Annotated in this window: 59 protein-coding genes (1 of these 59 only partly in view); 31 read left to right on the forward strand and 28 right to left on the reverse strand. The window is 52.1% G+C overall.

Features of this window, described 5'->3' with window-relative positions:
• Positions 1-11 precede the first annotated feature (11 nt).
• Positions 12-218 (forward strand): hypothetical protein, encoded by a 207-nt coding sequence (locus tag CHB59_RS08070; RefSeq protein WP_089375726.1) that lies wholly within the window; start codon positions 12-14, stop codon positions 216-218.
• A 9-nt stretch (positions 219-227) separates the two neighbouring features.
• On the opposite strand, the gene CHB59_RS08075 is transcribed toward CHB59_RS08070, so the two are convergent.
• The 6 genes from CHB59_RS08075 to CHB59_RS08100 form a co-directional block, all read right to left on the reverse strand.
• On the reverse strand, positions 228-1,454 hold the full coding sequence (locus CHB59_RS08075; RefSeq protein WP_089375727.1) for a hypothetical protein: 1,227 nt from the start codon (positions 1,452-1,454) through the stop codon (positions 228-230).
• A gap of 170 nt (positions 1,455-1,624) precedes the next feature.
• On the reverse strand, positions 1,625-2,416 hold the full coding sequence (locus tag CHB59_RS08080; RefSeq protein ID WP_089375838.1) for a transglutaminase family protein: 792 nt from the start codon (positions 2,414-2,416) through the stop codon (positions 1,625-1,627).
• A 27-nt stretch (positions 2,417-2,443) separates the two neighbouring features.
• Positions 2,444-3,394, reverse strand: a complete 951-nt coding sequence (locus tag CHB59_RS08085) for an alpha-E domain-containing protein (RefSeq protein ID WP_089375728.1) — start codon at positions 3,392-3,394, stop codon at positions 2,444-2,446.
• 4 nt (positions 3,395-3,398) lie between these two features.
• Positions 3,399-4,820 carry a circularly permuted type 2 ATP-grasp protein gene (locus CHB59_RS08090; RefSeq protein WP_089375729.1) on the reverse strand — a complete coding sequence of 474 codons (1,422 nt, stop codon included), beginning with the start codon at positions 4,818-4,820 and terminating at the stop codon, positions 3,399-3,401.
• A 153-nt stretch (positions 4,821-4,973) separates the two neighbouring features.
• On the reverse strand, positions 4,974-6,653 hold the full coding sequence (locus CHB59_RS08095) for an ABC1 kinase family protein (protein ID WP_089375730.1): 1,680 nt from the start codon (positions 6,651-6,653) through the stop codon (positions 4,974-4,976).
• 30 nt (positions 6,654-6,683) lie between these two features.
• Positions 6,684-7,022 (reverse strand): hypothetical protein, encoded by a 339-nt coding sequence (locus tag CHB59_RS08100; protein ID WP_143738704.1) that lies wholly within the window; start codon positions 7,020-7,022, stop codon positions 6,684-6,686.
• 156 nt (positions 7,023-7,178) lie between these two features.
• On the opposite strand from CHB59_RS08100, the gene CHB59_RS08105 reads away from it, so the two are divergent.
• Positions 7,179-7,709: a C40 family peptidase gene (locus CHB59_RS08105; protein WP_179212111.1), complete on the forward strand. Its 531-nt coding sequence runs from the start codon at positions 7,179-7,181 to the stop codon at positions 7,707-7,709.
• A 22-nt stretch (positions 7,710-7,731) separates the two neighbouring features.
• Here CHB59_RS08105 and CHB59_RS08110 read toward each other — a convergent pair whose 3' ends face one another.
• The 5 genes from CHB59_RS08110 to CHB59_RS08130 form a co-directional block, all read right to left on the reverse strand.
• On the reverse strand, positions 7,732-8,631 hold the full coding sequence (locus CHB59_RS08110) for a ZIP family metal transporter (protein WP_089375732.1): 900 nt from the start codon (positions 8,629-8,631) through the stop codon (positions 7,732-7,734).
• 19 nt (positions 8,632-8,650) lie between these two features.
• Positions 8,651-9,262, reverse strand: coding sequence for a superoxide dismutase (locus tag CHB59_RS08115; protein WP_089375733.1), 612 nt, complete (start codon positions 9,260-9,262; stop codon positions 8,651-8,653).
• Between the two features lie 102 nt (positions 9,263-9,364).
• Positions 9,365-9,883: a hypothetical protein gene (locus CHB59_RS08120; RefSeq protein ID WP_089375734.1), complete on the reverse strand. Its 519-nt coding sequence runs from the start codon at positions 9,881-9,883 to the stop codon at positions 9,365-9,367.
• A 101-nt stretch (positions 9,884-9,984) separates the two neighbouring features.
• Complete coding sequence (locus CHB59_RS08125; protein WP_089375735.1) at positions 9,985-10,767, reverse strand: EAL domain-containing protein; 783 nt, start codon at positions 10,765-10,767, stop codon at positions 9,985-9,987.
• A 141-nt stretch (positions 10,768-10,908) separates the two neighbouring features.
• Complete coding sequence (locus CHB59_RS08130) at positions 10,909-11,196, reverse strand: Rdx family protein (RefSeq protein ID WP_089375736.1); 288 nt, start codon at positions 11,194-11,196, stop codon at positions 10,909-10,911.
• Positions 11,197-11,399: 203 nt separating this feature from the next.
• Between CHB59_RS08130 and CHB59_RS08135 the strand changes: the two genes are divergently transcribed.
• From CHB59_RS08135 to CHB59_RS11750, 5 genes are all read left to right on the forward strand, one after another.
• Positions 11,400-12,842, forward strand: a complete 1,443-nt coding sequence (locus tag CHB59_RS08135; protein ID WP_089375840.1) for a S41 family peptidase — start codon at positions 11,400-11,402, stop codon at positions 12,840-12,842.
• A 55-nt stretch (positions 12,843-12,897) separates the two neighbouring features.
• Positions 12,898-13,518: a 2-polyprenyl-3-methyl-6-methoxy-1,4-benzoquinone monooxygenase gene (gene coq7, locus CHB59_RS08140; protein WP_089375737.1), complete on the forward strand. Its 621-nt coding sequence runs from the start codon at positions 12,898-12,900 to the stop codon at positions 13,516-13,518.
• The gene (locus CHB59_RS08145) at positions 13,515-13,826 is read left to right on the forward strand and encodes a DUF2322 family protein (RefSeq protein WP_089375738.1); all 312 of its coding nucleotides are present in this window, start codon (positions 13,515-13,517) and stop codon (positions 13,824-13,826) included. The genes coq7 and CHB59_RS08145 overlap by 4 nt, the downstream gene beginning before the upstream one ends.
• A 74-nt stretch (positions 13,827-13,900) precedes the next feature.
• Positions 13,901-14,233 (forward strand): hypothetical protein, encoded by a 333-nt coding sequence (locus CHB59_RS11650; RefSeq protein ID WP_143738705.1) that lies wholly within the window; start codon positions 13,901-13,903, stop codon positions 14,231-14,233.
• On the forward strand, positions 14,223-14,363 hold the full coding sequence (locus CHB59_RS11750; RefSeq protein WP_179212112.1) for a TonB-dependent receptor: 141 nt from the start codon (positions 14,223-14,225) through the stop codon (positions 14,361-14,363). Before CHB59_RS11650 ends, CHB59_RS11750 begins: the two co-directional genes overlap by 11 nt.
• A gap of 64 nt (positions 14,364-14,427) precedes the next feature.
• Here CHB59_RS11750 and CHB59_RS08150 read toward each other — a convergent pair whose 3' ends face one another.
• The 6 genes from CHB59_RS08150 to CHB59_RS08175 form a co-directional block, all read right to left on the reverse strand.
• Positions 14,428-14,805: a VOC family protein gene (locus CHB59_RS08150; RefSeq protein ID WP_089375739.1), complete on the reverse strand. Its 378-nt coding sequence runs from the start codon at positions 14,803-14,805 to the stop codon at positions 14,428-14,430.
• A 14-nt stretch (positions 14,806-14,819) separates the two neighbouring features.
• Complete coding sequence (locus CHB59_RS08155; RefSeq protein ID WP_089375740.1) at positions 14,820-15,242, reverse strand: OsmC family protein; 423 nt, start codon at positions 15,240-15,242, stop codon at positions 14,820-14,822.
• A gap of 81 nt (positions 15,243-15,323) precedes the next feature.
• Entirely contained in the window at positions 15,324-15,782 is a 459-nt protein-coding gene (locus CHB59_RS08160; RefSeq protein WP_179212113.1) for an FKBP-type peptidyl-prolyl cis-trans isomerase, read from the reverse strand.
• 112 nt (positions 15,783-15,894) lie between these two features.
• The gene (gene dacB / locus CHB59_RS08165) at positions 15,895-17,295 is read right to left on the reverse strand and encodes a D-alanyl-D-alanine carboxypeptidase/D-alanyl-D-alanine endopeptidase (protein WP_089375741.1); all 1,401 of its coding nucleotides are present in this window, start codon (positions 17,293-17,295) and stop codon (positions 15,895-15,897) included.
• Entirely contained in the window at positions 17,292-18,602 is a 1,311-nt protein-coding gene (locus tag CHB59_RS08170) for an adenosylmethionine--8-amino-7-oxononanoate transaminase (RefSeq protein ID WP_089375742.1), read from the reverse strand. Before CHB59_RS08170 ends, dacB begins: the two co-directional genes overlap by 4 nt.
• A gap of 10 nt (positions 18,603-18,612) precedes the next feature.
• Positions 18,613-19,092: a hypothetical protein gene (locus tag CHB59_RS08175; protein WP_143738706.1), complete on the reverse strand. Its 480-nt coding sequence runs from the start codon at positions 19,090-19,092 to the stop codon at positions 18,613-18,615.
• 383 nt (positions 19,093-19,475) lie between these two features.
• On the opposite strand from CHB59_RS08175, the gene CHB59_RS08180 reads away from it, so the two are divergent.
• The 5 genes from CHB59_RS08180 (at position 19,476) to CHB59_RS08200 (ending at position 26,219) form a co-directional block, all read left to right on the forward strand.
• On the forward strand, positions 19,476-19,814 hold the full coding sequence (locus CHB59_RS08180; RefSeq protein ID WP_089375744.1) for a hypothetical protein: 339 nt from the start codon (positions 19,476-19,478) through the stop codon (positions 19,812-19,814).
• A 328-nt stretch (positions 19,815-20,142) separates the two neighbouring features.
• Positions 20,143-21,228 (forward strand): efflux RND transporter periplasmic adaptor subunit, encoded by a 1,086-nt coding sequence (locus CHB59_RS08185; RefSeq protein ID WP_089375745.1) that lies wholly within the window; start codon positions 20,143-20,145, stop codon positions 21,226-21,228.
• Between the two features lie 21 nt (positions 21,229-21,249).
• Complete coding sequence (locus CHB59_RS08190; protein WP_089375746.1) at positions 21,250-24,429, forward strand: efflux RND transporter permease subunit; 3,180 nt, start codon at positions 21,250-21,252, stop codon at positions 24,427-24,429.
• A complete protein-coding gene (locus CHB59_RS08195; protein WP_089375842.1) occupies positions 24,413-25,852 on the forward strand; it encodes a TolC family protein in 1,440 nt (479 codons plus the stop codon). The genes CHB59_RS08190 and CHB59_RS08195 overlap by 17 nt, the downstream gene beginning before the upstream one ends.
• 61 nt (positions 25,853-25,913) lie before the next feature.
• Positions 25,914-26,219, forward strand: coding sequence for a hypothetical protein (locus CHB59_RS08200; protein ID WP_089375747.1), 306 nt, complete (start codon positions 25,914-25,916; stop codon positions 26,217-26,219).
• 48 nt (positions 26,220-26,267) lie between these two features.
• Here CHB59_RS08200 and CHB59_RS08205 read toward each other — a convergent pair whose 3' ends face one another.
• Entirely contained in the window at positions 26,268-26,600 is a 333-nt protein-coding gene (locus CHB59_RS08205) for an ArsR/SmtB family transcription factor (RefSeq protein WP_089375748.1), read from the reverse strand.
• Positions 26,601-26,728: 128 nt separating this feature from the next.
• On the opposite strand from CHB59_RS08205, the gene CHB59_RS08210 reads away from it, so the two are divergent.
• The 4 genes from CHB59_RS08210 to CHB59_RS08225 all read left to right on the forward strand — a co-directional run bounded on the left by CHB59_RS08210 (position 26,729) and on the right by CHB59_RS08225 (position 29,943).
• The gene (locus CHB59_RS08210; RefSeq protein ID WP_089375843.1) at positions 26,729-27,835 is read left to right on the forward strand and encodes an NADH:flavin oxidoreductase/NADH oxidase; all 1,107 of its coding nucleotides are present in this window, start codon (positions 26,729-26,731) and stop codon (positions 27,833-27,835) included.
• Between the two features lie 120 nt (positions 27,836-27,955).
• On the forward strand, positions 27,956-28,588 hold the full coding sequence (gene yfcF, locus CHB59_RS08215; protein ID WP_089375844.1) for a glutathione transferase: 633 nt from the start codon (positions 27,956-27,958) through the stop codon (positions 28,586-28,588).
• Between the two features lie 40 nt (positions 28,589-28,628).
• On the forward strand, positions 28,629-29,417 hold the full coding sequence (gene hisN, locus CHB59_RS08220) for a histidinol-phosphatase (protein ID WP_089375749.1): 789 nt from the start codon (positions 28,629-28,631) through the stop codon (positions 29,415-29,417).
• Complete coding sequence (locus tag CHB59_RS08225; protein ID WP_089375750.1) at positions 29,407-29,943, forward strand: GNAT family N-acetyltransferase; 537 nt, start codon at positions 29,407-29,409, stop codon at positions 29,941-29,943. Before hisN ends, CHB59_RS08225 begins: the two co-directional genes overlap by 11 nt.
• A gap of 24 nt (positions 29,944-29,967) precedes the next feature.
• Here the strand turns inward: CHB59_RS08225 and CHB59_RS08230 are convergent, their stop codons facing one another.
• The 3 genes from CHB59_RS08230 to CHB59_RS08240 form a co-directional block, all read right to left on the reverse strand.
• On the reverse strand, positions 29,968-30,864 hold the full coding sequence (locus CHB59_RS08230) for an SDR family oxidoreductase (RefSeq protein ID WP_089375751.1): 897 nt from the start codon (positions 30,862-30,864) through the stop codon (positions 29,968-29,970).
• A gap of 79 nt (positions 30,865-30,943) precedes the next feature.
• Positions 30,944-31,201: a KGG domain-containing protein gene (locus CHB59_RS08235; protein ID WP_089375752.1), complete on the reverse strand. Its 258-nt coding sequence runs from the start codon at positions 31,199-31,201 to the stop codon at positions 30,944-30,946.
• Between the two features lie 228 nt (positions 31,202-31,429).
• The gene (locus tag CHB59_RS08240; protein WP_089375753.1) at positions 31,430-32,653 is read right to left on the reverse strand and encodes a multidrug effflux MFS transporter; all 1,224 of its coding nucleotides are present in this window, start codon (positions 32,651-32,653) and stop codon (positions 31,430-31,432) included.
• A gap of 422 nt (positions 32,654-33,075) precedes the next feature.
• On the opposite strand from CHB59_RS08240, the gene CHB59_RS08245 reads away from it, so the two are divergent.
• A complete protein-coding gene (locus tag CHB59_RS08245; protein WP_089375754.1) occupies positions 33,076-34,056 on the forward strand; it encodes an IS5-like element ISKpn26 family transposase in 981 nt (326 codons plus the stop codon).
• Between the two features lie 415 nt (positions 34,057-34,471).
• On the opposite strand, the gene CHB59_RS08255 is transcribed toward CHB59_RS08245, so the two are convergent.
• Together CHB59_RS08255 and CHB59_RS08260 are read right to left on the reverse strand one after the other, a co-directional pair.
• Positions 34,472-35,539 carry a phenylacetaldoxime dehydratase family protein gene (locus CHB59_RS08255; protein WP_089375755.1) on the reverse strand — a complete coding sequence of 356 codons (1,068 nt, stop codon included), beginning with the start codon at positions 35,537-35,539 and terminating at the stop codon, positions 34,472-34,474.
• Positions 35,536-37,017 carry a sodium:solute symporter family protein gene (locus CHB59_RS08260; protein WP_179212114.1) on the reverse strand — a complete coding sequence of 494 codons (1,482 nt, stop codon included), beginning with the start codon at positions 37,015-37,017 and terminating at the stop codon, positions 35,536-35,538. The genes CHB59_RS08255 and CHB59_RS08260 overlap by 4 nt, the downstream gene beginning before the upstream one ends.
• 301 nt (positions 37,018-37,318) lie before the next feature.
• On the opposite strand from CHB59_RS08260, the gene CHB59_RS08270 reads away from it, so the two are divergent.
• The 4 genes from CHB59_RS08270 to CHB59_RS08285 all read left to right on the forward strand — a co-directional run bounded on the left by CHB59_RS08270 (position 37,319) and on the right by CHB59_RS08285 (position 43,568).
• On the forward strand, positions 37,319-38,344 hold the full coding sequence (locus CHB59_RS08270; RefSeq protein WP_179212115.1) for a helix-turn-helix transcriptional regulator: 1,026 nt from the start codon (positions 37,319-37,321) through the stop codon (positions 38,342-38,344).
• Between the two features lie 624 nt (positions 38,345-38,968).
• Positions 38,969-39,259: a co-chaperone GroES gene (groES, locus tag CHB59_RS08275; RefSeq protein ID WP_089375758.1), complete on the forward strand. Its 291-nt coding sequence runs from the start codon at positions 38,969-38,971 to the stop codon at positions 39,257-39,259.
• Between the two features lie 45 nt (positions 39,260-39,304).
• Positions 39,305-40,939 (forward strand): chaperonin GroEL, encoded by a 1,635-nt coding sequence (gene groL / locus CHB59_RS08280; protein ID WP_089375759.1) that lies wholly within the window; start codon positions 39,305-39,307, stop codon positions 40,937-40,939.
• A 445-nt stretch (positions 40,940-41,384) separates the two neighbouring features.
• Entirely contained in the window at positions 41,385-43,568 is a 2,184-nt protein-coding gene (locus CHB59_RS08285; RefSeq protein WP_425435870.1) for a UvrD-helicase domain-containing protein, read from the forward strand.
• Here the strand turns inward: CHB59_RS08285 and CHB59_RS08290 are convergent.
• The 4 genes from CHB59_RS08290 to CHB59_RS08305 all read right to left on the reverse strand — a co-directional run bounded on the left by CHB59_RS08290 (position 43,563) and on the right by CHB59_RS08305 (position 46,613).
• Positions 43,563-44,348 (reverse strand): BPSS1780 family membrane protein, encoded by a 786-nt coding sequence (locus CHB59_RS08290; protein ID WP_089375760.1) that lies wholly within the window; start codon positions 44,346-44,348, stop codon positions 43,563-43,565. The genes CHB59_RS08285 and CHB59_RS08290 overlap by 6 nt on opposite strands.
• Positions 44,349-44,416: 68 nt before the next feature.
• Positions 44,417-45,370 (reverse strand): homoserine kinase, encoded by a 954-nt coding sequence (gene thrB, locus CHB59_RS08295; RefSeq protein ID WP_089375761.1) that lies wholly within the window; start codon positions 45,368-45,370, stop codon positions 44,417-44,419.
• A 60-nt stretch (positions 45,371-45,430) separates the two neighbouring features.
• The gene (locus tag CHB59_RS08300) at positions 45,431-45,760 is read right to left on the reverse strand and encodes a DUF2782 domain-containing protein (RefSeq protein WP_245835098.1); all 330 of its coding nucleotides are present in this window, start codon (positions 45,758-45,760) and stop codon (positions 45,431-45,433) included.
• A 121-nt stretch (positions 45,761-45,881) separates the two neighbouring features.
• Positions 45,882-46,613 (reverse strand): LOG family protein, encoded by a 732-nt coding sequence (locus tag CHB59_RS08305; RefSeq protein WP_089375763.1) that lies wholly within the window; start codon positions 46,611-46,613, stop codon positions 45,882-45,884.
• Between the two features lie 21 nt (positions 46,614-46,634).
• On the opposite strand from CHB59_RS08305, the gene polA reads away from it, so the two are divergent.
• On the forward strand, positions 46,635-49,361 hold the full coding sequence (polA, locus tag CHB59_RS08310) for a DNA polymerase I (protein ID WP_089375764.1): 2,727 nt from the start codon (positions 46,635-46,637) through the stop codon (positions 49,359-49,361).
• 30 nt (positions 49,362-49,391) lie between these two features.
• Here polA and CHB59_RS11900 read toward each other — a convergent pair whose 3' ends face one another.
• Entirely contained in the window at positions 49,392-49,736 is a 345-nt protein-coding gene (locus CHB59_RS11900) for a (2Fe-2S)-binding protein (RefSeq protein WP_342743071.1), read from the reverse strand.
• An 8-nt stretch (positions 49,737-49,744) separates the two neighbouring features.
• Here CHB59_RS11900 and CHB59_RS08320 point away from each other — a divergent pair, with 8 nt between their 5' ends.
• The 9 genes from CHB59_RS08320 to CHB59_RS08360 form a co-directional block, all read left to right on the forward strand.
• Entirely contained in the window at positions 49,745-50,509 is a 765-nt protein-coding gene (locus CHB59_RS08320) for a competence/damage-inducible protein A (protein ID WP_179212116.1), read from the forward strand.
• Between the two features lie 3 nt (positions 50,510-50,512).
• Positions 50,513-50,770: a YkgJ family cysteine cluster protein gene (locus CHB59_RS08325; protein ID WP_089375766.1), complete on the forward strand. Its 258-nt coding sequence runs from the start codon at positions 50,513-50,515 to the stop codon at positions 50,768-50,770.
• 172 nt (positions 50,771-50,942) lie between these two features.
• Positions 50,943-51,974, forward strand: coding sequence for a tRNA dihydrouridine synthase DusB (dusB, locus tag CHB59_RS08330; RefSeq protein WP_089375767.1), 1,032 nt, complete (start codon positions 50,943-50,945; stop codon positions 51,972-51,974).
• Entirely contained in the window at positions 51,974-52,204 is a 231-nt protein-coding gene (locus tag CHB59_RS08335; protein ID WP_089375768.1) for a Fis family transcriptional regulator, read from the forward strand. The genes dusB and CHB59_RS08335 overlap by 1 nt, the downstream gene beginning before the upstream one ends.
• Before the next feature lie 23 nt (positions 52,205-52,227).
• Positions 52,228-53,814 carry a bifunctional phosphoribosylaminoimidazolecarboxamide formyltransferase/IMP cyclohydrolase gene (purH, locus tag CHB59_RS08340; RefSeq protein ID WP_089375769.1) on the forward strand — a complete coding sequence of 529 codons (1,587 nt, stop codon included), beginning with the start codon at positions 52,228-52,230 and terminating at the stop codon, positions 53,812-53,814.
• A gap of 134 nt (positions 53,815-53,948) precedes the next feature.
• Complete coding sequence (gene purD / locus CHB59_RS08345) at positions 53,949-55,217, forward strand: phosphoribosylamine--glycine ligase (protein ID WP_089375770.1); 1,269 nt, start codon at positions 53,949-53,951, stop codon at positions 55,215-55,217.
• A gap of 14 nt (positions 55,218-55,231) precedes the next feature.
• Positions 55,232-55,774 carry an L-threonylcarbamoyladenylate synthase type 1 TsaC gene (tsaC, locus tag CHB59_RS08350; RefSeq protein WP_089375771.1) on the forward strand — a complete coding sequence of 181 codons (543 nt, stop codon included), beginning with the start codon at positions 55,232-55,234 and terminating at the stop codon, positions 55,772-55,774.
• Positions 55,775-55,806: 32 nt separating this feature from the next.
• A complete protein-coding gene (hemF, locus tag CHB59_RS08355; RefSeq protein WP_089375772.1) occupies positions 55,807-56,712 on the forward strand; it encodes an oxygen-dependent coproporphyrinogen oxidase in 906 nt (301 codons plus the stop codon).
• 79 nt (positions 56,713-56,791) lie between these two features.
• Positions 56,792-57,317 carry the 5' end (the start) of an APC family permease gene (locus tag CHB59_RS08360; RefSeq protein ID WP_089375773.1) on the forward strand. The gene runs 875 nt beyond the window's last position, so 526 of the gene's 1,401 nt are visible here — the first part of the coding sequence; it begins with the start codon at positions 56,792-56,794; its stop codon lies off the right edge, out of view.

Below are 57,317 nucleotides of genomic sequence, written 5' to 3' on the forward strand. Positions count from 1 at the left end.
GAATATCCACCATGCGTGCCAATGTTATCCGCAATATCTGTTTTACCATCTGTCTCCTGTGCATCCTTGCCAGCCTGGCGCTGGGCATTGCCATGATCTGGGACTGGATTCAGGACTCGGCCTTCATTCACAAGAGCTTCATGACCCTGGGCGTGCTGTTTGTCGCTTCATTGCTTACCCTGTCCGTCGCCAAGAAACTGGGCGTGGGCAACGACTAGCACTCTTCCCTACCCCAGGGACACCCCGGCCTGCACACCTTCATCGCGCCCTGCCGCTTCGGTGAGCACTGCCACGTTATCCTTGGTGAAGAATCCCTGAAAATCACCGAAACGCTGTACATATTCCACAATCAGGGAAGAATGTTCTGAAGCATTGGAGAAAATCTGCTTCAGGCCCTCTTCGCGAGAACCGATCACATCCAACAAGAACCCCTGCCCCTGCGAGGCAATTGCGTTGACAGCAAACTCGATATGCTCAATGCCGTCACGTGCGCCATCCCGCACCGCCACTGCAATATGGTGCAGCCTTGGCCCGTAATTGCGCACGAAGGTCTCGGTAGGCGATGGCAGCTTTTCCAGGTGATTGACGAAATATGGCGTATTGTTGGCGGTGAACACCTTGGCCGGGCTCTTGGATTCCGGCAGGCCGTGCGCACTTTTGGTGACATTGGTCGAGGAATTCTGGTCAAAGATATTGTAGGCACCCCAGAAGTAATAGCTGGACCAGGAAAGATATTCCAGAATCGCCACCTCGCGGTTCTGGCTGTAGACCCGCGTTGCAAGATGGTCGATTGGCAGCAACAGATCACCGAAATTGAGCTTTTTCTGCAATGCCTTGGCTGCCTCATAAGCCATCTGCAATCCAGGATCAACGCTACTCACCCCCAGCGCGTACACCCGCATTTCGTCTGGCTTGCGCTCTAGATAGGCCACAATATTGTGGGTATAAGGTGAAGGTTTGCTGACAGCAAGATTACCCGGCAGCTCCAGCTTGCGCACTTCATCCTGAGTGAAAAAGCGGAATTCACGCTCCTGCTGCAACTTGACCACATCATGCAGGCTGTCCACACGGATGATCTCACCCATGTAGCGGCTGTTCGGTTTGCGCGCCCCCACCGGGTAGATTTCATTGAGGCTGCGGAAAATGCCGCGCAGGTTGGGGTCTTTCACCTCCCGCACCAGCAGGTCCGGCGACTCGAGGTCAATACGCAATACATGCGTCCAGTGCGATTCGCTCTCCAGCGTCACCAGGTAATGATATGAAGTCATGAAGCAGAGCTCGGCAACATACTTGACCGAGTGTCCCGGATCCACCGTAATCATGAGCGCATCAATCTCGTGCACCATCGCAGTCAACCCCACCGCGTCACGCTCTTCCAGCAACCTGGTCAGGTATTCCTCAAAAAATGCCGAGTTCTCCTTGTCCCCATGACGGGGAAATTGCAATGAATTCATGCGTTTTCCTTGTAATACTTGCGGCTATCTAAACCAGAAACCCCTAAACCAGCTGGACAACTCTCCCTAAGCCGAGCGATGCAGAAAAAGGGCGGGCAAGGCGCACCCACGCAGACAGTACACTCAATACAGCAAGTGGATGCAACGCCGCTAGCAGCGCTGTGATGACGTTATTGTTGGGATTGGAGTTGGCTGACACGCACCCCCACCGTCATCGTCTCCAACCCACCACCAACACGCATACCACTGACAGGGCAAGCATCGCGGTAATCCAAGCCTGTTGCCAAGCGTACATGCACACCATTAGTCCGACAGCGATTGGATACATCAAAACTCACCCAACCAGCAGCCAGCCAGGCATCTGCCCAAGCATGGCTTTCCAACAGGGTACCATCATCTGTAAACAGATAGCCACTGACATAACGCGCAGGTATTCCCAGGTACCGGCAGCAAGCGATGAAAATATGGGCATGATCCTGGCAAACGCCATGACCGCTGCGGAATGCTTCAGCCGCGGTAGTGTCCACCACTGTCGCACCCCGGTTGTAAGGCACGCGCTCCACAATTGCATGCATCATGTCATCGAGCACCCGCTCATTCATCAGCCCAGTGCGGAATTGTTCTGCAAATTTACGCAGCGTCACATCCATCTCTGTCAATGCAGTCGCGCGCAGATAGACTTCCCGCGGCAGGGGATCGTGCGCTGGCGGTATATCCAGGCCGGTTTCCACTTCACCTGTCGCCAGGATATTGATTTCCTCGTGCGGTGTGTCGAGTACCAGCAAGTGCGCCGCATTGCCATGTGCGTCATCGTGCTGTTGCAAATGCCCGTTGACCCGGATTTCCCAGCGCCTCACTCTCTGCCCAAACCCGTCCCGCGGCGTCAGGCGCAATTGCTGGATCGTATAATTGACAATATCGGTATAAAGATAATGCGTACGGTGATTGATCATGAGTTGCATGGTCATACTCCATTCATTAGCGACAAGCTAGGTATTGATTGGCGCATTGAGGAAAGTGCGCTGGATTTCGACACCGAGATTGTTGTTGGAAATAATGAAATCAGTGAGGAACTCGTGTAATCCTTTCTGGAAAATATCGTTCATGCGCCCATAACGCAGGCGCGCATGCATCTCACCTGCCAGGCGCCGGCATTCGTTGCTATGACGTCCGCTCAATTGTTCCAGGATAGGTGTGATCTCGGAAAAACAGGCATGCAGGGAACGTGGCATGTCCTCGCGCAATACCAGAAGCTCGGCTACACGCCAGGGCTCGATTGCATCATTGAACACCTTCTGGTATGCATGGAACGCAGAAACAGCACGCAGGATGGCACTCCATTCGTAATAGTCCACGGCACCGCCCACCTCTTCATTCCCAGGCAGCAGTAAGTGATATTTGACGTCCAGCAAGCGGGCAGTATTGTCAGCACGCTCAATGAAAGTACCCAACCTGAGAAAACGGAAAGCATCATCGCGCAACATGGTGCCAAAGCTCACACCACGGAACAGATGCGAACGCGATTTCACCCAGTCACAGAACTCTCCCAGACCTTTCTGCATCAGATCCATGCCAACGAACTGGGTAAACTCCAGCCACAAGGTATTGATATTCTCCCAGGTTTCCGCAGACAGGGTCACACGTACCGCACGCGCATTCTCACGGGCGCTACGCAATACAGAATAGATACTGGATGGATTCTGGGTATCCATGGCCAGAAAGCGCACGACGCCAGCTGCCGTAATGCCACCGTAATACTGGCGGTAAGCCTCCACGCCTCCGGCAATTTGCAAGGCAGGCTCCCATAAACTTGTGGCACTCTGCAATGAGTCCGGCACCAGCGACATGTTGTAAGTCACATCCAGCACTCGTGCCATATTCTCCGCGCGTTCGATATAGCGCGCCATCCAGTACAAATGATCTGCGGTTCTGCTCAACATGGCATCAATCCTTCAAAATCCAGGTATCTTTGGTGCCTCCACCCTGAGAGGAATTCACCACCAGGGAGCCTTCCCGCAACGCAACACGGCACAATGCACCCGGCACCAGACTAACCGTCTTGCCCGAGAGTACAAATGGCCGTAGGTCGACATGGCGCGGCGCAATGCCTTTCTCCACCAGCGTGGGACATGTAGACAATGCCAGTGTCGGCTGGGCAATATAGTTGGCTGGATTGGCCAGAATACGCTGACGGAAATCCTCCAGTTCCTGCTTGCTGGCCGCAGGCCCCACCAGCATGCCATACCCTCCCGAACCCTGGACTTCCTTCACCACCAGTTCCTGCAAGTTATCCAATACATATTTGAGGTCGCCAGCCTTGCTGAGCTGGTAAGTCGGCACATTCGACAGGATGGGCTTCTCTCCGAGATAGAACCTGATCATCTCAGGCACGTAGATATAGGTATCCTTGTCATCAGCCACACCGGTACCAACAGCATTCGCCAGCGTCACGCCACCATTGCGATAGACCGAGAGCAGGCCAGGAACCCCCAACATGCTGTCAGGCCTAAAGCTCAAGGGGTCAATGAAATCATCATCAATCCGGCGGTATATCACATCCACACGTTTGGGGCCTTCTGTCGTCCGCATATATACCGCGTTGTTACGCACGAAGAGATCCTGCCCTTCCACCAGCTCAATTCCCATCTGCTGGGCAATGAAGGCATGCTCGAAATAAGCACTGTTATAGGCACCTGGCGTGAGCAATACCACGGTAGGCTCCTGCACGCCAGCTTGTGCCACGGCACGCAGGTTATTCAGCAACACCTGCGGATAATGCTCCATCGGCGCAATGGGATAGCGACGGAATAACTCCGGGAACAAGCGCATCATCATCTTGCGGTTTTCCAGCATGTAGGAAACGCCGGATGGCGTGCGCAGGTTGTCTTCCAGTACGTAGAAATCCTTTTCGCCAGTACGGACCAGGTCAATCCCGGCAATATGGGCATAAATCCCTTTCGGGACGTCCACGCCGTACATTTCAGGACGGTACTGTGGATTGGCCAGTATCGTGGCAGGCACAATGCCGGCCTTGATGATTTCCCGCTCATGGTAGATATCGTGCAGGAACATGTTCAATGCCCTGACGCGCTGGATCGCACCATCTGACAGACGCGACCATTCCCCGGCTGCCAGTATGCGCGGTACGACGTCGAAAGGAATCAGGCGCTCGGCGCCAGCATCCTCACCGTAGACATTGAACGTGATGCCCACCCGGCGGAACAACAGTTCTGCTTCCTGGCGCTTGCTTTCAAGTTGTTGATGCGGAACATCCTGCAACCAGGCCGCATATTCGGCATAGATTGACCGGGTTGTCCCGTCAGGAAACGACATCTCGTCAAAGAATTTTTGCTTGGCATTATCCATGTCATGACTCTTGCAAGGGTCATGCCAGATACAAACATGATGTGATTCAGTGTGTTACAACAAACGCAATCAAGACACACCCCTCTATCGCACACTTATGGTGCAATAGAGGGGCAAATAAGGGAGCCGGTGCGGCTGATTGGCAGCGCTGGATTAATTTTTGCCGGAGCGCCAGATTGAGATCATCAAGATGATGCCGATGATGAACGCCAGGAAGAAGCCCAGAAAACCGAATGCTGGCAAGCCAAAAAGCTCTGGGCCACCCCGCACTGTCATGACAATGGATGAGCCTATAATCAGCGCCGCAGTGATCAGTGCCATGGTCAGGCGGTTGGTACTGTGATCGAGCTGATGCCCGAAGTGATCCAGGCGTTTCAGATCCAGGTTAAGTTTCAAGCGGCCTCGACCTGCCTCCTTCAATACCTGTGACACATCCCCGGGCAAATCGGTAATAGCCCCGATTGTCTTGCTGACCCCACGCGCGCCCTTACGCCATAACGTACGCGGCATATAGCGATCCACAATGATTTTCTTCACGAACGGGGTCAGGTGGCTGACAATCTGGAAATCAGGATCAAGCTGGCGCCCCAATCCCTCCAGCGTAATCAATGCCTTGAACAGCATGGTGAGGTCGGGAGGCACGGAGAGATGGTTTTCACGCATGATGGTCGTGAGATCATTGAGCAGGATGCCAAAACTGATGTGCTTGAGCGGCGCATTATCGTAGGTGGAAATAAATTCATCCACATCTGCACCAAGTTTGTCTTCATCCACAGCCACATTACCAGCCCAGGTAATGAGGATATCCCGCAGGGTATCAATATCACGTGATACCAATGCTGCCAGCAAATCCGCAATCTCATTACGCCGTTCGATGCTGACACGCCCAACCATGCCGCAATCAATCACCGCTATCTTGTTTTCCGGCAGGAAGAAAATATTGCCTGGATGCGGGTCAGCATGGAAAAACCCGTCAATCAATACCATCTTCATGACGGCGTCTGCGCCACGTGCTGCCAGCAATGGCAGGTCCATACCAGCTTCACGAGCCGCCTGCAGATCATTACCAGGAATCCCCTGAATTTTATCCATGACCAGCACACTTTCACTGGTGTAATCCCAATGGATTTTTGCAAAGCTGGTTGCATCATCATTGGTAAAATTACGCGTAAAGCGTTCGGTGTTCCGCCCCTCCAACGCCAGATCAAGCTCGCGTTTCAATGACTTTGCAAACTGATCGACGATTTCTATAGGATTGAAACGGCGTGCGCCTTCCACCTCAGACTCAATCCAGCGGGCAATGTTATGCAAGAGACGCAGGTCGGCATCAATATTTGCCTGAATACCTGGCCTGCGGAGCTTCAGAATAACTGGTGTCCCGTCCTGCAACTTAGCCTGGTATACCTGGGCGATGGAGGCACCAGCCACTGGCTCGGTATCAAAATCGCGAAATACCTCAAAAGGAGACTTGCCCAATGCTTCCTGCAAGCCAGGCAACATATCCTCGAAAGGTACGGGCGGCACCTGGTCCTGCAACTTGGATAGTTCTTCTATCCAATTGGGAGGAAAAATATCCGGGCGTGTTGCCAGCACCTGCCCCATCTTGACGAAAGTAGGCCCCAGCTCCTGCAATGCCAGACGCGCGCGAACCTCGGAAGGCAATTGCATAATCTCGCGCGAGGCTTCCGAGTTGAGTGCATTACCGGCACGGCGCAACCAGCTACGCTCACCAAGGCGTTCGGCGATATCACCCCATCCGTAATGCATGAGGATACGGGCAATCGCTCGCACGCGCCTGAAATCGCGTATGACTGAAATTGTTTCACGCAGCATAGTTTTCCTGATCAAGCATTCAGATTTGTATTATTTTTCCTGGTCCAGGCGGCTAGCTCGCTGCTCAATCCGGACGGCTACTTCCATCAATTTATGACTGGCAGCATGTGCCACTTTTGCCCCTACATGCTTTACCATCTGCTTCCCTGCCTGTTTCAAACCCGCCCTTGATCCACGAAGGCGACTGGTCAGTGCATCCGTCACCAGACGGATCCGTTCGCGAGAGCGCAGTTTGCTATGACTGGCATATTCAGAAAGTGTTTGCTCCATTTCCTCCGGGCTGAGATGCTGCACTCGCTCTCGCCGCGTCGCAGTCTCCGTCTCGCCAGACTTGAGCTGCTGCATATACAGGTATGTGTTTGAGTTCATGCTACCCCCTGATTTCAACACCGACTAAGCCATTCTACACCATGCTTGTGATGCCTCCACGCCCTCCCATCAAGACACCTCTCACGGCCTTATAATTGCAGGAAGAATGAAAAATAGGTTTACATAACCAAAAATATACTTATAAAATCCCCCTCGATGATGAAATTTCATGCATTTCTGCTATGTGTTGCATTTCTGGTTCAGGTGCCTGCTCAGGCAGCTGAGTCTGACGTGCGCCAGTCCGCACCAGAGAAAAGCGAGGCAATTCCATCATGGGCAAATACAGCGCAGGAAGTGCTCATCAACGCATTGAGCTTGACTGGCATTAAATATCGCTATGGTGGGAAATCTCCTGAGACAGGATTTGATTGCAGCGGTTTCGTTCGCTATGTATTCCAGCAAGCCACCAGCATGACGCTTCCTCATGGCGCAAAAGCAATCAGCCAGCTTGGACAGCCCGTAAACAAGGAACAGTTGCAACCGGGTGATTTGGTATTCTTCAACACATTGAGAACTACGTTCTCACACGTAGGCATTTATGTGGGCAATCATAAATTCATCCATGCCCCAAGTTCAGGCGGTAGCGTGCAGATAGTCGACATGTCCGATACTTATTGGGCAAAACGTTTCAACGGCGCCCGCCGCATGGAAACCCAGCTTCACGCAGATAGCTCGGACAGTCACTAACCAGCCAGCCACAACCTCACTGCTACCCTAACGCAGTATCCAGCATCATCATCAGCACGAAGCCGATAATCAGCCCACTAGTCGCAAATACTTCATGTCCCTTGCGATGGGATTCAGGAATGATTTCATGACTGACGACAAACAGCATGGCGCCTGCTGCAACACCCAGACCCCAAGGTAATAATGTAGCGGATGAACTGACAATCGCCGCACCCAGCACAGCCCCCACTGGTTCCACCAGGCCGGTGGCAACCCCGATCAATATGGCTGTCTGGCGCGAATAGCCGACAACCGCCAACGCCATCGCCACCACGAATCCTTCTGGAATATCCTGAATTGCAATGCCGGTGGCCAACGCGCTGCCTCGCACCACATCACTGCCAGCAAAGCCCACACCTATCGCAAGACCTTCCGGCACATTGTGCAGGGCAATCGCAAAAACGAATAACCATGTACGCTTCAATACCAGGGTATTTTCGCGCTCCATTCCCTTGATAAAGTGCTCATGCGGCACCCATCGTTCCAAGGCCAGCAGTAATGCCGCCCCGATGACGATACTGCCCCCCACAATGGAAGCAGCGCCCCAGGCTGTTGCTCCTTGTGACTGGGCAGCTTCTATTCCCGGCACAATCAATGAAAACGCACTGGCAGCCAGCATGACGCCGGCACCAAAACCAAACAATGTATCCATGACGCGATCTGGCAATTGCTTCCAGAACAGGATAGGCAATGTACCAGCGGCTGTTGCCAAGGCAGCAACAGAGCCTCCCCAGAAAGCATCACGCACCTGGGGAATCCCCCAGATGGCGCTTCCCCATTCACCCAGCCACTGCCACAACAAAATGACGCTTAGCCCTGCCAGGGCAAGCACCCGCCACCATATCCCGGAGCGGGCATTGGTAAGTAAATAGGGAAAGTTCATGTTCAGTACCGGTTCTTAATTATGCAAGTGCAGCCTGGTAACGGCGCGCAACTTCGTTCCAATCCACGACATTGAAGAATGCACCAATGTATTCAGGGCGACGATTCTGGTAACGCAGATAGTAAGCGTGTTCCCATACATCCAGGCCAAGAATAGGAGTATTGCCATGAGAAAGTGGGTTATCCTGATTTGCACTGCTCTCCACTACCAATTTCTTCTCAGGTGTCACGGACAACCATGCCCAGCCACTGCCGAAGCGTGTCAACGCAGCCTTGGTAAAAGCATCCTTGAATTCTTCAAAACTGCCGATATCAGCCTTGATTGCATCAGCCAGGGCACCAGTCGGCTCGCCACCACCATTCGGGGACATGACCTTCCAGAACAGGCTGTGGTTAGCATGGCCGCCACCATTATTGCGTACAGGACCGCGCAGATTTTCCGGCAGGCTATCAAGTTTAGCCACCAATGCCTCTACCGGCTCGTCCGCAAATGATGTGCCTTCCAGCGCTGCATTGACGTTATTGATATAAGTCTGGTGGTGCTTGGTGTAATGGATTTCCATGGTCTGGGCATCAATATGAGGCTCAAGCGCTGTATATGCATAATCGAGTGGGGGTAATGTATATGCCATTATTTACTCCTTAGGGTTTTTTAAAGATGAGAATTGAAAACCTGAATACCACAGACTTATCTTAAGCTTTTTCAAGCAGAAAATCTCGCCCGGGAATAAGGTTCAATGCAGAGATGGTGTTTGCAGTGTACAGAACTGTCCGCAGATACGTAAGGTTCTTTCCACCAGGGAAGAGCTATCTTGATATAGGCAATGAAAGTGAAGCAATGCCTTGTATGTACGGCGCCCATGACGCTGAGCAGCTTCACGCAACTCACTGCGCACCTCCATATCCGCACACATGCATGCAAGGCATTGATGCGCCTCGCATAAGCGACAGGCTGCCGCACATAAATCTCCTTGCCGGAGATGAAGGTCGGAAAGATTATGATGAGAAACAACATAGGCCGCTAGAATCTTGTCAATACAGGGTTCAGCCTGAATATCCGCCTGTACAAAGGCCTGGAGCATCAATTTTGCCTGTTTCAATGCAAGTTGATACTGCTGCAATGCCAGCTGATCCTGATTCCCGCTATACGCCTGATTGCCATTGCGAATAGCCTGCTCCCAACCCGACAACAGCCTTTCGAACCTGTCATCAGGGCCGCTACGCCTAGGGTGTAAGCACTTGACTGCACTCATGATTCAAATCATAAAACATTAAAATAATAATGATAACAATTATTATTTATTTGCAAAAACAATACAACTATCTTATGCACCTTCCCCCAGACATTGCAGATTCAACTTACCTGCAAATTCTGCCTGGCAAATAATGGCCCCTGCACGCAATCCACTCCCATCTTGCGCGCCCAATCCAGGGTTGCACATGTCTCCACATCTGTCATGACTGTCTGCACGCCCAGCTTGCGGGCTGCCCCGACCAACCAATCCACCATGGCCTGCGCTGTTTTTTCATCAAGCTCATGCAGAACCCGGCTACTGACCTTCACCATGGCGGCATCCAGAAACGCACTGAGAGAAAACATGCCCCAATATACGCCGGGATCTTCCAGTGCAACCGTCACGCCTGACTGCTGCAGCAAATCCATGGCATGTTGCGCACGCCATGGATCCTGTTTATCGCCATGCGAAACCAGATTGATCACAATCTCGCGATCCGACCATGCATACTCCTTGAACATGGCAATAAAAGGATTGTCCTCTCCCTCGCCTCCAGCAAAAAAACTGTCTACATTCATGTCCAGCATCAGCCATCCCTCACCGGGGAACGCAGAAATTTGTAGTTTCTTCAGCCCCAGTTCCAGATGTAATAGCAGCAATGGATTGTGGCGTAGACTCCAATGCATGCTTTGCATATTCAGCGCATCACCACTCTGCGACCAATATCTCGTGTGAGCTTCATATCCCAGCATTTCTGTTGACTGCACATCCACTATAGGTTGATAGCAGGTGCTAAACTGACGCGCCATCATGGCACCAAGCAACTCACTGGATACCATCTTGCGCGGGCCGCCATGGTTAAGTCGTAATGCGTGCATCTCCGAGTGATTGAATGCATTCATCTTGATGTGCCTTTCACTGAACTTCCCTAATTAGCAACCATCATAAATGAGAACAATTTACATTTAAAGAGTTATTTCCAACTATTTTAGTCGGATATTATTCCATCGCAATCAAACACCCCTACAGCATGCATAAAATGGCTATTTCCTGTCGCTGTGCCCCAAATCACGCCCAGGATCGATTCGGTCTCGCACTAGCTGCTTCAGCTCTTTGGATTCAGGAAATCTTCCATGCTCCTTGCGTGAAAACAATAACTCACCATTCAACCTGACTTCAAAAATACCGCCCGTACCCGGAACCAGACCAACTTTCCCTATGTCTGACTCAAAAGTCGTGAGCAGCTCCTGTGCCATCCATGCAGCACGGAGCAACCAACGGCACTGTGTACAGTATTCAATTTCCAGTTCCGGCAACTTGGCTAGATTCATGCTTGTTGTACCCCTTGCAATAAAATATTAAGAAATTTAATGCTCAACACATTGAAAAGCAAAAAATGACTGTGCGATACTGTCCAGCGTTTTGCAATCAAAAGATAAATAGCGGAAAATGAACAGGTTGCACTCTATTTTCATTCACACTGCAATTTTATTTGTTTGACCATTCTGTTTTTTCCATTGAGGAATTGTTTTACATGCGCAAACTTAAAAAGATCGGCTTGATTGCTGCTGGCCCATTGTTAGGGGTGATGCTGAGCCTGAGCTATTCCGCAATTGCCGAGAAAGAAAGCAAGCCGCAATTGCCGCTTGATGACTTACGCACTTTTGCCGAGGTATTCGGCAAAATCAAGAGCGACTATGTAGAACCTGTTGAAGATAAAAAGCTGCTGACTGAAGCCATCAATGGCATGCTCTCCGGTCTTGACCCACATTCTGCCTATCTTGATCCCGATGCCTTCAAGGACCTGCAGGCAGGAACACAGGGAGAATTTGGCGGATTGGGTATTGAAGTCGGCATGGAAGATGGTTTTGTCAAAGTTGTCGCCCCGATTGAAGATACACCTGCCTACAAAGCGGGCCTCAAAAGCGGCGACCTGATTATGAAGCTGGATGACACACCGGTAAAAGGCATGTCCCTCACAGATGCTGTCAAGCACATGCGTGGCAAACCTGAGACCAAGATCACCCTGACCGTCCTGCGTAAGGGAGAGCCCAAGCCCCTCACCTTTACATTGACACGCGCCATCATCAAAACCCAGAGCGTCAAATACAAACTATCAGAACCCGGATATCCCTATATCCGGATCACGCAGTTCCAGGAACATACTGGTGAAGATCTCGCCAAGGCCTTGAAAGCCATGCGTGAACAAAACAAGGAAGCCTTCAAGGGCATTATCCTTGACCTGCGCAACAACCCTGGCGGCTTGCTCAATGCTGGCGTCGGTGTATCCTCGGCCTTCCTGCCCAAGGGAGAGCTGGTGGTATATACCGAAGGCCGTGGTGAGGAAGCCAAGATGCGCCTGACTGCCAACGCGGAAAATTATGTCCGAGGTGGCACACGTGCCGATTACCTGCGTGATTTGCCATCCGACCTCAAGACACTGCCAATGGTTGTCCTGGTCAATGGTGGCTCCGCTTCAGCTTCGGAAATCGTGGCCGGCGCACTGCAGGATCATAAGCGTGCCGTGATCATGGGTACCCAGACCTTTGGCAAAGGTTCCGTGCAGACCATCCTGCCCATGAACAATGGTGCCGCGATCAAACTAACGACTGCACGCTACTTCACGCCTAAGGGTCGTTCCATCCAGGCTAAGGGTATTGTGCCCGACATCACAGTGGAAGAGGCCACCGTCAACTCGCAGGAGCATGCTGCCATGCTGCGTGAAGCTGACTTGACTCGCCACCTGAGCAATCCAAAAGATGCAGAAGAAGCCCCTGCAGCACCGGTAACCACTCCTGCTGAAGAAACAGACACCAAGCAGGAAACACCGGCACCAGCTCCTGAAACACCAAATGACAAGGAGAAGGAACAAAAGGACAAGCCAAGCGGCCCGATTGAACCAGGCTCCAAAGCCGACTATCAGTTCAACCAGGCCCTCAACCTGCTTAAAGGCCTTCAGATACTGCAACGCAAATAGTTCCACCAGCAGGCCTCCATATGGAGGCCTGCGCTTTTCAGTTGATTATTGCCTCATGCTAGACCGCATCCTCATCGAGTTTGACAAGACCTTGCGCACCTTGCTGGCGACTCCTGCCAGCCAGCGCCCACAGCCGGGAAAATCCCTGCCAGAAACCCTGACTGAAAAACAGGACAAACAGCGCGCCGCTGCACTTATGCGCATCAACCATACAGGGGAAGTCTGTGCTCAGGCACTTTACAATGGCCAGGCAATCACTGCGCGCAGCCCTGATACAGCCGCAACCTTGCGCCGTTCTGCGCACGAGGAAACCGAGCATCTAGCATGGTGTGAAACCCGCATCAAAGAGTTGGGAGGACGTACCAGCCTGCTGACTCCCCTGTTCTACGGCGGCTCCTTCGGCCTAGGGTTATTGGCAGGCTCGCTGGGAGACCGCTGGAGTCTGGGCTTTGTCGCCGAGACAGAGCACCAAGTTGGCAAACATCTGGCCCATCACCTGAAAATCCTGCCTGCGCAAGACCAGAAAAGCCGTGCCATCATCAGCCAGATGCAGAAGGACGAGGCCAGCCACGCACAACAGGCCATCACACACGGCGCCATCCCGCTTCCATTTCCGGTCAAAGCGGGCATGCGCATACTTTCAACCATCATGACAACCACTACTTATCATCTATGAAAACATTCAGCGAAATTCTGGCTGGGCTGGAACCCAGCGACCACCTGAAAAAAATCGAACTCATCGATCAGGACGGCCATGTCGCCGGACTTATTGAAAATAGACCCGGCAGCCAGGGTTCGGTCAAGGTCTACCATCACCTGCATACCAAATATGGCAGCCTGGGAACTGAAGCTGCCAAAGACGGGCTGGCTCTCTATGCGGAACACACCGCAGATGCACAAGCCCACCCCGGTAAACATCCTAATATTGACCGCCTATTTGAAGTCATTAACAACAACCTCACCTTTCAGATCCAGATCAGCTGACCGCCAGGCCCCGAATGGGGCCTTTTTTTCTATTCCTTCAATTCGTCAGGGATATGAAATCATGAGTACACCCATTGAGTGTCGTACCGACATCTCACCCCCCTCTGCCATTCCAAGAGCCATACGGTACTTGTCGAAGGCACTCAATCGGCAACCAGGTCAAAACCAGCAGCGAACAACAAGCAAATGAATCAACAGAGTCCTACCCAGTAAAATCTGCGGCAACAGCCACGCGGCTCAACACCTCCAGCAAGGAGATGCCGCAGTTCACTTCTGTGCTCACCCGAGAGTTGATAGTCAATTTCAGACTGACATCCGTCAATGATGTGCTGGACATCGCTACTGGCAGAATGGACCGAGCCGAGATGGATGCTCCTATTACGCTGTGGCAATCTTATGGCGAATGACGAGCTGGACCAACACTGGAGTGCAGCATTGAATGTCTACAATCTAACCAACGAGAAATATTTCAATAGTCCCATGTGGGGACAACGTTACTACTCAGCCCCTATGAATGCCAGTGCCACCCTGCCCTGACAGTATTAACCGAAAAGCTAACCCTATAAGAAAGCCCCGCTAATTGCGGGGCTTTCTTATGTTCTCAGAATTTATCCGATATAGGCGGATGGTAAATGATCTGCACATGTGTTCCAGCAGGATCAGCGCAGTAGAAACTGCGCGCACCGTCCCGGTGGGTTTTGGGGGGCATGAGAATCTTGACGCCGTTGGCAACAAAATGTGCGTGCCATTCATCCACTAGTTCCAGTTGACTGATAATAAAGCCGATATGGTCAAGACGCTGCTTGCCAGCAAGCGCTTCCTGACTGCGGTGCAATGCCAGGTTGTCAGTCCCCGAACTCAAGTAATAATTATCGGCATCAGGCTGCCACTCAACCTGCATGCCAACAATATCGACATAAAAGTGCAGGCATGCCTCAATATCCTGCACAAACAGGGCCACATGCCGCAGCCCTTGCATGCCTGATGGACGACTCAAAGTTCTGCCTCGCGAATTTCAAACCCGTGCGTAATTTCTGCTGCCTTGCCCAGCATGATGGAGGCCGAGCAATATTTCTCGGCTGACAGTTTCACTGCACGCTCGACCTGGGCTGGATTCAGGCCTTTGCCAGTCACGACAAAGTGCACATGAATTTTGGTGAATACCTTGGGAACCTCGTCTGCACGCTCTGCCGTAATATCTGCCACACAATCCGTGACAGGTTGGCGCGACTTTTTGAGGATAGTGACGACATCGAACGAGGTACACGCCCCCATGCCGATCAGCAGCATTTCCATCGGGCGCATACCGAGATTGCGGCCACCTGCGTCCGGCGCACCGTCCAGCACGACTGCATGACCTGTTTCCGACTCACCCATGAAACAGACATTCTCAATCCATTTAACACGTGCTTTCATCTTGCCTCTTTGATTCCATTGACTACAAATAGAAAATGCCTGGTGTCACGCATGGCACCAGGCACTAAACCATATACTGACTTATTTGATGCCCAGCAGTTCCACATCAAATACCAGTGTGGCATTTGGTGGAATCACGCCACCAGCACCGCGCGCGCCATAGCCATATTCCGGCGGAATAATCAGGGTGCGTTTGCCACCGACTTTCATGCCGGCAAAACCTTCATCCCAACCGCGAATCACCTGGCCGCCGCCAAGATAGAACACAAACGGTTCACGACGATCGAGTGAACTATCAAACTTCTCACCTTTGCCATCCGGTTTGCTGGGGTCATACAACCAGCCTGTATAGTGAACAGTGACGTTCAAGCCAGCTTCTGCTTCACGACCTTCCCCAACCTGGGTATCGATTTTCTGCAATTCAGTTACGGTATTACTCATTACATTTTTTTCCTTGTCACTATTGGTATCGGCTGAACAGCCGCTCACAGCTAGCATGGCCAGCATAATAGCGCTCGCCAGCATGGCAATTGGTCTCATTGATTATTCCCCCGATAGCAGTTTATAACAGCAACGCCACCTGAGGTAAAACAGGCACTTCCTGCGCTGCGCGAATTTATTATGATACATAGATTATGCCGAACTGTGCGGATCAAGGTTGCCGGTAAATCCAGTCTATGAACGCATCCTGCGCTGCGCGTGAAGCGCTGGCTTTGGGATCATTGACCATAATGACAGTCACCCAGCGCCTGCCTTTCTGATCATGTACGTAGCCCGCCAACGCGCTGACGCCATTGATGGTGCCAGTTTTAAGATGCACATTACCCCGCGCCGGGCTATTCTTCAAACGATTAGCCATGGTGCCATCTGTAGAAGGCAACGGCAGGGATGATACATATTCAGGCATCACGGGACTGCTATAAGCCGCCCGCAGAAAATCCGCCATATGCCTGGCAGTAATCTGCTCATTGCGCGAAAGGCCGGAACCATTCTCCAGCACCAGTTCAGGAAAATACAACCCTTTGCTGGCGAGCCACGCCTTGATTGCCAGTACGCCATCCTCTTCCAGCGCTGGTGTAGTCACCCGTTCTGCCGCGACAGTCAGGAACAACTGCCTGACCATCAGGTTATTGCTGTACTTATTGATGGTGCGAATAATCTCTGCTAATGACTGGGACTGATGCGTCATCAGATGTACCGCCTGCTCCGGCAATGTGCCGTAGCGCCACCCTCCTTGCAGCTTGCCGCCCAACGCCAGCCAATGTTGGCGGAATAGGTTGTAGGCATATGGCCCATCTTCCAGCACATTCAATTCCAATGCCTTATCACGGCAGGATGCCGGATATTCCCCGACAAACGTGATGTTGACCTCATTTTCCTGCGGCTCCACCACAAACCTCAAGCGGCTTTTCCAGTCACCACATTCGCCGCGCACCAGGGTCATCTGATTAGCAATATGAATTTCAGGCAATGCAGGGTCGGCTTCTATTTCCAGCCTGCCATTCCCGGCAAGAAAATTGAATGTGGTGGATTTAATATTGACGGCGAACGCGTCTGGAGCTGCGTTATAAGGTGCATGCGGCTTGTCATCGAATGCCGCCGTATCACGGTATCGTGCAGCAAAAAAATGGGTATCCAGGACAATATCACCACGAATATCCTGCACCCCCGCCTGGCGTAGATCTTCCAGCAGGGCCTGCATGTCTGCAGCCAAGAGATAAGGATCTCCCCTGCCCTTGATGATCAGGTTGCCATGCAACACGCCATTCTCCAGGCGTCCATCATGGTAAATCCCGGTGCGCCAGCGATAATCCGGCCCCAGCAGCTCCAATCCAGCATAAGTGCTAAGCAGCTTCATGGTGGAAGCGGTTTTCATGGGCTGGTCGCTTTGGTGGTCAATCAGGGGTTGTACCTGATCAATACGCTGTGCATAGACGGCAACATTCTCCGCAGGTATCCCGCTTTTCCTAAGCGAATCCGCGACAGGTGCGGGCAAATCGGCATGCACCATCATGCTTGCAAGCAGCAGTATGCAGCCCCATAACCATTTCATATGCTGTCCTTCAGTACGGCCACGGTTTGCTCCAGCATGAAATCTATTTCACTTTCCGTGATGATATAAGGTGGCATGAAATACACGGTGTTCCCCATAGGTCGCAGCAATAAGCCACGTTGCAGTGCTGCCTGGTAAAAACGTTGCTGGAAGCCAGGCTGGCTATCCACCACATCAAATGCCCAGATCATCCCCGTATTCCGCAGCTGACTGATCGGCAAATCATCCCATGCCGCCAGTTGCTGGTTAAGATAGGCAGCCTTGCGCCGGTTACTGTTCAAGACATCCTGCTGCGCAAAGATATCCAGCGTCGCCAGGGCAGCACTGCACGCCAGGGCATTACCTGTATAGCTGTGCGAATGTAGAAAGCCTCGCGTGATATTGTCATCATAGAATGCGGCATACACTTCATCTGTCGTTTGCACGACAGAAAGGGGTAAATATCCTCCAGTGATTCCTTTGGACAAGCAGATGAAATCCGGCCGGATATTGGCCTGTTCACAGGCAAACATGGTGCCGGTACGCCCAAACCCCACTGCAATTTCATCTGCTATGAGATGCACCTCATAGCGGTCACATATCTCACGTAATCTCTGCAAATAAATCGGGTGGTACATCGCCATGCCAGTGGCACACTGCACCAGAGGCTCCACAATCAAGGCAGCAATACTATCGTGGTGCTGGGCAATATAGTTACCGGCCTGTTCAGCGCACCGCAGCGCATACTGTCTGGCATCCTCCCCAGGGCCGGCAAGGCGCCAATCCGGGCTGGGCAACTGCACAGATTCACGCAATAAAGATGCGTAAGTTTCTTTGAACAAGGCAACATCGGTCACTGACAGTGACCCCAGGGTTTCCCCGTGATATCCATTCTGCAGGCTGAGAAAACGGTTCTTTGCATCCTGGCCATGATTACGCCAGTAATGGAAACTCATCTTGAGCGCAATTTCAGTGGCAGAAGCGCCATCGGATGCATAAAAGCTATGGCCGAGTCCGGTCAGGGATGACAATCGTTCAGATAGCTGTATCACGGGTTCATGAGTGAACCCGGCAAGAATCACATGCTCCAATTGGTGCAACTGCTCAATAATCGCTGTCTTGATCTGCGGGTGGTTATGCCCAAACAGGTTCACCCACCAGGAACTCACGCCATCCAGGTAACGCTTGCCGTCAAAATCTTCCAGCCAAACCCCTTCGCCACGTTTGACTGGCACCAGTGGCAAAGCTTCATGGTGCTTCATCTGGGAGCATGGATGCCAGACACTATGAGCACTGCGTTGCAGCCATGTCTGGTTGCCAGAAGTCATCAACCAGCTTTCAGTGCAGGACGTGCCGAACCGTTTCACCAGTCAGCACAATACGGTCAGTATTTAAACCCAGGTCCCAGGCTGCTTCCTGGGTTGCCAGCTGCAACATGCCGCCCAACGCATGATTGAGCTCCGCCGTCAGTGCAATACTGTACACCTCACCAGCCTGACTATGCAGCTCCAGCATGGATTCGGCATGATCTACATGCATAATCTTGCAATCCGTAACCAACACCGGAGCGGAAGATTCTGCCTGACCGCGATCATGATAGGCACCAGACAGGTTGATTCCTTGAATCAGAGGAAGGTTGTCGACTGTTTCATTGAAGTGTTCCAGCAACTCTTCTGCTGTCACGGCAAGCACATCGGCTACCGGTGTTGTTGCCGACAATTCATTTTCCTGCAGCAAGCTCCATAATATCCGGACAATACGCCGCGTCAGCCAGGCATTCAGCTCTGCTGTATCAGCCAGACTGATTTTGAGCAACATGCGATCCTGATGACCGCTATAACTCAAATGAAGCTGCTGAATTGCCATATCATCAAACCCATCCGACATTAACCACTCCTGCACAGATAAAACATGAATTTTGTAATTATAAGGCTTTAAACAATTATTTACCGGACAATCAATACAACCTTGCTGTAATGCTGGGATTTCTCTACCGGACCATCGCCATTCGGCGCAATCTCGCACCATGCATCCTCACACTCAGGGGGCAAAGTATTTTGCAATCCATGAAACCAATTTCAATACCCCAATGTCACAAGCACTGTTGCAAATGATTTTTTACCCATGCTAGGATAGTCGCCGCTTTGCGCCCAAGTTACGTCCCTGCGCATTGCATTTCTATTAATGAACATAGAAGCTTCATGGAACCAAGATTAAATCCGACTGCGCTGAAAATACGACTGATCCTGTTATCAGTCGTATTGTCATTGCTAAGCCTGGCTTATATCTGCATGCAGTTGCCTGATGCGCTCTATGTCACGGATGCCAATGTTGTCCAGATCGTCAAAGTCGAATCCGCGCCCACTGGTGGTGGTGAACCGCCTTCCGAATTGGCACTTACCTTTGCCGGCCTTCTGTTCGCGACACTTCTACTCATCGCCAGCGTACCCACCTCTTGGTTACGTACCAGTAACACCACGGCAAGACGCCTTTATTTCTCTACCAACGCAAGACCTCGAGATCCTCCATCTCTTGCCTGAGGGCAATTCCTGCCCCGGCAGCATTTTCACTGGTTGTTAACAATGCGATGAGCGCGCATTCAGGGATGGATTTTTCCTGCATCCTGGAAGCCCGGCATTAATCACAGCAAGGCAACAAATGACGTGGCCTACACCACACGCACTTGTGCGCCGCTGATCCGTCATCATCCTCTGTTGAGCCAACCCGCGAAAATCCCGCCCCGCCATACCCCTGTTTCACACTAAAGCATCGTCCATAGCCCCTGTGCCAGCAGTCCAGCACATGCCATGTCTCGTGCGCGTGATCCCAGGATTTTGATTTCTTTTTTAACTGAGCCTCATCCATCCTATGATTAAAAAATTTTCTTTTGCTTTAAGCGTTATGGCAGTGCTTCTGGCTGGGTGCCACCCTGCAGAGCATGCTGAGGAACATGAACCACTGAAACTCAAGGTATCCAGCATTCTCAGGCAGGATACTTCTCTCGATAAGGAATATGTCGCGCAAATCCATGCCATCCGGCATATCGAAATAAGGGCGCTGGAAAAAGGCTACCTGGAGAAGATATTTGTTGACGAAGGCCAGCAGCTCAACCAGGGCCAGCCCATGTTCAAGATCATGCCCAATGTCTATCAGGCCGACCTGCAGAAAGCCAAGGCAGAAGCCGATATGTCCATGATCGAATACCAGAATACCAAGGCGCTGGCAGATAAAAATATTGTCTCATCAAATGAGTTAGCGCTTTCCAAAGCAAAACTGGACAAGGCCAATGCAGAAGTCAATGTAGCGGCAACCCACCTGGGATTCACCAATATCAATGCTCCCTTCCCCGGCATCATGGATCACCTGGAAGTCAGAAATGGCAGCCTGCTGGATGAAGGCGATTTACTGACCACACTCTCCGACATCAGCAAAATGTGGGTGTATTTCAATGTGCCGGAAACGGAATATCTGGACTACATCAGCAGCAAGAAAAGCCAATCCCCGGAAAAAGTGCGTTTGAAGATGGCCAATGGTCAGGTGTTTGGCCAGGAAGGTGTGGTTGAAACCATTGAAGCCGATTTTGACAACAAGACCGGCAATATCGAGTTCCGCGCCACGTTCCCCAACCCGGACAAAATACTCAGGCATGGCCAGACCGGCAACATCCTGATGTCGGTGCCATACAAGAATGCCATGCTGATCCCGCAAAAGGCCACGTTCGAAATCCTGGACAAAGTCTATGTCTATGTCGTGAACAAAGAAGACAAGATCGAACAACGGCTGATCACTATTGAAGCAGAGTTGCCGCATCTTTATGTTGTCAAGTCAGGCCTGGCCGACAGCGACAGGATCCTGATCGAAGGTCTGAGGAAAGTCCAGAACGGCCAGAAGATAGCCGTGGATTTCGTTCCGCCTGAAAAGGCTGTTTCAGACCTGAGTCTTTACGCTGAATAAGCCAAACAGAGGGCAATATCAATGCTGAATATATTTATCAAGAGACCAGTCATGGCGATTGTTTTGTCGCTGTTGATTGTCTTCATGGGGTTCTTGTCCATCAAGACCCTGCCAACGGCCCAGTTCCCGGATATTGCGCCACCACGCGTGATTGTCTCGCTGGCATATCCTGGTGCCAGTGCTGATGTGCTGGTGCAGTCATCGCTGATTACCATTGAGCGCGCAATCAATGGTGTCCCTGGCATGAAATACATCGTTTCCGATGCCACCAGTGCCGGGGAAGCGACCATCCAGGTGATCTTTGATCTGGGAATTGACCCCAACCAGGCCATGATCAACGTCAAGACACGTCTGGACCAGGTGATGAGCCGATTGCCAAAACTGGTACAGATGGAAGGTGTCGTGGTTGAACGTGTGCAACCCAGCATGCTGATGTACATCAACCTGTTCAGCAAGGACAAGAATGCTGATGAGAAATTCCTGTTCAACTATGCCAACGTCAATGTCATTCCCGAAATTCAACGCGTCCACGGTATTGCCCAGGCCAAGATCCTGGGTAGCCGCCAGTACGCAATGCGTATCTGGCTCAACCCGGACCGCATGCGTGCCTATAACGTATCGACCGAAGAGGTCATGGAAGCAATCGACAGCCAGAGCGTGATCGGGCGTCCGGGCCGTCTGGGCCAGAGTTCAGGCATTTCTGCCCAGTCCAAGGAATATGTGCTGCTCTACCAAGGCCGTTACAACAAGCCTGAACAATATGAAGACATCATTATCCGTGCCAACGCGAAAGGTGAAATCCTGCATCTCAAGGATATTGCCAAAGTAGAGTTGAGCAGTGAGTTTTATGACATCTACTCCAATAAGGACGGCTATCCATCGGCGGCGATCGTGCTCAAGCAGAACTATGGCAGTAATGCGACCGAGGTGATTGAGCACGTGAAGGAAAAGATGCAGGAACTGAAGGCATCCTTTCCTGAAGGCATGGATTATGAAGTCAATTACGATGTATCAAAGTTCCTCGATGCTTCCATTGAAAAAGTGATACACACGCTGATCGAGGCATTTATCCTGGTCGCACTGGTGGTGTTCATCTTCCTGGGAGACTGGCGTTCCACCCTGATTCCCATCCTCGCCGTGCCCGTGTCCTTGATCGGCACATTTTTTGTTATGCAGATGTTCGGGATTTCCATCAACCTGATCACGCTGTTTGCTCTCGTGTTAGCCATCGGTATTGTGGTGGATAACGCGATCGTGGTCGTGGAAGCTGTCCATGCCAAGATGGAAACTGAGCATTTATCTCCCTACCGGGCTACCCAACAGGTACTGGGGGAGATCGGTGGTGCGATTGTCGCCATTACCCTGGTGATGACCGCTGTGTTCGTACCCGTGGCCTTCATGACTGGGCCTGTGGGTGTGTTCTACCGTCAGTTCTCTATCACCATGGCAGCTTCCATTATCATTTCCGGTGTCGTGGCCCTGTCCCTGACACCTGTGCTGTGCGCCATGTTGCTGAAGAACAACCATGGCCAACCCAAACGCAGGACACCTATCCGCATCTTCATCAATGCATTCAACTATGTGTTCGAGAAAGTAACCGGCCGCTATACCAAGCTGCTTGAAGTGCTTGTCACCAGGAGGATAATCACCATCCTCCTGTTGGGCCTGTTTGCCTTCGGCACCTTCATTGTCGACAAGTCACTGCCCGCCGGCTTCATTCCAGGCGAGGATCAGGGCATGGTCTATGCCATTATCCAGACACCGCCCGGGTCCACACTCGAAGTCACCAACAAGATTGCGCGCCAGTTGCAAACTATCGCCTCCAAGGTGGAAGGTGTGCAATCGGTATCGTCCCTCGCTGGTTATGAAGTACTGACCGAGGGTCGTGGCTCCAATGCAGGTACTTGTATCATCAACCTGAAGGACTGGTCTGATCGCAAGCGCTCAGTGCACCAAGTCATCGAGGAACTGGAAGAAAAGACCAAGGACTTTGGCGCCGTCATCGAGTTCTTCGAACCACCGGCAGTACCAGGTTATGGTGCAGCTTCCGGCCTGGCATTGCGCCTGCTCGACAAGACTGATAACACCGATTATCACGAGTTCGACAAAATCAATAAGGACTTCATGAAGGAGCTCGGCAAGCGCAAGGAGCTCACCGGCCTGTTCACTTTCTATGCTGCCAATTACCCCCAGTATGAAATTGAAATTGACAACAAGCTGGCCATGCAGAAGAAGGTATCCATCGCCAAGGCCATGGACAACCTGGATATCCTGATCGGCAGTACTTACGAACAAGGGTTTATCCGCTTCAACAATTTCTTCAAGGTTTATACCCAGGCTGCACCTGAGTTCCGTCGCTATCCCAGTGACGTACTCAGCTACTACGTCAAGAATGAAGAAGGCGAAATGGTGCCTTACTCAGCCTTCATGAAACTGAAGAAAATGCAGGGTCCCAACGAGATCACGCGTTACAACCTGTATAACTCAGCCACTATCCGCGCCATGCCCGCTGCAGGCTACACCACGGATGACGCCATCAAGGCCGTGGAAGAAGTGGCAAAAGCCACTCTGCCCAAAGGTTATGACGTAGGTTGGGAAGGCTTGTCATTCGACGAAGCCAACCGTGGCAACGAAGCCATCATTATTTTCGGTGTTGTGCTGGTGTTCGTCTACATGGTGCTGGCAGCGCAATACGAGAGCTTCATCCTGCCGCTGGTAGTGGTGCTGTCCCTGCCTGCAGGCATATTTGGCTCCTTCTTCCTGCTGAAAAGCCTGGGCTTGGCAAATGATATTTACGCCCAGGTCGGGCTGGTCATGCTGGTCGGCCTGCTCGGGAAGAATGCCGTGCTGATTGTGGAATATGCCGTGCAGAAACATGAGCAAGGCATGTCAATCAGGGATGCAGCCATTGAGAGTGCAAGAGTCCGCTTCCGCCCTATCCTGATGACCTCGTTTGCCTTCATTGCAGGCCTGATTCCCCTGGTCATGGCGACCGGCGCTGGCGCAGTGGGCAACAGAACCATCGGCACCTCCGCATTGGGCGGCATGCTGTTCGGTACCGTGTTCGGCGTCATCCTGATCCCAGGCCTGTACTACATCTTCGCTCGCATGTCTGAAGGCAAATCCCTGATCAAGAACGAAGCTTTCGAGCCTTTAACTGAAATCTATCACTACAGTAAGAATGATGATGACCAAGAATAAAGCCATTCAACTTATCGTATTGGGATGCATGGCCTTGATGGCGCAATCATGCGCTATCCCGACCATTGCAAAAAAGGAACCGGCAGTTGACCTGCCACAGGCGTTCTCGCCTGACCAGGCCAGCACAGACAGTGCAGCCAAAGTGAACTGGAAGGAGTTTTTTGAAGATCCATATTTATCCAGCCTGATTGATATTGCACTGACCAACAACAAGGAGATCAACATTCTCATGCAACGCATCAGTGTTGCCGAGAACGAAATCCTGGCTAGGAAAGGTGAATACCTGCCTTCCGTTGGCTTCGGTGCTGCGGCTGAAACCGAGCGGACTGCCAAGTACACTCGCAACGGTGCCATTGAGGAAAACCTGGATATCAAGGAAGGCAAGGCATTCCCCAAGTATTTCGGTAATTACCAGTTCGGCCTGGTCGCATCATGGGAGCTGGATGTCTGGAAGAAGCTGAGAAACGCCACCAAGGTAGCCACCATGGAATACATGGCTTCCATCGAGGGTAAGCACTTCCTTACCACCAATCTCGTGGCAGAAGTGGCAGACTCCTACTACGAACTGCTGGCACTGGATAACCAACTCGATAACCTAGATAAGAATATCCAGATCCAGCAGCATGCATTCGATGTCGTGAAACAGCTCCAGCTGTATGGACGCACTACATCACTGGCAGTGAAGCGGTTCGAGGCTGAGGTGAATAAAAACCGCAGCCAACGTTATGAGGTCAAGCAGCACATCGTTGAAACCGAAAACCGGATCAATTTTCTGCTGGGAAGAACACCACAGCCTATCGAGCGTGCCTCAGCTAGTTTCATGGACCTCAAGCCCAAAATGCTGGAGACCGGCATGCCATCCCAGCTGTTGGAGAACCGGCCTGATATTCGCAAGGCGCAGCTTGAACTGGAAGCAGCAAAGCTGAATATCGAGGTTGCCAAGGCCAATTTTTATCCCTCCTTCGCTTTGAAGGCCGGGCTGGGTTTTCAGGCATTCAATCCTCGCTATCTGCTCAACATGCCTGAGTCAGTGGCAGGCTCCCTGGCAGGCGATATCATGGCTCCACTGGTCAACCGGAATGCCATTATTGCTACCTATAAGAATGCCAGCGCCGAACAGATTCAGGCGGCATTCGATTATGAGCAGGCCATTATCAAGGCTTATTCCGAAGTGTCCACCCAGCTTTCCAACATTGATAATCTCGATAAGAACTATCAGTTGAAGAACAGCCAGGTTGAAGCCCTGACCAGCTCCATCGACATCTCCAACCAGCTGTTCCAGTCCGCCCGCGCCGACTATATGGAAGTGCTGCTGACCCAGCGTGATGCCCTGGAAGCCAAGATGGACCTGATTGAAACCAAGCAGAAGCAAATCACGGCAATGATCGACTTATACAGGGCGCTAGGAGGTGGCTGGCAATAACGATGACTCCACTCTCTATCATGCAATCCAAACAATGAATAGATTCACAGGAGATTTTCCAATGAAACAGACAATCCTAATACTGGCTTTCACGACACTGTCCGCGCCATTCCTGATGGCACAGGCGCAAGCCGCCAATCTCAGCCCGCTCAACATACAAGCTGATACACGGGTTTCGGAAACAGTAGTGGTAGCGTCATCCAGGAATGCAGCCGTTGCCAACAACAACCGGCCGCACCCTAAGTATAGCTTTAACATCAATCGCATCAATACTTCTGCCGAACAGGCAGACCGCAACCGGGGCAAGCATTTCATTTATACCACTCACCCCAAGACTGGTTTCAGGATCAAGCGCTATGTAGGTTAACCAGCAAACGCTCTGTAGCAAGCCCGGCCTGACACAGGCTGGGCTTTTTTATTGCTCATTGGATATTGATGCAGACAAGCAGATGGTCTTGAGTACAGCATTAAGGACACCGGGGAATTTCTCTTCGATTTCGGCAAGCCGCAGTGAATTCAAGTGCTCCTTGCCATCAATCACGGTTTCCACGATGCCAGCAGCGCGCAAAATCTTGAAATGGTGCGACATACTGGATTTAGGCCGGTTCAGGTCCAACTCGCCACACGTCATCTGCCTGCCAGCCTGGGCCAGCCGCCCGACAATCTCAATGCGTGCCGGGTCCGAGAGAGCGTACATGATATCTGTCAGCTCAACCTGGTCAATCGGGGGATGTTTAATTTGCCTCATGGACAAAATTTATCATAGCCGTTACTATGTTTCCATAGTTCGAATATTTTGGAACTATGGAAACATACCCAGATACGATCAGGGAAATGTTTCCATATTCACGCATCACTATTGAAAAAGGAAAAAGCATGGCAGACCTGTTTTCTTCATATCGCTTAAAAAATGTGGAATTGAGAAACCGCATTGCAATACCTCCCATGTGCCAGTATATGGCGATTGATGGTGTAGCCAATGACTGGCACAAGGCGCATTACGCAACCCTGGCGCGTGGCGGCAGCGGACTGGTCATCGTGGAAGCAACTGCCGTTGCCCCGGAAGGACGCATCACCCCGCATTGCCTGGGCTTATGGAATGATGACCAGGCCGAACAACTGCGCGAGATTGCCGCCGCCATCAAGGCAGCCGGTGCTGTGCCCGGTATTCAGATTGCCCATGCGGGACGCAAGGCCAGCGCCAATATCCCCTGGGAAGGCGATGACCATATTCCCGCGAACGATGTGCGGGGCTGGCAGACCATAGCTCCCTCAGCCAAGGCATTTGGCAGCTTGTTGCCGCGTGTCCCAACAGAAATGACTGTCGCGGATATCCTGCGTGTTCAGCAAAACTTTGTCGATGCCGCCAGCCGTGCTGTGGATGCAGGGTTTGAATGGCTGGAGCTGCACTTTGCCCACGGCTATCTGGCACAGAGCTTCACGTCCACTCACTCCAACCTGCGTAATGATGAATATGGCGGCAATGCTGAAAACAGGGGTCGCTTCGCTAGTGAGACACTGGCTGCAGTGCGCAAGGTCTGGCCAGAAAAACTGCCGCTGACTGCACGTTTTGGGGTATTGGAATTTGACGGACAGGATGAGCAAACCTTGAATGAATCCATCCAGTTAGTCAACCAATGGAAACAGCTCGGCCTGGATATGCTGAGTGTCAGCATAGGCTTCAGCACGCCAGAAGCCAGGATTCCATGGGGCCCTGCATTCCTGGCGCCAATTGCCCAGCGCGTACGTAATGAAGCCGGCATCCCGGTTTCATCGGCATGGGGGTTTGGCGCGCCAGACCTGGCTGATCAGGCTATCCGCAATGAGCAGCTGGACCTTGCCATGATAGGCCGTGCACACCTGGAAAACCCCAATTGGAGCTATCAGGCCGCCAAGGAACTGCACAAGGATAATCCTGCCTGGGTGCTGCCTGCCCCGTATGCACACTGGCTGTCTCGCTACAGCGACCCAAGACAGCGTTAATCCGAACCGGCCTGGCAACAGCTCCGAACAGCGGCCAGGCCGCTCATTGCAGGGTGCATGCAATTACAGCAGTATGATTTAGAATATCTATTGATCACTCAATACCGGGGCACAGGATTCATGTCATCACCTTTACAGCTATACGTCGATGCACGCTTCATCAGTCCATTCGCCATGTTCGCCTTTGTTGCATTGCATGAAAAATCATTGCCCTTCGAATTGATCACGGTTGACCTTGCTCAACAGGCACAACATGCGCCGGATTATATCGCCAGGTCACTGACCAATCGTGTCCCCACCTTGAGCCATGGTGATTTCCACCTGTCTGAATCATCCGCCATCACGGAATATCTGGATGCAACCTTCCCTGGCACAGACCTGTATCCACGCGACATTCCCTCTCGTGCACGAGCACTGCAGGTCCAGGCCTGGTTGCGTACCGACCTGATGCCACTTCGCCAGGAGCGAAGCACCGATCATGTTTTCTACCGTACTGCCTCTACCATGCCGCTGTCCCCGGAAGCCAGCCAGGCCAAGGATAAATTATTGCGTATTGCAGCAACATTGCTGCCCGCCGGTCACGATTACCTGTTCGGCGACTGGTCAATTGCCGATACTGAGCTGGCGCTGATGCTGAACCGGCTGGTGCTGGGCGGAGACCCCGTTCCCGAGCATCTGGCAAGCTATGCCACACACCAATGGCAGCGCCCTTCCGTGCAACAATGGCTTACGTTGCCCAGGCCGGCACTGTGAGCCTCATTTTCACCAGTCAATTTTGGGAACCTGATTACCAATGAGCATCACCGCAGCACAACTGGCAGAATTCCAGGTCTTTGCCGAACAACTGGCTGATACTGCCGCCGCTACCATCCTGCCTTACTTCAGGCAGCCACTCACTGTCACCAACAAAAGCGATCATCACTTCGACCCCGTCACCCAAGCGGACAAGGCGGCCGAGCGTGCCATGCGTGAACTGATCCGCCAGCATTATCCCCACCATGGCATTCTGGGTGAGGAAGAGGCGGCCTATCATGGAGAAAGTGAGGTCACCTGGGTGCTGGACCCGATTGATGGCACCCGGGCATTCATGACTGGCCTGCCACTCTGGGGAACGTTGATAGCCCTCAATGATGGAGAAAAACCGATACTGGGCCTGATGGACCAACCCTACACCCGTGAACGCTATGTCGGCACCCAAGCTTACAGTACAGGTAATGGCCTCCGCCTCAAGACCCGGGCCTGTAACAGCCTGGCCACGGCAAGACTGATGTGCACGACGCCAGATATGTTTGATGCAAAACGCAGACAGGCTTTTGATGATGTAGCCGCCTCAGCCCAACTGGTACGTTTCGGCGGTGATTGCTACGCCTATTGCATGCTGGCATCCGGATTTGTAGATGTCATTATTGAAGCCGACCTCAAGCCTTATGACGTACAGGCACTGATTCCCATTATCGAGGGTGCCGGCGGCATTATCACTTCATGGGATGGCAACACTGCACAGCATGGCGGTACAGTGCTCGCCTGTGGCGACCCAGAACTGCATGCGCATATACTGGAAAAACTGCGTCATGCCGCCTGATGTATGCCTGATAGAATGTAACGAAGAAGAACATGGAGAGGCCATCCGGGGCATCCTGAACGAGGCTATCCTCAATTCCACAGCGCTGTACGATTACACTCCCCGCTCTCCAGCAACCATGGCCGCCTGGTTTGCTGCCAAACGCGAAGCAGGCCACCCAGTCATCGGGATTGCAGACCCTCACAGCGGCACACTGCTTGGCTTTGCCACCTGGGGCGCATTCAGGTCATTCCCGGCATACAAATACACGGTCGAACACAGCCTCTATATTCACTCGTCCTATCGCGGATCAGGCCTGGGTAAGTTATTACTCACAAACATTATCCAGCGCGCACAACAGGCACAAGTACATGTGATGGTCGCGTGCATAGATACGGCCAACAGTGCCAGTATCAACTTGCACCTATCCGCAGGTTTTGTACATGCGGGTACATTCAGGCAGGTAGGTTTCAAATTCGGACAGTGGCTGGATGTCGCGTTTTACCAGCGACAACTGACAACACCAGCTCACCCCGCTGACGGCTAATCGGCTCCCATCGCAGCCCAACGGTTAACCATTCAGTATGATTCCTCCATTAGGGTGAATCACCTGACCAGTCATATACGATCCATCATTGGAGGCTAGTAGCACGTAAGTGGGCGCTACCTCACTTGGCTGCCCAGGCCTTCTCAGCAAGGTGTCTTGGCCGAAATGCTCCACCTCTCTGGCAGAAAAACTGGCAGGGATCAACGGAGTCCAGATCGGCCCGGGCGCAATCGCATTCACCGTAATATTCCGGTCTCCCAGGCTGATTGCCAGGGAACGGGTAAATGCCACAATCGCCCCCTTAGTGGCTGAATAGTCGATCAAGGAAGGGTTTCCCTTATAAGCCGTCACAGAAGCAGTATTGATGATCCGTGAGCCGGGGCTTAACAATGGCAAGGCCACTTTGGTCAGGTAGAACATGGAAAAGATATTGGTCCGGAAAGTATGCTCCAGTTGCGCCGCGCTGATATCCTCGAAGCTCGATTGCACATACTGCTGCCCTGCATTATTGACCAGGATATCCAGGGTACCGAACTCGCTCACGGCTTTCATGATGAGTTCCTCGCAGAATTCCGGATCACTGACATCGCCCTTGACCGCCACTCCCCTGCAACCCTGCTGATGAATCAACGCCAGCGTTTTCTCCGCGTCCTCCTGCTCATCATCCGATAAATAATTAATGACAATATCCGCGCCCTCGACAGCAAAATGAACGGCCACTGCCCTTCCTATCCCACTGTCCCCTCCGGTAATGACTGCCACCTTGCCTTTCAACTTCTCGCTGCCTTGATAAGCCGGATCAATATATTGCGGCCTGGGATCCATCGCGGCTTCCCTGCCCGGTTGAGTATCCTGGTGCTGGGGCGGTTGGTCCATATGGCGATGGTCACGTTCCCGTGCCAGTTCGTGGTTCAGAATCATGATGATCTCCTTTAGTCTCGCTCTATGGGATTGCATCTGGAAAGGAGTGGAACACTCCACTCCCTGACACACTGACTAATTACCGGCCACCGGCCCGCGAAGCACGACCGCCTTTACTGCCAGCTTTCTGCGCCTCCTCTGAACTGAACTCATGTGCAGTGCCTTTTTCATGCGCAATCCTTCCTCCCTTTTTTCCGGCCTCACGCGCCGATTGGGAGTCAAACTCATGCGCAGTGCCCTTGGCATGGGCCGCCTTTCCTCCCATGCTGGCAATTTCCCTTTGCTTTTGCGCGTCCATGGAAGCAAAACCACGGTTCGAAGTATTTGGGTAAGTCATGACATTTCTCCTGTCTTAAAGATAAAAGCCTGTCCAGTCAGTCACTGTAAAGGTCAGTTCATCTTAAAAATCACAGGCGCAATGCTTAATCCCCTGCCGTCCGATTAGGGTGTAGGAATGTAGTAACGATAGACAGCACAATATGTCAGGATCGCATCAGACTCACTAGCAATGAGCCACCGGGAGAAAATATTCTCGTGAAACTACTCTACTTGGCTTACCCTGCTTTTAACGATAAGTCTTATAGATATTCCACAGCACCACGTTGCCCACCAGCATCACCAACATCACGCTAGCATACAGCGTACCATTGCCAAGAATCACAGGCACGACGAAAGCCGAGAGCAGCACGAAAATCAAGGATTGGATAAAAGCTTGTACAGAGGCTGCCGTCCCCCGGCTTTGTGGAAACAGATCCAGTGCCAACATCATGGCGGCAGGCATCATCAAGGTAAGACCAAAGGTATACAGCAAGACAGGGACAACAGCCATCGGCATGCTTGGCTCAGTCAACAGGTTATAAAGCACATTGAAACCCGCCGCCACGCCCATGATGAGATGACTGCTGTTGATCATGGCATGATTGGAGACTCTTCCCGTGAGTCGCGTTGCCAATGCGGAACCAGCAATCAGACCTATCACGATAGGAATAAACAACCAGCCAAATTGCAGCGATGACATATGCATGACCTTGAAGATAAAGTCATGTGAACCGCCGACATACACCAGGAATCCTCCAAACCCTGTTGCAATGCAGCCAGACAACGCCAGAAATCTTGGCTCCCGGAAAATGCCAATATAGTTACCAAGGATGGACTTGAGCGCAAACTGCTGGCGACTGTGTGGAGGCAAGGTTTCGTCTATGCTCACAAAACACAATAACAGGATCAAGATGCCCAGCCCGCTGAGGAGAAAGAAACTGGATTGCCAGGGAAAATACTGGTGCAGCCAGCCACCCAGTAACGGGGCAATGGCCGGGGCAATCCCGAACAACATCGTAATCTGCGCAATCAGCCGTTGTGCCTGGACACCGGCAAACTTATCCCGGATAACAGCCTGCCCCACCACCGTACCAGCGCCAACAAACAATCCTTGCATGCCTCTGTAAACCAATAAGCTGGAGAAATTATCCGTCATGGCACACAAAAGCGAGGCGATGATGAATCCTGACAGGGAAACCAGAATCACAGGCCTGCGGCCGAAACTGTCTGAAAGCGCGCCATGGAACAGCATCATCGCGGTAAAGGTAAACAGATAGACCGTCAGGCTTTGCTGCGCCTGCGCCTGGCTGATAGCAAAGTGGGCTTCCATATCCGGGAAGAACGGAAAATAAGTATCTGTCGTGAATGGTCCCAGCATGGCTAGACATGCCAGCGCAAGCACCAAGGCCAGCATGGGGGAATGATCTTTTTTTATCGGCAACCCCGATACAGCCATGGATGAGTCTTTCATTATTCCAACAAATATCGGTTCAATGTATCACATTTCGATACACTAATCCATACCTTGAGCTCAGCAGCCTCCAAGAGGAGGCTATATTGATTTATTTCTGCCCCCGCACTGACTCAAGGCTCCCAAAAAGATGCTTGAGCCTGCGCGTCTCGCTGTCATCATTCTTGATTGTGACACTAAGCAGAATATAGACCGCCAGGTTAACAGGCAGCGCCAATACACCGGAGGTGACTCCCCAAGGCAAGGATGCTGAATGGAATATTCCAAGAAAAATGTCGTTTGCAATTCAGTTCGAGACTCTCACCTGATTCAAATCAGTCACTTGCAAATAATATCGCAAAATCATTTACTTAGGGAAGGTGCGAACAAGTTCCTGATATGAGATCATCATGTTCATCCGGAGCGCATCCCAGAGGGACATCATGAGCCATCAACTCACCTTCGCCGATAGTGAATTCAGCACTAAGCGCCGTCAGACCCGAAAAGAGATTTTCCTCTCCCGCATGGAGCAGATTCTGCCATGGCAGAATATGACCGCTGTCATCGAGCCGTTTTATCCCAAGGCGGGCAATGGCCGACGGCCCTATCCGCTGGAGACCATGCTGCGTATTCACTGCATGCAGCATTGGTACAACCTGAGCGACGGTGCCATGGAAGATGCCCTGTACGAAATCGCCTCCATGCGCCTGTTTGCCCGATTTTCCCTGGATAGCGCCCTGCCGAATCGCACCACCATCATGAATTTCCGCCACCTGCTCGAGCAGCATCAACTGGCCCGTCAATTGTTCAAGACCATCAATCGCTGGCTGGCCGAAGCAGGCGTCATGATGACCCAAGGCACTTTGGTAGATGCCACCATCATTGAGGCACCCAGCTCTACCAAGAACAAAGAGCAGCAACGCGATCCGGAGATGCATCAGACCAAGAAAGGCAATCAGTGGCACTTTGGCATGAAGGCCCACATTGGTGTCGATGCCAAGAGTGGCCTGACCCACAGCCTAGTCACCACCGCGGCCAACGAGCATGACCTCAATCAGCTGGGTAATCTGCTTCATGGAGAGGAGCAATTTGTCTCAACCGATGCCGGCTACCAAGGAGCGCCACAGCGCGAGGAGCTGGCCGAGGTGGATGTGGACTGGCTGATCGCCGAGCGTCCCGGCAAGGTAAAAACCTTGAAGCAGCATCCGCGCAAGAACAAAACGGCCATCAACATCGAATACATGAAAGCCAGCATCCGTGCCAAGGTGGAGCACCCGTTTCGCATCATCAAGCGGCAGTTCGGCTTCGTGAAAGCCAGATACAAGGGGCTGCTGAAAAACGATAACCAACTGGCGATGTTATTCACCCTGGCCAACCTGTTTCGGGTGGACCAAATGATACGTCAGTGGGAGAGATCTCAGTAAAAACCGGAAATAACGCCAGAAATGGCGGAAAAAATAGCCTAAATAGGCTGATTCGATGTGTTTGCGGGAAAAAAATCGGCCCAGATCCGCGAAATTTTAATCAGCGAGTCAGCTTGGGAAGAAATGACCTGCTTATTCGCACCTTCCTTAGAGTTTGCAACTCAAAATGATATTGAACAGGTTTTTTGCAATGAAATTCGAGATTTAACTAAACATATGTTTTTTAGAGAATTAATTACCCCTTGGACTTAAACGCTCTTCTGCATTTTCCCACTGCAGAAATCGTTTCAAAGCGTCTGAAGTGGGTAGCTGAGCCCAAAGTACATTGCATCTATCCATCCCTAACAGGCAATCTAGATAAAAAATAATCGATTGATGGGATTCGGAAGCAAGTCTATTCAAGTGAGTGGGCTAGTTAAGCAAGTTGCAGTAATCCAGTGGAGGGGTGGCAATTGATGTACTCAAAGTACTGTTCATCAGCAGCCATCACTGCGACTTCGTGATACGTGGTCAAACGAGCCTCACTACCAAGCTTGCTCATGTATTCTTGTGCTGCGGCAAATATCTTTAGGTGGGTTTGATGACTGGATGCCCATTTCTCTAGTGCATCTAGTCCGCTCCAATAGCTCAATCCATAACTCTGCCTGGCGATATATCCATCCTCACAAAGCAAAGTAACGAACCGGTTGCTGTAACAGCCGATCTCCAAACCTTGCTCACTTAAATACCCCATCCCTTGCACTAGGCTTGGAAGGATGACTTTTTGATACAGAGCAATCTCAGTCTGATCTGCGTTCTCCCAGTTTTGCCCAGACCTGATCAAGCACATATAGTCATGAGGAACGACAAGCTTTCGCTTAGCGTTGTCATGTTTAGATACCACAGAAGGTAATCCGACTGAGGCCAAAGAATCATATTGAGCGGCAGGAATGCGATGACGCATGGCTCCCCAATAAGCGTGCTCTTTGATTTCTCCACTCATGGCATCTGCCAGATTGCCCAGACTTTGAAATTCTGGGGTCGCATAGTGGGTTTCAAAGAAGTCAATTTTTGGCATAAAGACTTCTTTGAAATATCCTACGCCATCCTCTTCCCGCTGATTCGACTCCCACCAACCTTGCACAAGATCACTCGCGCACCAATGCTGATAAGCCATTACCGAATCCCAAAATAGCGCAAATATATGGGTTTCATATTCGTCCCCATCAACTCCTTTCGCTTGATCAACGTATAAGGGGCCACTGGCCAAGCTGACAAGTTCCTCTACCGATATCGCTGCAGCCTTCAAGGCTTTGCGATTACCCTCTGGTCGCAGCTGAATTCCGAGATAACACATCACGACCTGGTTGATATCTTTGCTGAATCTAGCCACATAAGTGGGATACGGCGGTGGTTCTGCACTGCTCCTGAAAGGACATAGCCCTGGTTTACGCAAGTGTTCTGGAATCGCAGACTCAAGTTCTCTGTGATCGGTGGTGCTCATGACATCGGCCTGTTGCCACTTCTGGCAATCTCGAAAATCCCGTCAATGCGGCGTTGTTCTTCTGCTGAATGAGGTAGTAGATATGCAGCTGCAACATACACCACGAAATTGACTGCCAGCCCGATCAAACCAGAGCTGAGCCCATATGCCTGTCCTATTAACGCGGGAAATGCTGTTTCCAGCAGCACTGCGGTTATGAAACCAAGCACCATGCCTGCTATTGCGCCTGTGGCATTACCCCGTTTCCAGAATATGCCCAGAAACTGCGGTACCGCTAATTGAATAATGCCCTGATACGCCAGCACAGCCAGTGAGAACAAGGCTGGCAGCTTCATGCAAGCCAGCCAGGCCGAGAGCGCGGTAAGAATGACCATGCCAAACTTGGCAATAAAAATCAGCTGAGGATGTGTCAGCGTGCGGTAGTTGCCCACCAGATCATTGGCGATCTGTGCACCTGTTGCCTGAATATTGCCATCGATGTGCCCCATGGATGCGGCCAGCAGTATCACACCAGCCAAGCCCAGCAGCCATACCCCTCCCGCCTGCTGACTGGCCAAGAACCAGACGTCATTGCTCTGTTCTGCAATACCTGGCAATCCAGAAGCCAGCATGCCGAACAACAGCAACGCTGTACCAAATACCAGCGAGACTGGCATGGCCAGTGCAGCGGATTTTTTCAGGCTATGCACACTGTCGGCTGTGAACAGGCGCACAAATATATAGGGCCAACACCAGCCACCTACTGTGCCGGTGAGAATCAGACTAAACACGTACAAAGGGCCTTGCTCGCTGCCAAAATCAGGTAAGCTGAACATCTGCTCAGACAGTGTAGCCAGGGTGATACCCTGGGCCTGTACCAGCCAGGCAATCAGCCCAATCAACACGCCAGTGCCGATCAAATAAGCCATGATGCCTTGCACCATGTCCGAGATCACAACCCCTCGCATGCCCATGCGCACAGTCCAAATCTGCCTGACCGCGATCAGGGCAACCCCCAGCACCACGGCCGTGGTAAAGCTAAGCTTGCCCAGCGACATATACTGGAACAAACCTCCCAGTGCCTGCATGCCCAGCACCAACCATGGAATCCCGGAAATAATGCCGATCACGGCAGCGATGGTACGGATGTGGCGCGAGTTATAGCGCAATGAGAACAGATCGGGCTGGGTCTTCAAATCAAAATGTTTGCCCCAGACCCACACAGACTGCGCCATCACATACATCAACACTACGGTCAAAAGGCTGTACACCAACACGTAGAAGGAAATGACACCACTTGCAGCAGCCAGCCCACCAAAAGCCGTAAACATGGCTCCGGGATACCAGGTATTGAGGAAGGACATCGCCTGGAATCTGGCATCAAATGAACGACCACCCACGGCATAATCCGTGAAGGATTTATCTTTGCGCTTGCTTAGCTGCAATACCACAACCACAAGCAAGAAAAAGGCGAGGATCTGGCCAAAGGTAATGATCATGCCTTGCCCTCACTATCCAGCCAATAAGCCACGACTACACTGGCTGTGATGCAGATCGAGACGAATAGAAAATAGCCAAGGTTTGCAGGTAGTCCCAAAAACAAACTTTGTTTATTTACCCACCAGTATATGGGTGGGGTGAGGGCCAGAATGGCATCAACGATGAACCAGAGCTTGATTAGAGATCGCCTGTTCAATATCATCACTTAACCCTTTGGTATACTTTCAAAAATAATTGGGCATTATCCTTTGGGGCGGGCAGCTTGCCCATACTGCAAATGTAGGGGTTCACATGGTAGCGATGGCCTTTAGTACTGAAGAAACCTTAATTGGCGATTTATATCAAGCTGCGCTGAAGGAACCCGCTGCAAGCTTTCAGCAGCGCGCTTTGCAAATGCTGGGCCGCAGCATCGGCTTTGATCAGGCGTGGTGGGGCATTCTCTCGCCCAATAGCCATGGCTTCAGTTTGCGCAGTTCATTCCGCCATGAATTGCCCCTGGCTTTTGAAGAGCACTGGAAGCTTGTAAGCGCAGATGACACCCTGGCCTCAGATGTACACCGTGCGCCCAAGACCACGATTCATTACACTCCTGCTGACCTCAGTTCTACGCCTGGCTTGAAGTCCCTGAATGGTGAACAAGGCATTCAGCATGCCCTATGTACTTCTATTTTCCTCCCTGGGCAGGATGCGTTCTTCTTTATTACGCTATTTAGGTCAGGTCAGTATGCCCAGCCTTTTACGCCACATGCCATCTCGCTCAAACAGCAATTGACATCCCATATCTACCTCAGCTGGAAAGCCAATCTTGAAGCTGAAATTGAAAGAATGCACATCCCCAACATGTTATTGAAAGCCTCTACAGCATTCATTGACGACACTGGTTTGATCCTGTGTGCCGATAGCGCATTCGCAGACATGTTCAGAGAGCTGTGCCCCAAGTGGCGTACTCCTGACCACATTGCATTAAATCTGTTGAATAGCGCGTCAATGAGTGCCAATGGTCAATTTCAAATCCGCTCCAGCCTGGCTGGCGGACTGCAACGGTTGGATATCAGTCGTGATTTAATTTTCAACCGGCTCACCGCCCGAGAAAAGGAAATTGCATTACTTTATGCAGACGGAAAATCCTATAAAGACATCGCTTTTGATCTTGCGCTTTCCCCCACCACCGTCAGGCATTACCTGCGCCTCATCTACGCAAAAGCAGAAATTACGGATAAATCAGAGCTAGTACGTTTAAGCGATGAATACTCAAGCATGCTAACAATGAAGGAAATGACAGGAGCTGCTGAGAAAGCATCTGAGTTCTTATTGTCTCGGATGTAATTGAGGCAAATCGCCATCTTGCAGCGCGTAGCTTGCCTCCCATGAAACCCCTACATGTAGTTTTTAACACGCCTGCCAGTGGCTTAAGTTGCACTTCACTCAATCCTTGGAGTATTAAAGCAAGACTGGCCTTATCCATTAAACCCGTGATTTGAGGGTATCAACTCCGTCGGGATGGTAATTATGGGTGATGATGAAAGACTGGCTGCCAGCCGTGGATGGCTTTGCTTGCCTATTTGCTAGAACCATACTTTCATTTTTTTCATTGTAGAGATAGAGTTGTAAGTTGATAGGCCAATGTTAAACATGGTCTCCTAAAGCATGAGATGAAGTCCATACCAGTGCGACTGTTTAAGATACCGTCCTGGTGACCCTGTTGGGTCTTCATTGTTAGGGCTTAAATTGCAACGCGACATTTTGAATAATGTCCCTTGGGGAGAAGGTTATCTGTCATGCATACATGTCCACCACCAACAGACGACAGAAAAAATCCAATGAAGCTCTTGAAAAAACAAGGTCCTGTCCCTATTATTAGCACTCAATAGGGGTGAGTGCTAAACCACCTCTAGCAACCGAACTTGTAACAAATTCAATGTTCAACCCAAGATTTTAGGAGAGAAACACATGGCAATTCGCCCATTGCAAGACCGCGTTATCGTGAAACGCCTGGAAGAAGAACGCAAGACTGCGTCTGGTATCGTCATCCCTGATTCCGCTGCCGAGAAGCCAGATCAAGGTGAAGTGCTTGCTGTTGGTCCAGGCAAGAAGGACGACAACGGCAAGGCAATCGCGCTGGACGTTAAGGTTGGTGACAAGGTGCTGTTTGGCAAGTATGCAGGCCAGGCCGTCAAGGTCAATGGCGATGAAGTATTGGTACTGCGTGAAGATGACATCCTGGGCGTTGTAGAAGCCTGATCGTTCACACCACACAGCTCAAACAAGTTTCAATAGGAGATATAAATGGCTGCAAAACAAGTTATTTTCGGCGATGAGGCACGTGCCAAGATCGTTAACGGCGTTAACGTGCTGGCGAATGCAGTAAAGGTTACTCTTGGTCCTAAGGGCCGCAACGTTGTGCTGGAGCGTTCCTTCGGTTCCCCAACCGTCACCAAGGATGGTGTTTCGGTTGCCAAGGAAATCGAGCTGAGCGACAAGCTGGAAAACATGGGTGCACAATTGGTGAAGGAAGTAGCTTCCAAGACCAACGACAATGCAGGTGACGGTACTACTACTGCTACTGTTCTGGCCCAGGCTATCGTACGCGAAGGCTTCAAGTACGTGGCTGCCGGTTTCAACCCAACAGACCTCAAGCGCGGTATCGACAAGGCTGTTGCCGAGATCGTGAATGAAATCAAGGCAATCTCCAAGCCTACTACCACCAGCAAGGAAATTGCCCAGGTTGGTTCAATTTCTGCCAACTCCGATACTGACATTGGCCAGATCATTGCTGATGCCATGGACAAGGTAGGCAAGGAAGGCGTCATCACTGTAGAAGATGGTTCCGGCCTGGAAAATGAACTGGACGTGGTTGAAGGCATGCAGTTCGACCGTGGTTACCTGTCTCCCTACTTCATCAACAATCCAGAGCGTCAAATCGCCTTGCTGGAAAATCCATTTGTCCTGTTGTTCGACAAAAAAATCAGCAACATCCGCGATCTGCTGCCGACACTGGAGCAAGTTGCCAAGGCTGGTCGTCCTCTGCTGATCATTGCAGAAGATGTAGAAGGCGAAGCACTGGCCACCCTGGTTGTGAACAACATTCGCGGCATCCTGAAGACTGTGGCTGTCAAGGCACCTGGCTTCGGCGACCGTCGCAAGGCTATGCTGGAAGATATCGCCATCCTGACTGGCGGCAATGTGATTGCTGAAGAAGTTGGCCTGAGCCTGGAAAAAGTCACCCTGGAAGACCTCGGTCAAGCCAAGCGTGTTGAAATCGGCAAGGAAAACACCACTATCATCGACGGTAACGGTACCGAAAGCAACATCAAGGTGCGTATCGACCAGATCAAGAAGCAAGTCGAAGAAGCCACCAGCGATTACGACCGTGAAAAACTGCAAGAACGCGTGGCCAAGCTGGCTGGCGGTGTTGCAGTAATCAAGGTTGGTGCTGCAACAGAAACCGAAATGAAGGAAAAGAAGGCTCGCGTTGAAGATGCATTGCATGCGACACGTGCCGCTGTTGAAGAAGGCATCGTGCCTGGCGGTGGCGTTGCCCTGTTGCGCGCACGCTCCTCCATCAAGGAACTGAAGGGCGAAAACCCAGACCAGGATGCTGGTATCAAGATCGTACTGCGTGCGATTGAAGAACCGCTGCGTCAGATCGTGGCCAACGCCGGTGACGAGCCATCTGTTGTTGTGAACAAGGTACTGGAAGGTACTGGAAACTACGGTTACAACGCTTCCAACGGCACTTACGGCGACCTGGTGGAACTGGGTGTTCTTGATCCAGCCAAGGTAACACGCTCTGCCCTGCAGAATGCTGCTTCCGTAGCGTCCTTGATCCTGACTACTGATGCCCTGGTTGCAGAGTTGCCTAAGGAAGAAGCTGCACCTGCAATGCCAGATGCAGGCGGTATGGGTGGTATGGGCTTCTAAACAGAAACCCGTATTGCAGGTCTCTGACCTGCCCTGCTGCACAAGAAGCCCCGGCATGCCGGGGCTTTTTTATATCCAGCAACACACTAGGCCATTACTGACTGTTGAAGTTTCACCACTCATGCCATGGAATCATGGTCGATTTCATATCGATCGATACGCTGGATTGCATTTCCAGAAACAACAGGCAAAAAAAACCCCGATTAAAGGGGAGTAAAATCGGGGTAAGCATTTAAGCCTTATCAGATAAGGCTCCCCGCTCAGGGAGGAAAGCGGGAGACGAATGCGTCGTCTGGAAAATCAGACCGGCTCCAATAATGATAGTTCACATCAAGTGCGCTTTTTACATCTACTTACAATTACGCGCCAAAGCTGTACATCGGTTGTTTGTTCAATCGTTGCCCAATAGTTCTCTTAGCCCTCTGCACCTGCGATAATAGCCACTATGATGAATTCGACCGCTCCCACCTTACTTCTTGCCGGCCTCAATGATAAACAACTGGAGGCTGTTACCCTACCCCATCAATCGGCCCTGATCCTGGCCGGCGCTGGTAGCGGCAAAACACGTGTGCTTACCACGCGTATTGCATGGCTGATCCAAACTGGACAAGTATCTCCACATGGCATTTTGTCCGTGACCTTTACCAATAAGGCCGCCAAGGAAATGTTGACCCGCCTGGGTGCCATGTTGCCAATCAATATCCGTGGCATGTGGGCAGGCACTTTCCATGGATTATGCAACCGGTTGCTGCGCGCCCATCACCGCGAGGTAAATTTGCCAGCCACATTCCAGATTCTGGATACGGCTGATCAGCTGTCTGCCATCAAGCGCATCATGAAAGTGATGAATGTGGATGACGAGAAATTTCCTCCCAAGCAGGTATTAGGCTATATCAATAGCTGCAAGGAGGAAGGTTTGCGTGCCTATGCTGTCGAGTCATATGACAGCCACTCACAGCGCATGCGCGAAATTTTCGAGGAATATGACAAACAATGCCAGCGCGAAGGCGTGGTTGATTTTGCCGAACTGCTGTTGCGCTGCTATGAGTTATTAAGCAACAACGCCAGCATACGCGAACATTATCAACATCGCTTCCGCTACATTCTGGTGGATGAGTTCCAGGACACCAACCGCTTGCAGTACTTATGGCTAAGGCTGCTCGCTGGTTCGGACAACTGCATTTTTGCCGTGGGTGATGACGACCAGTCCATCTACGCCTTCCGTGGTGCGCGGGTCGGCAATATGCGGGATTTCGAACACGATTTCAACGTCCAGAACATCGTCAAGCTGGAGCAGAATTACCGTTCTCACAGCAATATTCTCGATGCGGCCAACGCCATCATCATGCACAACCGCAATCGCCTGGGCAAAAACCTCTGGACCTCTGCCGGCAAAGGTGAGCCCATCCGCGTATATGAAGGTTACAACGATAAGGACGAGGCGGTTTTCATTGTCGATGAGATCAAGGCCTTGCATGCAGAAGGCATGGAACTGGGCCAGATCGCCCTGCTTTACCGCTCCAATGCACAATCCCGCATCCTGGAGCATGAACTGTTCTCGGCAGGCTTGCCGTACCGGGTTTATGGCGGGCTGCGCTTTTTCGAGCGGGCAGAAGTCAAGCATGCACTTGCCTACCTGCGCCTGATCGCCAGCGGTGATGATGATACTGCACTGTTACGCGTCATCAATTTCCCGACACGTGGTATCGGTGCTCGCAGTCTGGAACAATTGCAGGAACTTGCGCGCCAGCAAGACAGCAGTCTGTGGCAGGCTGCCTGTACCAAAGCCGGTGACGGCAAACCAGGCCGTGGCCTCGATGGATTTGTCGCCCTGATCAAGCAGATGCAGGAAGAGTCCATCGGACTCACCCTGCCGGAGCAGGTCGAGCTTGCAACCCGCCTCTCCGGCCTGCGCGATCATTACGCTGCGGATAAAGAAGGTGAAGACCGTATTGCCAACCTGGATGAACTGGTCAATGCCGCCATTGCGTTCAATAATCAGGAAATCGGCATGCAAGTGGATGAGAATGGCGAAGTAGCGATGTCTATCCTGGCACAGTTCCTGGCGCATGCCAGCCTGGAATCAGGCGAGCATCAGGCAGATGCCGGGCGCGATGCCTTGCAATTGATGACAGTGCATGCGGCCAAGGGGCTGGAGTTCAACACGGTTTTCATCAGCGGTGTGGAAGAGGGCTTGTTCCCGCATGAGCAAAGCAGCTTCGAAGCCAATGGCCTGGAGGAGGAGCGCCGCCTGATGTATGTTGCCGTCACACGTGCACGGCAACGGCTTTACCTCAGCTTTGCCCAGAGCCGCATGCTGCATGGGCAAGTGCGTTACGGCATTCCATCCCGCTTTCTAGACGAAATCCCGGAGGAGCTAACCAAACGCCTCAACAGCATAGGCAGCAAATCCAATGGATATAACCAGCCAGTGCCTGTAGCCCCGGTGGCAAGGCCACAGGCCAACATGCCATGGAAAATCGGGCAGGCCGTTGCCCACAGCAAGTTCGGCCAGGGCGTGGTCGTGAATTATGAAGGAAATGCCAATGACCTGCGTGTGCAGGTCAATTTCGGCAAAGCAGGCATGAAATGGCTGGCGCTGGAATACGCCAAGTTGGAAACCCTATAGCAAATCAACCGTACCAGCTGGCTGTGGCATCTTGAAGATGTCACGGTTGCTGACATACTGGAATGCCAGCATCAAGGCACTAGATAACAGCATGCAGGCAAACACCAGCAGCAACATGAAGATTTCACTCAGAGAACTAGAGGCTGCGGACAGGATGCCAACCAACACCCCGAACAACATCATGCCCAGGATAATGATCAAGGTGATTGCTACCCAGGTAAACAACAAGGGCAGCAAGTACTGGATAAACGCTGCCAGGCTGGATTTGACCGCCTTGATCACGGAGTATTGCTGGAATGCCACCAATGCAGGCGCGAACCAGATGACCAGTACCAACGGCATCAACAACAGCATGAGCTTAGCCAGGATGGGCGTGGACTGCTCTACAATCTGCTCTGGTGTGGGGTCACCCTTGGCAAGCTCATTCAGCTTCACAGCATCATCTGCAGTCAGGAGATTGATCAATAATACATACACCACACAGATCGCACCCAGTGCCAGCAATTTTGGCAAGTAGGGCTTGATTTCATTGAGCAGATCACCCAGGTCGCTGTCACGCCCGATATCAGCATCCCGGTAAAACCCGACAGCCACTGCCAGGAAGGCAGGCAACATCAGGAACGCGAAGAATTTCAACCCGAGCAGGCTGGGCAGCATGGCGAAAAAGAACACATGCGCCAGGCCGAGCAGCATCCATTTGCCCGGTGCCTTGCGAAACAAGGCGAGAATATCGCGGACCCAGAGATTGACCTGCCCGATGAGTGTTGGTTTGCCTTGCATATTTCCCCCAGAAATTGCCAGCCGTCCAGCTGGCCTACAGCGTCGGCAGACCGCTGTTTATATTGAATCTAGCCTACCCACAAAGTAAGTAATTGCTCACGTCCAGCAATGGAATTGCGCAGGATACGCTCAAAATATTGCGGGTCCTTGGCGTGCGTCAGCTCTCCAGCCTGCGGGAAATGCAGGTCATTCAACCGTGACAGCCAGAAACGCATGGCAGCTACCCGCAACATGCCAGGCCAGGCCTGGTGCTCCGCCTCGGTCAGCGGACGGACTGCGTGATAAGCATTCAGTAACGCACTTACCCGGGCGGCCTCCAGCGTACCATCGGTATTCACGCACCAGTCATTGACCGTAATGGCAATGTCGTAGAGCAACGCATCATGGCATGCATAGTAGAAATCAATGACGCCGCCGACTTCATCTCCAGACATAAGCACATTGTCGCGGAACAGGTCTGCGTGAATCACGCCAGCAGGCAAATGTGCAGTATCGAACTCCTGCTCAAAAGCCAGTTGCGCTTGCAGCATCTGGTGATTGTCAGCATCCAGGAACGGCGCCACTTTGGCAGCCGTTGCCACGCGCCAGCCACTGCAGCGCAAATTACGCACTTCTGCCTGGAATGAGGTTCCGGCAATATGCATGCGCGCCAACACAGCCCCAATCGCAGCACAATGCTCTGGCAATGGTTGCTCGATCGATTTTCCGGCCAGGCAGCTCACCAACGCAGCGGGTTTACCATTCAGCTCACCCAGCGCATTCCCTGCATGATTCTTGACAGGATGCGGACACGGAATACCGCGCTCTGCAAGATGCGTCATCAGATCAATGAAGTAAGGCAGCTCGTCCGCACCATGCTCTTCGAACAAGGTCAGAACATAACGCCCTTTCGAAGTCGTGACGAAATAATTGGTGTTGGTGATGCCTGATGCAATCCCCTGCAAATCCAGCAACTCGCCAAGGGCATATCCCTTGAGCCATTGCTGCATTTGCTCGAATGAAACAGTAGTGAATACGGACATAGGAAACTTTGGAAAGGCTAGGGTGATGGAAGGGCTAATGCCCTTCCCAGGCATCAATCATCAGAACCGGAACAGAACCCACTTGGGAATACTGATAGGTTGGGCGACGCCATCATTGCGCGACCATCCTGCATTTTCATCTTCCTTGGTCAGGTAGTATGGTTTGCCGACCCGAGGCGTTACTTTCATCATATAAAGCTCACCATTGATACGGTACTCCTCCACCGTATCTTCACCCCTCTTGGTAATCGTGACTTCCGGTTCAGGCGCCTCGTCTTGCACACCCGGCGGCGGGGGCGGCGGCTCAGGCAGGGGTTCCAGATTATCCGGCACTTCTGCAGCAAAGGCTGTCAGCGGCAGCAGTAAAGCCAGTACCCATAATTTTTTCATCACTCGCATGACAACCTCAATTAGAAATAATGGAATGAATTCTACCAAATCGCCCCCCCTGCCAAAAGAGCGATGTTGTTTATTCACAACAATATATTTCTGATGGCAGGCGGGCAGATATTTAGAGATAGAACTGCATGATTTGCTGCTCTTCAGGTGAAGGTTCAAAACCACGTGTTTCATAATGCTGGAAGATCGCCTCCACCACCTCATGAGGTTTATCTATCACCTGCAGAAGATCCAGGTCTCCTGGTGATATCACTTGCTCGTCCACCAGCGTTTCACGTATCCAGGATAACATGCCACGCCAGAACGGCTCATGTACCAGAATAATGGGAATCCTTCTTGTTTTTGAGGTCTGTATGAGAGTAAGTGCTTCCATCAGTTCATCAAGCGTACCGAAACCACCCGGCATCACCACATATGCTGACGCATATTTGACAAACATGACCTTGCGCATGAAAAAGTGCTGGAAGTTCTGGCTGATATCCTGGAAATCATTGCCCTTCTGCTCATGTGGCAATTCAATATTGAGACCGATACTGGGAGATTTTCCATAGAAAGCCCCTTTATTCGCAGCTTCCATAATACCGGGACCACCACCGGAAATGACACTGAACCCTGCATCAGACAACAGCCTGGCAATCTCTTCGGTCAATTTATAATAAGGGTGGTCTGGCTTGGTTCGCGCACTACCGAAGATGGAAACCGCGGGCGTGATTTCCTTCATCCGCTCGGTGGCCTCGACAAATTCTGCCATAATCTCGAACGCACGCCATGATTCGCGCGCCGAGTATTTCTTGTTGGGGAGTTCCGGGTCCAGAATCTTGGGAAGTTTTTTAGCTGCTGACATAAGGTTCCACACTAGTTCAAGATGAAAACATTGTTATTAGTAGACGGTTCGTCTTACCTCTATCGCGCATTCCATGCCTTGCCTGACCTACGCAACAAGGCAGGAGAGCCTACCGGTGCACTATATGGCGTACTGAATATGCTGCGCCGCTTGCACAAGGATTACCCGGCTGATTATAGCGCCTGTGTCTTCGATGCAAAGGGAAAAACCTTCCGCGATGATATTTATCCTGAATACAAGGCCAACCGTCCTGCCATGCCAGAGGATCTCTCACAACAGATATCTCCCTTGCATGAAGCCATCAAGGCCATGGGCTGGCCACTACTGATGATAGATGGCGTGGAGGCCGACGATGTGATTGGCTGCCTTGCCAAACATGCTGAAAGCCAGGGCATGCAGGTCGTGATTTCCACCGGCGACAAAGATATGGCACAACTTGTCACCCCCAACGTCAAACTCGTCAACACCATGACGAACGAGGTACTGGATGAAGCAGGCGTTGAAGCCAAGTTCGGCATCCCACCATCACTGATCGTCGATTACCTCACCTTGATTGGCGACAATGTGGACAATGTACCCGGCGTGGAAAAAGTCGGGCCGAAAACGGCAGTCAAATGGTTGACCCAGCATGGCTCGCTCGACCACATCATGGCAAATGCCGCGGCCATCAGCGGCGTAGTCGGCGACAACCTGCGCAAGGCACTGGACTGGCTGCCCACAGGCCGCGAGCTCATCACAATCCGTTGTAAACTGGATCTGCCACAAGTCGTGACTGACCTGATCAGCCAACCTGCCGACAATGCCAAGCTGGCTGAAATCTACGAACGTTTTGAGTTCAAGACCTGGCGTAGAGAACTGGATACCGGAGCCACACCAGCCGTGGCCGCTCCACCCCTGTCACCCGTTTCCGGCGATCTCTTCAGCACACACCCTGCCAATACCAACCGTGATTTTGAAACCATCCTGGATCAGGCCAGCCTGGACAAATGGCTATTGCTGCTCAAATCTGCACCATTAATCACGTTCGACACAGAAACCACCAGCCTGGACCCGATGCAGGCAAAGCTGGTCGGCATGTCATTTTCCGTCGAAGCCGGCAAGGCAGCCTACCTGCCACTGGCACATGACTATACAGGTGCACCACAACAGCTTGATTTCCAGGCTGTACTGCAACAGCTCAAGCCAATACTGGAAGATACCGCCCTGCTAAAATTGGGCCAGAACCTGAAATATGACAAACATGTGCTTGCCAACCATGGCATCAAGCTACAAGGCATCAAGCACGACACGCTGTTGCAATCCTATGTACTGGAAAGCCATCGCACACACGGCATGGATGATCTTGCCATGCGTCATCTCGGCGTGCAGACCATCACCTACGAGGAAATCGCGGGAAAAGGCGCCAAGCAGGTGCCTTTCAGCCAGGTCAGCATTGAAATTGCTTCTGAATATGCCGCCGAAGATGCAGACATTACCTTGCAATTGCACCAGGCGCTGTACCCCCAGGTTGAAGCTGACGAAAAACTGGAGTTTGTCTACCGCCATATCGAGATGCCATTGCTGGATATTCTCTACACGATAGAACGCAATGGCGTGCTGATCGACCAGGCCATGCTGCAAGCCCAGAGCCATGAATTGGGGCAGAAGCTGCTTGATCTGGAACAACAGGCATACACACTGGCAGGCCAGCCATTCAACCTCGGCTCACCCAAGCAATTGCAGGAAATCCTGTTTGGCAAGCTCGGCATCAAGCCATTGAAGAAAACGCCAAGTGGCGCGCCATCCACCGATGAGGATGTCTTACAGGAACTGGCACTGGACTACCCTCTGCCCAAAATCCTGCTGGAATACCGTGGGCTCGCCAAGCTGAAGTCAACTTATACCGACAAGCTACCACGCATGATCAACCCGGACACGCAGCGGGTACATACCAGCTACAGCCAGGCAGTTGCCATTACTGGCCGTCTCGCAAGTTCCGACCCCAACCTGCAGAATATCCCGGTGCGTACAGCCGAAGGCCGCCGCATCCGCGAAGCCTTCATTGCGCCTGCAGGTGCCCATATCATTTCTGCCGATTATTCGCAGATTGAGCTGCGCATCATGGCGCATTTATCCCAGGATGAAGGCCTGCTTTCTGCTTTTGCCAAAGGTGAAGATATCCACCGCGCTACCGCAGCGGAAATTTTCTCGGTCACACGTGACGAGGTCAACAGCGAACAACGCCGCTATGCCAAGGTCATCAACTTCGGACTGATCTACGGTATGAGTGCTTTTGGCCTGGCGCAAAACCTTAATATCGAGCGCAGTGCAGCACAGAACTATATCGACCGGTACTTCGCCCGCTATCCCGGCGTGCGCGAGTATATGCAGAACACACGCCTGCTTGCCAAGGAACAAGGCTATGTCGAAACCCTGTTCGGTCGCCGGCTATGGGTACCGGAGATCAACAGTCCCAATGGCATGCGCCGAGCCGGTGCCGAGCGCGCTGCCATCAATGCACCCATGCAAGGGACGGCAGCTGACCTGATCAAACTGGCCATGATTTCTGTGGATCGCTGGCTGCGTGAACAACAGTTGCAAAGCAAACTCATTATGCAGGTTCACGATGAACTGGTACTGGAAGTGCCCGAAACTGAACTGGAGCTGGTGAAGCAACAGCTACCCCGGCTTATGCAGGACGTTGCCACACTGGATGTGCCATTGCTGACGGAGGTCGGTGTGGGCTCCAATTGGGAAGCAGCCCATTAAACTGAGTAATATATCGCCGGGCAGGCCAGCTTATTTTCCCTGCCCGGTTTCCAGTTCCTTGAGGTAATACTCGATATCCCACTCACAACCCCCACATCCGGTCATTGCCCCAGTCATATCGGCAATGCCGCGAATATCGAACCCCTGCTGATATAGATCACGGATCTTGCTGCGTTTCACTCCACTGCAGAAACACAATATCTCGTCATCCGGATGGTTGTTTTGCTCACTCATGAAAACCTGTTTCAGCCCACTTGCCAATAATATAAGCAGGTATTGTACGCCCTCGTTGCCTAAACCGGTATGCACTGCCCACTTGCATCCCGCTGCTGCAGCGCCCACAATGCCGGACATCCTGAATGTCAACTCACTCACTGTATATCATGAGTTCAATACAAGCAGTTCGCTTTGGTGCCATTATCATCGGCGATGAAATCCTCTCGGGAAAGCGACAGGATGCACACCTAAGCAAGCTGATTTCACTGCTCTCCGAACGAGGATTAAGCCTCTCATGGGCTGAATATCTGGGCGATGAACGCCCACAGATCGTCGCAACCTTGAAACGCACCATGGCAAGCAATGACGCCGTGTTCTGTTTTGGGGGGATAGGCGCCACGCCGGATGACCAGACGCGCCAGGCAGCCGCAGAAGCATCCGGCCTGCCGATTTCACGCCATCCGGGTGCCGTCGCGGAAATTGAGGCACGCTTTGGTGAGTCTGCTTATCCCAAACGAGTCCTGATGGCAGATTTTCCTCTGCATGCGAACCTGATTCCCAATCCGGTCAACCGGGTCCCTGGATTTTCACTCGCGCAGCATTATTTCATGCCCGGCTTTCCGGAAATGGCCTGGCCAATGACGGAATGGATACTGGATACCCACTACCGACATCTTTTCCACCAGCATACATTGCACGAATCATCCATCCTGGTATTCGATGCAGGTGAAAGCCAGTTATTGGATCTCATGGGCGAGATTACCAGTCGGTACCCGGCAATCAAACTGTCCAGCCTGCCCCGCCTAGATCAGCGCCGCACGATAGAACTGGGGGTCAGAGGCAGCAAGGCCGACACTGGACAGGCCATGCAACACATCCAGGCAGCCCTTGATAGCATGGGATACCCGTGGCAAACCGCAGGAGTAGCATAATCCATGGAATGCCGCCCAGGTTGCGGTGCCTGCTGCATCGCACCTTCCATCAGCAGCCCCATTCCCGGCATGCCACAAGGCAAGAAAGCAGGCGAACGTTGTGTCCAACTGGATCAGCAAAACCGTTGCCTGATCTTTGGCCAGCCGGAACGGCCGGCTGTTTGTGCTTCACTGCAAGCTGACCCAGAGATGTGCGGCAGCAGCAACACCTACGCTTTCACCTGGCTGACAGCACTGGAACAGCAAACCGAGCCAGGCTGATATTACAGCATCACAGCAATCACTTAGCGGCAAAATTTAATGTAAAACATTGCCTTACGCCGGACATGCAAGCTCATGTATCCAGCCCAAGCGTGCAATATCTGCTTTGTACTCCCATCATTTGCATATAAAATAGGCAGCTTTCCCACGCTATTGATACGGTTATAGTCAGGTGCAGATCGGTCCTTACAAACTGAAGAACAATCTGGTAGTTGCCCCCATGGCAGGAGTAACTGACCGCCCATTCCGTGTATTGTGCAAGAAAATGGGTGCAGGCCTGGCTGTCAGCGAAATGGTGACGTCCAACTCCCTGCTGTATGGCAGCGCCAAGACATTGCGCCGTGCCAACCATGAGGGCGAAGTGGACCCGATTTCAGTGCAGATCGCAGGTGCTGATCCCAAGATGATGGCTGAAGCTGCCAAACACAATGTGGACAACGGCGCCCAGATCATTGATATCAATATGGGCTGTCCCGCCAAGAAAATCTGCAATGTCATGGCAGGATCCGCACTGTTGAAAGACGAGCCTCTGGTTTCACAAATTCTCAAGGCTGTTGTCAATGCCGTGGATGTGCCAGTGACGCTCAAGATCCGTACCGGTTGGGACAAGAACAACCGCAATGCGGTCGCAGTAGCAAGGATGGCGGAAGATATCGGCGTCCAGGCTCTTGCCATGCACGGCCGCACACGCGCCTGCCTGTATATGGGCGATGCAGAATACGACACCATTGCCGCCGTCAAGCAGGCAATCAATATTCCACTGATTGCCAACGGTGATATCACCACGCCGGAGAAAGCCAAATTCGTGCTGGACTACACCAAGGCCGATGCCGTGATGATCGGACGTGCCGCCCAGGGTCGCCCCTGGATATTCCGTGAAACCGAGCATTTCCTCAAGACTGGCGAACACCTGCCCGCACCGGAAGTAGACGAAATCCACCAGGTCATGCTAGAGCATATCCACGACCTCTACGATTTCTACGGCGAACTGACCGGTATGCGCGTCGCGCGCAAGCACATCTCTTGGTACACCAAGGGACTGGTAGGTTCTGCCAACTTCCGTCACCACATGAACCAGCTGCAATCCGTGGAAGAGCAACTGCACTCCATCAACGATTTCTTTAGCGAACTCAAGCAGCGCGATATGCGCCTGCAATATGAGCCGGAATCTGCCAAAGACAACGGTGAGGCCCTGGCTGCGTAATGCCACAGGATATCGCAAGCTGTGTACGCGCAGCCCTGGATGAATATTTCAAGGATCTGGACGGTCAGCGTCCACATGCTGTGTACGACATGGTACTGCAATGTATGGAAAAACCTCTGCTGGAATATGTACTGAACCGCGCTGGTGGCAACCAGAGCAAAGCGGCTGAAATTCTCGGCCTCAATCGTAATACGCTGCGCAAGAAGCTTCAGCAGCACAACCTTCAATAACCTCTCCTTTCGAGCTTTTCATTATGGCTGTGATCAAACGAGCACTTATCAGTGTGTCTGATAAAACCGGTATTCTTGAATTCGCCCAGGCCCTGGCTGGCTTTGGTGTCGAAATCCTTTCCACAGGCGGCACCGCCAAGCTGTTCCGCGACCATGGCATTGCCGTGATCGAAGTCAGTGATTACACTGGCTTCCCCGAAATGCTGGATGGTCGGGTCAAGACCCTGCACCCCAAAGTACATGGCGGCCTGCTGGGTCGGCGCGACCTGCCTGAGCATGTCACTGCCATGCAGTCTGCAGGCATTCCCAATATCGATATGGTAGTCGTCAACCTGTATCCATTTGAAGCCACTGTTGCCAGGCCGGATGCCACACTGGAAGACGCCATTGAGAACATTGATATCGGTGGCCCGGCCATGGTACGTTCCGCTGCAAAAAATTGGCAGGATGTCGCTGTGCTGACCGATGCTTCCCAATATGACGACGTACTGGCGGAAATGCGCAGCACTGGTGGCGCCACCAGCAAGGCAACCCGTTTCTCACTGTCTGTGGCAGCCTTCAACCGCGTCAGTAACTATGATGGCGCCATCAGTGATTACCTGTCTTCCTTCAATGCTGATGGTTCACGCAATGAATTCCCCGGGCAAATAAATGGACGCCTGGTCAAGGTACAGGATCTGCGTTACGGAGAGAACCCGCACCAGAAGGCCGCTTTTTACCGCGATCTCTATCCAGCCCCTGGTTCGCTGGTCACTGCCCAGCAAGTACAGGGCAAGGAATTGTCCTATAACAACATTGCTGATGCCGATGCCGCATGGGAATGTGTCAAGAGTTTCGATGGCACCGCCTGCGTCATTGTCAAGCATGCCAACCCTTGTGGCGTGGCAGTTGGCAACAGCACGCTGGAAGCGTACCAGAAAGCATTCCAGACTGATCCAACCTCAGCATTCGGTGGCATTATCGCCTTCAATAACACGCTGGATGGCGCAACTGCAGAAGCGGTTTCCAAGCAATTTGTTGAAGTCCTGATTGCGCCTGACTATACCGAGGAAGCACTGGAAATTTTCAAGGCGAAGGCCAATGTGCGCGTTCTCAAGATTGCCTTGCCTGCAGGTGGTGACAGCGATTGGAGCCATGGCCGCAATTCGCACGACACCAAACGTGTTGGTTCAGGCGTCCTGATTCAGACAGCTGACAACCATGAAATCAGCATGGACGATATCAAGGTAGTCACCAAAAAGCAGCCGACCCCGGAACAACTGGAAGACTTGCTGTTTGCCTGGCGTGTTGCTAAATATGTCAAATCCAACGCGATTGTTTTCTGCGGCAATGGCATGACGCTGGGTGTAGGCGCAGGGCAGATGAGCCGTGTAGACAGCACCAAGATTGCTGCCATCAAGGCACAGAATGCAGGCCTGACGCTACAGAACTCCGCTGTGGCATCTGATGCATTCTTCCCGTTCCGTGATGGTGTAGACGTGCTGGCCGAAGCAGGAGCCACCTGCGTGATCCAGCCTGGCGGCAGTATCCGCGATGATGAAGTCATTGCTGCGGCAGATGAGCATGGATTGGTAATGGTATTTACCGGTGTCCGCCACTTCCGTCATTAAGCAAGCAAGACTCCCGGGCAAGTCATTCCCATTCCGCCCGGGAGCTGTTCTGTTGATAGTGCATGTCCCTGGAAAATCATAAATTCCGGGTAAAATACGGGCTTCCAGCCCAGTTGTTCATTTAGAGGATAATGATGAAAGTTCTTGTAATCGGTAGCGGTGGACGTGAACACGCCCTTGCATGGAAACTTGCACAAAGTGAGCGCATCAGCCGTGTATTTGTTGCCCCAGGCAATGCAGGTACTGCATTGGATCCTGACATGGTCAATGTCCCGATTACCAAAGTGGCTGAGCTGGTTGAATTTGCCAGGTCTGAGCAAATCGCCATCACTGTTGTTGGCCCTGAAGCACCACTCTCCCAGGGCGTAGTGGATGCATTCCGTGCCGCTGGTTTGAAAATTTTCGGCCCGACACAGGCCGCTGCCCAGCTGGAAAGTTCCAAGGATTTCGCCAAGGCGTTCATGCTCCGGCACAATATTCCCACTGCCGCCTATGCTACCTTCACAGATGCCGCAGCAGCCCATGATTATGTCAGACAGCAAGGAGCGCCGATTGTCATCAAGGCTGACGGCCTTGCCGCAGGCAAGGGAGTCGTCGTTGCCATGGATGAAGATGAAGCCCATGCTGCGATTGATGCGATGTTGGCAGACAACAAGCTGGGAGCCGCTGGCGCACGAGTAGTGATCGAAGAGTTCCTGACAGGTGAAGAAGCCAGCTTCATTGTCATGGTAGATGGCAAAAATATCCTGCCGCTTGCCACCAGCCAGGATCACAAGCGCTTGCTGAATGACGATCAGGGACCCAATACAGGTGGAATGGGAGCTTACTCCCCTGCGCCTGTCGTGACACCTGACATTCATGCCAAAGCCATGCGTGAAATCATTGCCCCCACCGTCGCAGGCATGGCCAAAGATGGCATTCCCTACACCGGTTTCCTCTACGCCGGCCTGATGATAGGTGAGGATGGTAGTGTCAAGACGCTGGAGTTCAACTGCCGCATGGGCGACCCTGAAACCCAACCCATCATGTTGCGCCTGAAAAGCGAATTACTGTCGCTGGTAGAACATGCGGTCAATGGCACCCTGGACCAGGCCCAGACAGACTGGGATCGCCGCAGTGCACTGGGTGTGGTGCTGGCATCAGCCAATTATCCGGATACTCCACGCCTGGGTGATGAAATCACCGGCCTGCCCAAGGAGCTGGAAGATGCGCATGTGTTCCATGCCGGCACTACGCTGCAGGATGACAAGGTACTTACCAGCGGCGGACGTGTGCTATGTGTGGCTGCATTGGGCGAGACCGTGAAATACGCCCAGTCCCAGGCATACAAGATTACAGATGACATCAAGTTTGATGGCATGCAGTTCCGTACCGATATCGGTTACCGCGCTATCAAGTCCTGACCAGGACATAATTCATGCAGGCACGTGCACTACAGGCATTTCTTCGTAGCGGCGGTGTCATTGCCTATCCTACCGAGTCCTGTTTCGGACTCGGTTGCGACCCCACCAACCCGCATGCCCTCAGGCGTTTGCTACGCATCAAGGGTCGTCCTCAGCGCAAGGGCCTGATCGTCATTGCCCATCGGTTCTCGCAACTGAAACCATTGATCGCTCCAGTCACCGCCGAGCAAAAGCAACGCCTGTTCGAACGTTGGCCCGGCCCGCATACCTGGTTGGTACCAGCATCATCACGTTGCCCGGCATTACTCAGGGGCAAGCACACATCTCTGGCTGTACGCGTCACAGCCAATCCGTTTGCAGCAAGCCTTTGCCGCAATGCCGGTATGGCGCTGGTTTCCACCAGCGCTAACCATAATGGACGGGTTCCGGCCAAAACCACCCGCGAATGCCATCGCCTGTTCGGCAACCGTGTCAGGGTGCTGCCCGGCATGACTGGCGGTGCAACAAAACCTTCAACCATCCAGGACTTACGCACGGGAAAAATCCTGCGTCCATAACCTGGATCACCTGGCAAATATTGGAGAGCTTCATGAACCCAAATGCAATCTTCGATTACCTTCAAGACCTGCAAGCCCGCATCGTGGAAGCCATTGAACTGGTAGATGGCAAGCGCTTCCTGCACGATAGCTGGCAACGCGCAGAAGGCGGAGGTGGCACTTCCTGCATGCTGGAGGGAGGCAATGTATTTGAACGTGCCGGCATTGGATTCTCGCATGTGCTGGGCAGCAAGCTACCTCCATCGGCCAGCGTGGCACACCCTGAAGCAGCTGGGCGCAATTGGCAGGCCATGGGGGTATCGCTGGTATTCCATCCGCGTAATCCCTATATTCCCACTGTCCACATGAACGTGCGTTTCTTCGTGGCAGAAAAACCTGGTGAGGAACCAGTTTGGTGGTTTGGCGGCGGTATGGACCTGACACCCTATTATGGCTTTGAGGAAGATGCAGTACATTTTCATCGCACTTGCCGCAACGCCGTCAGCCCGTTCGGCGAGCAGTATTACGCCAGGTTCAAACAGGCATGCGATGAGTATTTCTACCTCAAGCACCGCAAGGAAGCCCGCGGTATAGGCGGTATCTTCTTCGATGACTTCAGCGAGCTTGGTTTCGAACAGAGTTTTGCTTTCCAGCGCAGTGTGGGAGATGCCTTCCTCAATGCCTACCTGCCTATTGTGCAAAAACGCAAGAACATGCCATACGGTGAACGTGAACGTGACTTCCAAGCCTACCGCCGGGGACGTTATGTCGAGTTCAACCTGATTCAGGATCGCGGTACTATTTTCGGGCTGCAATCCAATGGCCGTACCGAATCCATCCTGTTATCCATGCCTCCCATCGTCAAATGGCGTTATGACTGGAGGCCAGAAACCGGCTCCCCTGAAGCTAGGCTATATACAGACTTCATTACCGGGCGTGACTGGCTCGCCGGCACATAAACAATGATCTCCCGGCAGGGAAGAGTTAGCACTCAGGCATAATTCGTGCATACTAAAAAAACAAAAAAGGGAGCTTGATATGTTTGCCCAGCTGTTTCGCACTAAGCCAATTGAGATAGGTCGTCACAGCGGCCTGAGAAAATGCCTGACGGCATTCGACCTTGCCCTGCTCGGTATCGGTTGCGCCATCGGCACCGGCATTTTTGTGCTGACAGGTATTGCGGCTGCCGTGTACTCCGGCCCCGCGGTAATAATTTCCTTCATTATTGCAGGCCTGGCAGCCGGCTTTGCCGGTTTCGCCTATGCCGAGCTCGCAGCATCAGTTGGCGGGTCAGGCAGTGCCTATGGCTATACCTATGTGGCCTTCGGCGAATTCTTTGCGTGGGTCATTGCCTGGATATTGCTGCTTGAATATGGTGTCGGGGCAGCAGCAGTCGCCAATGGCTGGTCCGGTTATTTCATCAATACCCTCGCCAATTTCCATATTGTCATTCCCGATGCCTGGACCAAGGCTCCCAGCCAGGGAGGCATCATCAACCTGCCGGCTTTCGGCATTATCTGGCTACTCGTCCTGGTACTGGTCAGCGGCGTCAAACAGAGCTCTA

This window comes from Methylobacillus rhizosphaerae (genome assembly GCF_900187985.1).
GTDB classification, from domain to species: domain Bacteria; phylum Pseudomonadota; class Gammaproteobacteria; order Burkholderiales; family Methylophilaceae; genus Methylobacillus; species Methylobacillus rhizosphaerae.

Bases quoted from the DNA above. Each gene is read 5' to 3' on its own strand.
- yfcF (WP_089375844.1), top strand. From the start codon at position 27,956: ATGTCATCACCTTTACAGCTATACGTCGATGCACGCTTCATCAGTCCA.
- CHB59_RS08240 (WP_089375753.1), bottom strand. From the start codon at position 32,653: ATGAAAGACTCATCCATGGCTGTATCGGGGTTGCCGATAAAAAAAGAT.
- CHB59_RS08235 (WP_089375752.1), bottom strand. From the start codon at position 31,201: ATGACTTACCCAAATACTTCGAACCGTGGTTTTGCTTCCATGGACGCG.
- CHB59_RS08320 (WP_179212116.1), top strand. From the start codon at position 49,745: ATGAGTTCAATACAAGCAGTTCGCTTTGGTGCCATTATCATCGGCGAT.
- CHB59_RS08335 (WP_089375768.1), top strand. From the start codon at position 51,974: ATGCCACAGGATATCGCAAGCTGTGTACGCGCAGCCCTGGATGAATAT.
- CHB59_RS11750 (WP_179212112.1), top strand. From the start codon at position 14,223: ATGGCGAATGACGAGCTGGACCAACACTGGAGTGCAGCATTGAATGTC.
- CHB59_RS08125 (WP_089375735.1), bottom strand. From the start codon at position 10,767: ATGAATGCATTCAATCACTCGGAGATGCACGCATTACGACTTAACCAT.
- CHB59_RS08170 (WP_089375742.1), bottom strand. From the start codon at position 18,602: ATGACTTCTGGCAACCAGACATGGCTGCAACGCAGTGCTCATAGTGTC.
- CHB59_RS08225 (WP_089375750.1), top strand. From the start codon at position 29,407: ATGCCGCCTGATGTATGCCTGATAGAATGTAACGAAGAAGAACATGGA.
- CHB59_RS08120 (WP_089375734.1), bottom strand. From the start codon at position 9,883: ATGAGTGCAGTCAAGTGCTTACACCCTAGGCGTAGCGGCCCTGATGAC.
- CHB59_RS08145 (WP_089375738.1), top strand. From the start codon at position 13,515: ATGAAAACATTCAGCGAAATTCTGGCTGGGCTGGAACCCAGCGACCAC.
- CHB59_RS08305 (WP_089375763.1), bottom strand. From the start codon at position 46,613: ATGTCAGCAGCTAAAAAACTTCCCAAGATTCTGGACCCGGAACTCCCC.
- CHB59_RS08270 (WP_179212115.1), top strand. From the start codon at position 37,319: ATGGCCTTTAGTACTGAAGAAACCTTAATTGGCGATTTATATCAAGCT.
- CHB59_RS08100 (WP_143738704.1), bottom strand. From the start codon at position 7,022: ATGAACTCAAACACATACCTGTATATGCAGCAGCTCAAGTCTGGCGAG.
- CHB59_RS08110 (WP_089375732.1), bottom strand. From the start codon at position 8,631: ATGAACTTTCCCTATTTACTTACCAATGCCCGCTCCGGGATATGGTGG.
- tsaC (WP_089375771.1), top strand. From the start codon at position 55,232: ATGCAGGCACGTGCACTACAGGCATTTCTTCGTAGCGGCGGTGTCATT.
- CHB59_RS08185 (WP_089375745.1), top strand. From the start codon at position 20,143: ATGATTAAAAAATTTTCTTTTGCTTTAAGCGTTATGGCAGTGCTTCTG.
- purH (WP_089375769.1), top strand. From the start codon at position 52,228: ATGGCTGTGATCAAACGAGCACTTATCAGTGTGTCTGATAAAACCGGT.
- CHB59_RS08300 (WP_245835098.1), bottom strand. From the start codon at position 45,760: ATGAAAAAATTATGGGTACTGGCTTTACTGCTGCCGCTGACAGCCTTT.
- CHB59_RS08130 (WP_089375736.1), bottom strand. From the start codon at position 11,196: ATGAATCTAGCCAAGTTGCCGGAACTGGAAATTGAATACTGTACACAG.
- CHB59_RS08070 (WP_089375726.1), top strand. From the start codon at position 12: ATGCGTGCCAATGTTATCCGCAATATCTGTTTTACCATCTGTCTCCTG.
- groES (WP_089375758.1), top strand. From the start codon at position 38,969: ATGGCAATTCGCCCATTGCAAGACCGCGTTATCGTGAAACGCCTGGAA.
- CHB59_RS08175 (WP_143738706.1), bottom strand. From the start codon at position 19,092: ATGTTGCTCAAAATCAGTCTGGCTGATACAGCAGAGCTGAATGCCTGG.
- CHB59_RS08260 (WP_179212114.1), bottom strand. From the start codon at position 37,017: ATGATCATTACCTTTGGCCAGATCCTCGCCTTTTTCTTGCTTGTGGTT.
- coq7 (WP_089375737.1), top strand. From the start codon at position 12,898: ATGCTAGACCGCATCCTCATCGAGTTTGACAAGACCTTGCGCACCTTG.
- hisN (WP_089375749.1), top strand. From the start codon at position 28,629: ATGAGCATCACCGCAGCACAACTGGCAGAATTCCAGGTCTTTGCCGAA.
- CHB59_RS08210 (WP_089375843.1), top strand. From the start codon at position 26,729: ATGGCAGACCTGTTTTCTTCATATCGCTTAAAAAATGTGGAATTGAGA.
- CHB59_RS08205 (WP_089375748.1), bottom strand. From the start codon at position 26,600: ATGAGGCAAATTAAACATCCCCCGATTGACCAGGTTGAGCTGACAGAT.
- CHB59_RS08195 (WP_089375842.1), top strand. From the start codon at position 24,413: ATGATGACCAAGAATAAAGCCATTCAACTTATCGTATTGGGATGCATG.
- CHB59_RS08115 (WP_089375733.1), bottom strand. From the start codon at position 9,262: ATGGCATATACATTACCCCCACTCGATTATGCATATACAGCGCTTGAG.
- purD (WP_089375770.1), top strand. From the start codon at position 53,949: ATGAAAGTTCTTGTAATCGGTAGCGGTGGACGTGAACACGCCCTTGCA.
- CHB59_RS08325 (WP_089375766.1), top strand. From the start codon at position 50,513: ATGGAATGCCGCCCAGGTTGCGGTGCCTGCTGCATCGCACCTTCCATC.
- CHB59_RS08255 (WP_089375755.1), bottom strand. From the start codon at position 35,539: ATGAGCACCACCGATCACAGAGAACTTGAGTCTGCGATTCCAGAACAC.
- CHB59_RS08285 (WP_425435870.1), top strand. From the start codon at position 41,385: ATGATGAATTCGACCGCTCCCACCTTACTTCTTGCCGGCCTCAATGAT.
- CHB59_RS08090 (WP_089375729.1), bottom strand. From the start codon at position 4,820: ATGGATAATGCCAAGCAAAAATTCTTTGACGAGATGTCGTTTCCTGAC.
- CHB59_RS08190 (WP_089375746.1), top strand. From the start codon at position 21,250: ATGCTGAATATATTTATCAAGAGACCAGTCATGGCGATTGTTTTGTCG.
- CHB59_RS08155 (WP_089375740.1), bottom strand. From the start codon at position 15,242: ATGAAAGCACGTGTTAAATGGATTGAGAATGTCTGTTTCATGGGTGAG.
- CHB59_RS08095 (WP_089375730.1), bottom strand. From the start codon at position 6,653: ATGCTGCGTGAAACAATTTCAGTCATACGCGATTTCAGGCGCGTGCGA.
- CHB59_RS08230 (WP_089375751.1), bottom strand. From the start codon at position 30,864: ATGATTCTGAACCACGAACTGGCACGGGAACGTGACCATCGCCATATG.
- dacB (WP_089375741.1), bottom strand. From the start codon at position 17,295: ATGAAATGGTTATGGGGCTGCATACTGCTGCTTGCAAGCATGATGGTG.
- thrB (WP_089375761.1), bottom strand. From the start codon at position 45,370: ATGTCCGTATTCACTACTGTTTCATTCGAGCAAATGCAGCAATGGCTC.
- CHB59_RS08180 (WP_089375744.1), top strand. From the start codon at position 19,476: ATGGAACCAAGATTAAATCCGACTGCGCTGAAAATACGACTGATCCTG.
- hemF (WP_089375772.1), top strand. From the start codon at position 55,807: ATGAACCCAAATGCAATCTTCGATTACCTTCAAGACCTGCAAGCCCGC.
- CHB59_RS08085 (WP_089375728.1), bottom strand. From the start codon at position 3,394: ATGTTGAGCAGAACCGCAGATCATTTGTACTGGATGGCGCGCTATATC.
- CHB59_RS08105 (WP_179212111.1), top strand. From the start codon at position 7,179: ATGATGAAATTTCATGCATTTCTGCTATGTGTTGCATTTCTGGTTCAG.
- CHB59_RS08245 (WP_089375754.1), top strand. From the start codon at position 33,076: ATGAGCCATCAACTCACCTTCGCCGATAGTGAATTCAGCACTAAGCGC.
- CHB59_RS08135 (WP_089375840.1), top strand. From the start codon at position 11,400: ATGCGCAAACTTAAAAAGATCGGCTTGATTGCTGCTGGCCCATTGTTA.
- CHB59_RS08290 (WP_089375760.1), bottom strand. From the start codon at position 44,348: ATGCAAGGCAAACCAACACTCATCGGGCAGGTCAATCTCTGGGTCCGC.
- CHB59_RS08160 (WP_179212113.1), bottom strand. From the start codon at position 15,782: ATGAGACCAATTGCCATGCTGGCGAGCGCTATTATGCTGGCCATGCTA.
- groL (WP_089375759.1), top strand. From the start codon at position 39,305: ATGGCTGCAAAACAAGTTATTTTCGGCGATGAGGCACGTGCCAAGATC.
- polA (WP_089375764.1), top strand. From the start codon at position 46,635: ATGAAAACATTGTTATTAGTAGACGGTTCGTCTTACCTCTATCGCGCA.
- CHB59_RS08200 (WP_089375747.1), top strand. From the start codon at position 25,914: ATGAAACAGACAATCCTAATACTGGCTTTCACGACACTGTCCGCGCCA.
- CHB59_RS08080 (WP_089375838.1), bottom strand. From the start codon at position 2,416: ATGCAACTCATGATCAATCACCGTACGCATTATCTTTATACCGATATT.
- CHB59_RS08150 (WP_089375739.1), bottom strand. From the start codon at position 14,805: ATGCAAGGGCTGCGGCATGTGGCCCTGTTTGTGCAGGATATTGAGGCA.
- CHB59_RS08075 (WP_089375727.1), bottom strand. From the start codon at position 1,454: ATGAATTCATTGCAATTTCCCCGTCATGGGGACAAGGAGAACTCGGCA.